This is a genomic window from Armatimonadota bacterium (assembly GCA_039679645.1).
Taxonomy (GTDB): Bacteria; Armatimonadota; UBA5829; order UBA5829; family UBA5829; genus UBA5829.
On the sequence record JBDKUO010000053.1, the window covers coordinates 1 to 57,671 of the forward strand.

43 protein-coding genes and 1 riboswitch (1 of these 44 running past the window's edge) are annotated in these 57,671 nt (G+C 51.2%); of the genes, 27 read left to right on the forward strand and 16 right to left on the reverse strand.

All coding sequences use genetic code 11. The features are described from left to right. Window positions 1–288 precede the first annotated feature (288 nt). Together ABFD83_10795 and ABFD83_10800 are read left to right on the forward strand one after the other, a co-directional pair. Window positions 289–1,233, forward strand: a complete 945-nt coding sequence (locus tag ABFD83_10795) for a cation diffusion facilitator family transporter (protein ID MEN6357555.1) — start codon at window positions 289–291, stop codon at window positions 1,231–1,233. A gap of 164 nt (window positions 1,234–1,397) precedes the next feature. Then, the gene (locus tag ABFD83_10800; protein MEN6357556.1) at window positions 1,398–5,675 is read left to right on the forward strand and encodes a SpoIVB peptidase S55 domain-containing protein; all 4,278 of its coding nucleotides are present in this window, start codon (window positions 1,398–1,400) and stop codon (window positions 5,673–5,675) included. A 202-nt stretch (window positions 5,676–5,877) separates the two neighbouring features. On the opposite strand, the gene ABFD83_10805 is transcribed toward ABFD83_10800, so the two are convergent. Continuing rightward, window positions 5,878–6,069: a hypothetical protein gene (locus ABFD83_10805; GenBank protein ID MEN6357557.1), complete on the reverse strand. Its 192-nt coding sequence runs from the start codon at window positions 6,067–6,069 to the stop codon at window positions 5,878–5,880. A 460-nt stretch (window positions 6,070–6,529) separates the two neighbouring features. On the opposite strand from ABFD83_10805, the gene ABFD83_10810 reads away from it, so the two are divergent. Together ABFD83_10810 and ABFD83_10815 are read left to right on the forward strand one after the other, a co-directional pair. Continuing rightward, window positions 6,530–8,455, forward strand: a complete 1,926-nt coding sequence (locus tag ABFD83_10810; GenBank protein MEN6357558.1) for an S-layer homology domain-containing protein — start codon at window positions 6,530–6,532, stop codon at window positions 8,453–8,455. 114 nt (window positions 8,456–8,569) lie between these two features. After that, window positions 8,570–9,262 carry a hypothetical protein gene (locus ABFD83_10815; protein ID MEN6357559.1) on the forward strand — a complete coding sequence of 231 codons (693 nt, stop codon included), beginning with the start codon at window positions 8,570–8,572 and terminating at the stop codon, window positions 9,260–9,262. Here ABFD83_10815 and cobO read toward each other — a convergent pair. Next, window positions 9,256–9,798 carry a cob(I)yrinic acid a,c-diamide adenosyltransferase gene (cobO, locus tag ABFD83_10820; GenBank protein ID MEN6357560.1) on the reverse strand — a complete coding sequence of 181 codons (543 nt, stop codon included), beginning with the start codon at window positions 9,796–9,798 and terminating at the stop codon, window positions 9,256–9,258. The genes ABFD83_10815 and cobO overlap by 7 nt on opposite strands. 221 nt (window positions 9,799–10,019) lie before the next feature. Here cobO and ABFD83_10825 point away from each other — a divergent pair, with 221 nt between their 5' ends. From ABFD83_10825 to ABFD83_10890, 14 genes are all read left to right on the forward strand, one after another. Beyond that, complete coding sequence (locus ABFD83_10825) at window positions 10,020–12,161, forward strand: SpoIIE family protein phosphatase (protein ID MEN6357561.1); 2,142 nt, start codon at window positions 10,020–10,022, stop codon at window positions 12,159–12,161. Further along, window positions 12,124–12,924, forward strand: coding sequence for an ATP-binding protein (locus ABFD83_10830; protein MEN6357562.1), 801 nt, complete (start codon window positions 12,124–12,126; stop codon window positions 12,922–12,924). Before ABFD83_10825 ends, ABFD83_10830 begins: the two co-directional genes overlap by 38 nt. 163 nt (window positions 12,925–13,087) lie before the next feature. Then, window positions 13,088–14,149, forward strand: coding sequence for a LacI family DNA-binding transcriptional regulator (locus ABFD83_10835; GenBank protein ID MEN6357563.1), 1,062 nt, complete (start codon window positions 13,088–13,090; stop codon window positions 14,147–14,149). Window positions 14,150–14,220: 71 nt separating this feature from the next. Then, window positions 14,221–16,209, forward strand: a complete 1,989-nt coding sequence (locus tag ABFD83_10840) for a hypothetical protein (protein MEN6357564.1) — start codon at window positions 14,221–14,223, stop codon at window positions 16,207–16,209. Window positions 16,210–16,390: 181 nt separating this feature from the next. After that, a complete protein-coding gene (locus ABFD83_10845; protein ID MEN6357565.1) occupies window positions 16,391–17,548 on the forward strand; it encodes an alanine--glyoxylate aminotransferase family protein in 1,158 nt (385 codons plus the stop codon). Further along, window positions 17,545–18,519, forward strand: a complete 975-nt coding sequence (locus tag ABFD83_10850; GenBank protein ID MEN6357566.1) for a Gfo/Idh/MocA family oxidoreductase — start codon at window positions 17,545–17,547, stop codon at window positions 18,517–18,519. The genes ABFD83_10845 and ABFD83_10850 overlap by 4 nt, the downstream gene beginning before the upstream one ends. A gap of 353 nt (window positions 18,520–18,872) precedes the next feature. Beyond that, window positions 18,873–19,712 carry an amidohydrolase family protein gene (locus tag ABFD83_10855; protein ID MEN6357567.1) on the forward strand — a complete coding sequence of 280 codons (840 nt, stop codon included), beginning with the start codon at window positions 18,873–18,875 and terminating at the stop codon, window positions 19,710–19,712. A 1-nt stretch (window position 19,713) separates the two neighbouring features. Beyond that, window positions 19,714–20,388: a cyclase family protein gene (locus tag ABFD83_10860; protein ID MEN6357568.1), complete on the forward strand. Its 675-nt coding sequence runs from the start codon at window positions 19,714–19,716 to the stop codon at window positions 20,386–20,388. Beyond that, window positions 20,385–21,527 carry a M20 family metallopeptidase gene (locus ABFD83_10865; GenBank protein ID MEN6357569.1) on the forward strand — a complete coding sequence of 381 codons (1,143 nt, stop codon included), beginning with the start codon at window positions 20,385–20,387 and terminating at the stop codon, window positions 21,525–21,527. The genes ABFD83_10860 and ABFD83_10865 overlap by 4 nt, the downstream gene beginning before the upstream one ends. Before the next feature lie 22 nt (window positions 21,528–21,549). After that, window positions 21,550–23,856 carry a glycoside hydrolase family 2 TIM barrel-domain containing protein gene (locus ABFD83_10870; protein ID MEN6357570.1) on the forward strand — a complete coding sequence of 769 codons (2,307 nt, stop codon included), beginning with the start codon at window positions 21,550–21,552 and terminating at the stop codon, window positions 23,854–23,856. Window positions 23,857–23,931: 75 nt separating this feature from the next. Beyond that, window positions 23,932–24,771 carry a M48 family metallopeptidase gene (locus ABFD83_10875; protein MEN6357571.1) on the forward strand — a complete coding sequence of 280 codons (840 nt, stop codon included), beginning with the start codon at window positions 23,932–23,934 and terminating at the stop codon, window positions 24,769–24,771. 125 nt (window positions 24,772–24,896) lie between these two features. Then, window positions 24,897–25,757, forward strand: coding sequence for a methyltransferase domain-containing protein (locus ABFD83_10880; protein MEN6357572.1), 861 nt, complete (start codon window positions 24,897–24,899; stop codon window positions 25,755–25,757). Between the two features lie 113 nt (window positions 25,758–25,870). Continuing rightward, complete coding sequence (hydF, locus tag ABFD83_10885; GenBank protein MEN6357573.1) at window positions 25,871–27,139, forward strand: [FeFe] hydrogenase H-cluster maturation GTPase HydF; 1,269 nt, start codon at window positions 25,871–25,873, stop codon at window positions 27,137–27,139. A gap of 82 nt (window positions 27,140–27,221) precedes the next feature. Beyond that, on the forward strand, window positions 27,222–27,755 hold the full coding sequence (locus ABFD83_10890) for a hypothetical protein (protein MEN6357574.1): 534 nt from the start codon (window positions 27,222–27,224) through the stop codon (window positions 27,753–27,755). Window positions 27,756–27,823: 68 nt separating this feature from the next. Here the strand turns inward: ABFD83_10890 and ABFD83_10895 are convergent, their stop codons facing one another. Beyond that, entirely contained in the window at window positions 27,824–28,384 is a 561-nt protein-coding gene (locus ABFD83_10895) for a sigma-70 family RNA polymerase sigma factor (protein MEN6357575.1), read from the reverse strand. Between the two features lie 209 nt (window positions 28,385–28,593). Here ABFD83_10895 and ABFD83_10900 point away from each other — a divergent pair, with 209 nt between their 5' ends. Beyond that, the gene (locus ABFD83_10900; protein ID MEN6357576.1) at window positions 28,594–29,571 is read left to right on the forward strand and encodes a HEAT repeat domain-containing protein; all 978 of its coding nucleotides are present in this window, start codon (window positions 28,594–28,596) and stop codon (window positions 29,569–29,571) included. A gap of 23 nt (window positions 29,572–29,594) precedes the next feature. Here the strand turns inward: ABFD83_10900 and ABFD83_10905 are convergent, their stop codons facing one another. The 3 genes from ABFD83_10905 to ABFD83_10915 form a co-directional block, all read right to left on the reverse strand. Continuing rightward, window positions 29,595–32,462 (reverse strand): glycoside hydrolase family 38 C-terminal domain-containing protein, encoded by a 2,868-nt coding sequence (locus ABFD83_10905; protein MEN6357577.1) that lies wholly within the window; start codon window positions 32,460–32,462, stop codon window positions 29,595–29,597. A 10-nt stretch (window positions 32,463–32,472) separates the two neighbouring features. After that, window positions 32,473–33,306, reverse strand: a complete 834-nt coding sequence (locus ABFD83_10910) for a TlyA family RNA methyltransferase (protein ID MEN6357578.1) — start codon at window positions 33,304–33,306, stop codon at window positions 32,473–32,475. An 86-nt stretch (window positions 33,307–33,392) separates the two neighbouring features. Beyond that, window positions 33,393–36,542, reverse strand: a complete 3,150-nt coding sequence (locus tag ABFD83_10915) for a PAS domain S-box protein (GenBank protein ID MEN6357579.1) — start codon at window positions 36,540–36,542, stop codon at window positions 33,393–33,395. 185 nt (window positions 36,543–36,727) lie between these two features. On the opposite strand from ABFD83_10915, the gene ABFD83_10920 reads away from it, so the two are divergent. Together ABFD83_10920 and ABFD83_10925 are read left to right on the forward strand one after the other, a co-directional pair. Further along, window positions 36,728–37,795: a mannose-1-phosphate guanylyltransferase gene (locus tag ABFD83_10920; protein ID MEN6357580.1), complete on the forward strand. Its 1,068-nt coding sequence runs from the start codon at window positions 36,728–36,730 to the stop codon at window positions 37,793–37,795. Between the two features lie 237 nt (window positions 37,796–38,032). Next, complete coding sequence (locus ABFD83_10925) at window positions 38,033–38,467, forward strand: GNAT family N-acetyltransferase (protein ID MEN6357581.1); 435 nt, start codon at window positions 38,033–38,035, stop codon at window positions 38,465–38,467. A gap of 10 nt (window positions 38,468–38,477) precedes the next feature. Here ABFD83_10925 and queG read toward each other — a convergent pair whose 3' ends face one another. Further along, on the reverse strand, window positions 38,478–39,419 hold the full coding sequence (gene queG, locus ABFD83_10930; protein MEN6357582.1) for a tRNA epoxyqueuosine(34) reductase QueG: 942 nt from the start codon (window positions 39,417–39,419) through the stop codon (window positions 38,478–38,480). Between the two features lie 204 nt (window positions 39,420–39,623). Between queG and ABFD83_10935 the strand changes: the two genes are divergently transcribed. Both ABFD83_10935 and ABFD83_10940 read left to right on the forward strand, forming a co-directional pair. Continuing rightward, complete coding sequence (locus ABFD83_10935; protein ID MEN6357583.1) at window positions 39,624–40,784, forward strand: sensor histidine kinase; 1,161 nt, start codon at window positions 39,624–39,626, stop codon at window positions 40,782–40,784. A gap of 355 nt (window positions 40,785–41,139) precedes the next feature. Next, the gene (locus tag ABFD83_10940; protein ID MEN6357584.1) at window positions 41,140–42,234 is read left to right on the forward strand and encodes a hypothetical protein; all 1,095 of its coding nucleotides are present in this window, start codon (window positions 41,140–41,142) and stop codon (window positions 42,232–42,234) included. Here the strand turns inward: ABFD83_10940 and ABFD83_10945 are convergent. Both ABFD83_10945 and ABFD83_10950 read right to left on the reverse strand, forming a co-directional pair. Then, entirely contained in the window at window positions 42,202–43,278 is a 1,077-nt protein-coding gene (locus ABFD83_10945; GenBank protein ID MEN6357585.1) for a uroporphyrinogen decarboxylase family protein, read from the reverse strand. The genes ABFD83_10940 and ABFD83_10945 overlap by 33 nt on opposite strands. Window positions 43,279–43,288: 10 nt before the next feature. Then, entirely contained in the window at window positions 43,289–45,187 is a 1,899-nt protein-coding gene (locus ABFD83_10950; GenBank protein MEN6357586.1) for a family 10 glycosylhydrolase, read from the reverse strand. A gap of 125 nt (window positions 45,188–45,312) precedes the next feature. Then, window positions 45,313–45,425, forward strand: a riboswitch (TPP riboswitch). Window positions 45,426–45,518: 93 nt separating this feature from the next. Between ABFD83_10950 and ABFD83_10955 the strand changes: the two genes are divergently transcribed. The 3 genes from ABFD83_10955 (at window position 45,519) to ABFD83_10965 (ending at window position 49,083) form a co-directional block, all read left to right on the forward strand. Continuing rightward, the gene (locus tag ABFD83_10955; protein MEN6357587.1) at window positions 45,519–46,301 is read left to right on the forward strand and encodes a sulfide-dependent adenosine diphosphate thiazole synthase; all 783 of its coding nucleotides are present in this window, start codon (window positions 45,519–45,521) and stop codon (window positions 46,299–46,301) included. Window positions 46,302–46,382: 81 nt separating this feature from the next. Continuing rightward, the gene (gene lpdA, locus ABFD83_10960; protein MEN6357588.1) at window positions 46,383–47,921 is read left to right on the forward strand and encodes a dihydrolipoyl dehydrogenase; all 1,539 of its coding nucleotides are present in this window, start codon (window positions 46,383–46,385) and stop codon (window positions 47,919–47,921) included. 292 nt (window positions 47,922–48,213) lie between these two features. Further along, window positions 48,214–49,083 carry an AraC family transcriptional regulator gene (locus tag ABFD83_10965; GenBank protein ID MEN6357589.1) on the forward strand — a complete coding sequence of 290 codons (870 nt, stop codon included), beginning with the start codon at window positions 48,214–48,216 and terminating at the stop codon, window positions 49,081–49,083. Between the two features lie 154 nt (window positions 49,084–49,237). On the opposite strand, the gene ABFD83_10970 is transcribed toward ABFD83_10965, so the two are convergent. The 3 genes from ABFD83_10970 to ABFD83_10980 form a co-directional block, all read right to left on the reverse strand. After that, window positions 49,238–49,897 carry a PEP-CTERM sorting domain-containing protein gene (locus tag ABFD83_10970; protein MEN6357590.1) on the reverse strand — a complete coding sequence of 220 codons (660 nt, stop codon included), beginning with the start codon at window positions 49,895–49,897 and terminating at the stop codon, window positions 49,238–49,240. A 613-nt stretch (window positions 49,898–50,510) separates the two neighbouring features. Beyond that, window positions 50,511–51,842, reverse strand: coding sequence for an ATPase, T2SS/T4P/T4SS family (locus ABFD83_10975; GenBank protein ID MEN6357591.1), 1,332 nt, complete (start codon window positions 51,840–51,842; stop codon window positions 50,511–50,513). A 2-nt stretch (window positions 51,843–51,844) separates the two neighbouring features. Continuing rightward, window positions 51,845–52,417 carry an RNA polymerase sigma factor gene (locus tag ABFD83_10980; GenBank protein MEN6357592.1) on the reverse strand — a complete coding sequence of 191 codons (573 nt, stop codon included), beginning with the start codon at window positions 52,415–52,417 and terminating at the stop codon, window positions 51,845–51,847. Between the two features lie 178 nt (window positions 52,418–52,595). Between ABFD83_10980 and ABFD83_10985 the strand changes: the two genes are divergently transcribed. Beyond that, complete coding sequence (locus tag ABFD83_10985; GenBank protein MEN6357593.1) at window positions 52,596–54,149, forward strand: tetratricopeptide repeat protein; 1,554 nt, start codon at window positions 52,596–52,598, stop codon at window positions 54,147–54,149. Window positions 54,150–54,279: 130 nt separating this feature from the next. Here ABFD83_10985 and ABFD83_10990 read toward each other — a convergent pair whose 3' ends face one another. The 4 genes from ABFD83_10990 to selB all read right to left on the reverse strand — a co-directional run. Then, window positions 54,280–54,813, reverse strand: coding sequence for a D-lyxose/D-mannose family sugar isomerase (locus tag ABFD83_10990; GenBank protein ID MEN6357594.1), 534 nt, complete (start codon window positions 54,811–54,813; stop codon window positions 54,280–54,282). 155 nt (window positions 54,814–54,968) lie between these two features. After that, a complete protein-coding gene (nikR, locus tag ABFD83_10995) occupies window positions 54,969–55,388 on the reverse strand; it encodes a nickel-responsive transcriptional regulator NikR (protein ID MEN6357595.1) in 420 nt (139 codons plus the stop codon). A 12-nt stretch (window positions 55,389–55,400) separates the two neighbouring features. Next, a complete protein-coding gene (gene hemL / locus ABFD83_11000; protein MEN6357596.1) occupies window positions 55,401–56,687 on the reverse strand; it encodes a glutamate-1-semialdehyde 2,1-aminomutase in 1,287 nt (428 codons plus the stop codon). A 90-nt stretch (window positions 56,688–56,777) separates the two neighbouring features. Continuing rightward, a protein-coding gene (selB, locus tag ABFD83_11005) for a selenocysteine-specific translation elongation factor (protein MEN6357597.1) crosses the window boundary here: on the reverse strand, window positions 56,778–57,671 show its end. It continues 1,014 nt past the right edge of the window; only the last 894 of its 1,908 coding nucleotides appear in the window; its start codon lies beyond the right edge, outside the window; its stop codon occupies window positions 56,778–56,780.

Here is a 57,671-nt window from a genome sequence, read left to right on the forward strand (position 1 = left end):
AAAGCTGAGAATCGGTTTTTTGAGGACTGTTTACAGTAGAGGCATACTGCTACAAGCGAGATATCAGTTATTTGCAGCGATTCTGCGCCTAAAATGAACGCAATATTCGTCTATCGCAATTGCCTCTGATACACACTATTTGACATGCAATATGGCGTCGAATATACTGGTAATCAAGAACAGGCGACTCCGAGCAAGGAGTGCGGCTGGGCCTATGCTGGCAGCAGGTTTATGCCCTGTGGGACTAAGTCCCATAGGGCTTTTTGCACAGTTGTGAAGGAACATGCAGTGGACAATGCGGCACGAAAATCCAACGTAGCCTTGCTCTCGGTTATTTCAAATTCAACCCTGGTCATAATGAAGCTCGCCATCGGTCTGGTGATCGGGTCGGTGTCTGTGATATCCGAAGCGATCCATTCGGGTGTGGATCTGCTCGCGGCTATAATCGCACTCTTTGCCGTTAGGACGTCCGGCCAGCCCGCCGATAGGGAGCATCCATTCGGCCACGGCAAGATAGAGAATATATCGGGCACAGTCGAGGCGCTGTTGATATTCCTTGCGGCGGGGTGGATTATCTGGGAGGCAGTGAACAAGCTCCTGCATCCTCATCCGCTGAAATCGTTGGGCTGGGGCGTTGGAGTAATGCTCATTTCGGCGCTGGCCAATTTGTTTGTATCGCATATGCTCTTTAAGGTGGGCAGGCAGACAGACTCCGTGGCTCTGCAGGCCGACGCCTGGCATCTGCGCACCGATGTATATACTTCAGCCGGAGTCATGACAGGCCTTGCGCTGATATGGCTTGCCGAGGCGGCTTTTCCCGGCGAACATTTTCACTGGATAGACCCGGTCGCCGCCATATTGGTAGCGATGCTGATAATCAGGGCGGCATATGAGCTTACAATCAAGTCCGGCCGTGACCTGCTGGATGTGAGTCTGCCGGATGATGAGGAGCAGTGGATACGCGATTACCTCGCCAAGGTCGATTCGGTAAAGGGTTTTCACTGCCTGTGCACCCGCAAGGCAGGCTCCGAAAGGTTCATTGAGTTCCATCTGCTAGTGGACCCGAATATGTCCGTGCAGGAGTCACATCGCATTACCGACGAGGTCACGCAAGGCATTCGCGAGCAATATGAAGGCTCTGCCGTTACAATTCATATTGAGCCCTGTGACGGCAAGTGCGGCTCGGACTGCTCTCAGTCCCGAGAGTGTTCCGGCAGAATTTCCAAAGACTGATGCGCAATACGTGAAACAATTGACGTGATTTTAGCGTATAACAATCAGTTTGATGTTTCGATAGTGAAAGCCTGTTTGGTGACAATTATGTGGCGACCGCACACATCTTGACCACATCTGTCTGATGTGGTACCATTTGAACAGCACACCTGGAGGATTCCCCTTTGATAAAAAATCGTGGATTAAGCCTGTTGCTTTTAACGATGAGTGTTTTTCTCTCGTCACTCGCTTGCGTTGCAAGTGCCTTGCCCGCGCCTGGGGTAAAGACCGATGACGCAAAGTCGTTTATGCCCGTATCCCAGATAAAGCGGGGTATGCGCGGTTACGGACTGACCGTTTTCCAGGGCACCAAGATCGAGAAATTCGATGTTGAAGTCCTGGGCGTACTTAAAAAGACCAACACCGGCAAGGACCTGATACTGGTCAGAGTCGGCGGCGGACCGATCACGACTCGTCAGACCGAGATCATCGCCGGAATGAGCGGTAGTCCTTGTTATATAGATGGTAAGCTCATCGGAGCGATATCTTACGGCCAGGGCTTCAGCAAAGAGCCGGTCGGTATGATTACGCCTATAGAAGATATGGTCGAGGCATGGGATGATAATCTGCCCAAGCAGGCCAGCGGCTACAGCGCCGGCACGCTCTCCGAACCTGTGCAGGTAGACGGCAAGTCCGTGAGCAGCGTAATGATAGACCCATTCGGCGCGGACACAAAGGCGATAGACAACGGGGTCCTCCATATGCAGCCCCTGATGACTCCGATGATGGTAAGTGGTCTTTCTCCGCGCAGCCTTGCTAAGCTTACCGAAATCTTGCAGCCGTTCGGCATCTCGCCCATGGCCGGTCCCGGCAGCGGCGGACGAAAGGCCGAGGAGGCCAAAGCCGAGTTAGTGCCCGGAGCGGCAATAGGTATGTCTTTGGCCAGTGGCGATATAGATATGACCGGTGTCGGCACCGTGACCTATCGCCGGGGAAATAGAATCGTTGCCTTCGGCCATCCTATGCTTGGTATCGGATCAGTCGATGCTCCTATGACCACAGCATATGTCGAGGATGTGCTGTCGAATTACCAGATATCCACCAAGATGGCTTCTCCAATGAAAACGGTAGGCCGGATATTCCAGGATAGACCGTGGTCCATTGCGGGTTCGATAGGCAATATGCCCAAGACCATTCCCGTCAAAGTTGCGATCGATGATGAGTCGGCAAAGCGCAGTCGCACCTATAATGTGAATGTGATCAATCATCCGCTTCTGGCTTCCAGGCTGATCACGATGATCGTGGGCGAAGCGATCTACGAGACACATCCGGCTCCCGGTGATGCAACTGCGGAGCTTAGCTATACAGTTAATGCCGATCAGGTCGGAACTATCAAGCGAAGCAATATCTTCTTCGATCCTATGACCATAGACTCGGCTGCAATCAGTGACATCGGCTCGCTCCTGCAGATTCTAGGCAGCAATAAATTTTATCCGATAGATATCAAGTCGGTGAATGTCAACGTGCGTATAATCGACAAGCGCAATACCGCGACCGTCGACAGAATATTCGTCAAAAAGAGCGAATATGAGCCCGGTGAGACGGTGGATGTGGGTATCGTATTGCGACCATATAAGAAAGACCGCATCACCAAGACCTATAAGATTAAGATTCCAGCCACCGCGGGCAGCGGTAAGCTCGTTTTGCAGGTGCGCGGCGGAGCTACTCCCACAATCGCGCAGCTTGGAGCAAGCCTTTCATCTTCTGACGACAGTGGTGACGACGGCGCTCTGATTATGCCGAGCGCGTCACCCGCGGCAAATGTAGACAACGTAAAACAGCTCATCAACAAATATCTCGAGCGCGAGAAGAACAATCAGGTTGTGGTGCAGATACTCCTGCGCAACACTGCGATCAATGTGGCCGGCGAGAAGCTCAGCGGGCTCCCGAGCACCATTGCCGATATAATGAAGTCTTCTAGAAATTCCGGCCTCAAGCTGGAGAGAGAAGAGGTCAAGGAACTCTACGACGAAGACATGATTGTCGTCGGAATGGCCCGCCTGACTCTCAATGTCAAGAAGAAGACCCTTAACGATGGCAAGCAGACTCCAAAGAGCGCTCCTGCCATTTCACCTGAAGATATGCAGGCCGATCCCGGTTCAATGTCTCCGGACGATTCGGCTTCACCGGCCTGTGATGACGGCTCGATGGATTATTCGACAATGGGCTCCGGTCCGTCCGTGGACGTGACCGAAGCTCCTGCCGATGGTTCCGGCAGCGCTGCGGATGATGATTCCGATAATCCAGTCGATGACACTGCCACTGATGACGCTGCGCCGGATCAGCCTGCCGATGTCCAGCCCAAGGTTGAGTCCCCCGCTCCTCCGACTGCAGCGCCGAGCGCGGCCAAGACTAATGTAAAGAGTGTAGTCCGTCAGACAAAGACCTGGACGCAGAGCACTCAGGCCGACTTTGCCAAGGGCACATTCTCCGGTGTTTCAGCTTCCAGTAAGAACAAGCTCGAACTCGTCCCGACGTTGAAGAAACTGGCGGAGACACCTGAGCAGTTCGTGTGGTGCGTTGCGCCGACCAAGGACGGCATCTATGCAGGCACGGGCAACTCAGGCATGATCTACCATATTTCCGAGTCTGGAGATATGAAGGTCTTCTATGAGACCGGCGAACTGGAGGTCCAATCCCTCGTTCGCGATGCAAACGGCAACATCTATGCCGGAACTTCGCCCAATGGCAAGATATTCAAAATATCCCCGGACGGCAAGGGCAAACTGCTCTTTAAGACCGATGAGAAATATGTGCTTGCGCTGGCAACAGACGGCCAGGGCAACATCTACGCGGGCGTCGGCGATGCGGGCAAAATATATCGCATATCCGCCGACGGCACAGGTAAAGTATTTGCCACTCTGGGTGAGCAGCAGGTTCTCAGTCTTACCTGGGATTCTCGCGGCTATCTGGCCGCCGGGACAGGCACCAACGGTGTGGTCTATAAGATCGGTCCTCAGGGCAACGCCGAGCCGATCTTTGACGCCGATGAAGATTCGATAGCATCTGTCGCAACGGACGGCAAAGGCAATATATATGCCGGAACATCTCCCAAGGGGATTGTATACAAGATAAGCGCTGATCTGCGCTCGAAGAAGGTATTTACTAATGCCAGTCGTGTCCTTTCGATGACTGCCGATCCGAGCGGCAACATCTATGCCGTATCCGACGGGACCCTCGTCAAGATTACACCTGATGAGAGTGTGATTCAGCTCGACTCGTCGCAGGACAAGGTCCAGTTCCTAGCTACGGTCTACAACACCGATACCGGCGCGCTGTATGCATCCACCGGAAATATCGGGTCGATATATGTGAGCAAGTGCTGTGACATCTCAGGCTCGTTTGAGTCTGCCGTGCATGACACCAAGATGGTCTCGCGCTGGGGCAGGATCAAATGGACTGCCGATACTCCGGCAGGCACATCAATTGAACTGCAGAGCCGCACGGGCAACGTAGAGACGCCGGATGCCACATGGACTTCCTGGTCTCCGGTTTATACTAACAGCACCGGCGAGCAGATATCAGGCGGCAGTTCTCGCTATATTCAATATAGAGTGACCCTTAAGACATCCAAGCCGAATATGTCTCCCAGAGTCTCCAGCGTCATGCTCTCCTATCTGACGCCGAACCAGGCTCCGACAATCAAGCTCACGGCTCCGTCTGTCGGCAGTGTGTGGGCGGGCAGCCAGACCATCAAGTGGGTCGGTTCGGACCCAGACAAAGACACACTCACTTATGATGTCTACTATTCCAAGAACGGCGGCAAGGATTGGACTGCGCTCGTCGGTGGAGTAGGGGGCAGCGCCGGTGATAATCAGCAGTCGGCGAAGGCAATAGTCGAAAAGGTAAAGACCGAGCTGGGCAAGTCGCCGGACGTGCCCGAGGACATGAAGAAGCAAGTTCTAAACGGCACCGAGAATATTGGGACATCGCCGGCTCTCTCGCCTGTGGCATCCGACAGCTCATTGAGCAAGAGTTCGTATACTTGGGATACCAAGAAGGTCGAAGACGGTAACTATGTCCTTAAGGTGATTGCAAGCGACCGCACAAGCAACGCGGGCGATCCGCTCACAGACGAAGTCACATCCGATCCATTCGTGGTGTGCAACACTGCGCCCAAACTGGTGCTCTATCAGAGGGCTGTAACGCAAAAAGGCGCAGGACCTGTTACGATAGCCGGTTCGGCTGCCAGCAAGATGATCGAGATCACAGGCGTGCAGTTCCGGGTTGACGGTGGCGCGTGGATGGCTGCTGCGGCTGATGATGGAATGTACGACTCGTCGTATGAGATGTTCAAGGCCACTACAGGCCCTCTGTCTGCCGGCAGCCACAAGGTCGAAATCCAGGCAATCGACTCCGCAGGCAATGCCTCCACCGAGACAGTGGACGTGACGATCTCGTAGATGATCTGATGGCTAGATAGTCTGATAGTTGAATATCCCTCCAGGTATCTTACCTGGAGGGATTCTTGTAATTATCCCTGTGCAGTCTTTGTTTCCTTTGACTTATCTTCAGCCGGAGGAGTATATAGAGGGCAAGTGATTTTCCACGGCAATCCGGTAACATCACCGGAAGATGCTAGGTCATTATAACTGGTAATGGAATTCAAATTGAGCCTTGCTTTTCCCAGTTATAACGGTAGTCATTCTCCAGCGTATCGCGCACAGCGCGCACATCCCACTCACTTGGGAATGTGAGATCTTCCATGTATTGATCCATTTCACTTGAACCGTTGGCATAAAATTTTGCTTCAATCTTTGCCGATTCATGTGCCGGGTCGGATAACATTCCGGACAAAAACAGCTCTGCTTCTCATTACCCACACCTAACATGACTTTGCCGATCGAATGAAAAGTATTGGTGATGTCATCGACTCCGCTGGCCATACAGTCCTTATATACTTGACAGACTCGTTCATCAGTCGCATTGTTCGACTCATCTGGTTTTTTGACCTAAATAAAAATTTATAAAAACAATTTTTACGGTAATATTCCTGCCCGGCAGCCGTCTTAGCGTATTGACATGGAGTTTAGCTCGTGCTAATATTCCGTGGGCTAAGCTGGCTATCACACTAATAACAGCGCAGGCAAGAAAGGAGGTGCATCCTTGAAGCCGCCTGTGAGTGCTGTAAGTGATAGTATAGGCAGAGAAGGATTGTATTAAGGGCAGCGGACCGGCCAGGCAACATGGATACTGACAAGTCCAAGCCCAAAGTTAAAATCCTCCTGCCGTTGTTTCAAATTCAAGGAGGAATATCATGAAAAAAATGACATTCGTTTTAGTGGCACTGCTTTGTGCGTGCTCGATTCCTGTCTTTGCGCAGGGGCCGTTCACCGATGTGCCGACGGATCACTGGGCATATGACGCAGTGAACCAGTTGCAGCAGGACGGTATTCTTATCGGCTATCCGGACGGAACGTTCGGTGGCAAGAAGACTATCACCCGCTACGAGTTCGCGGTTGCAATCGCTAGAGTCGTCGACTACGTCGGCGGCAATGTGACTCCACCCGGCGCAGGCGTAAACCAGGCTCAGTTGGACAAGGCTCTTGAGGGCTATGCCAAGAAGAGTGAGATCCCTACGGTTCCCACTTTGGCCAACCTCGCCAGCAAGTCCGATCTGGACCAGGTTCGCAAACTCGTCGATGAGTTCCGTGACGAACTCGCGGCTCTCGGTGTTGACGTGGACGCTCTGAAGAGAGACGTAGCCGCTTTGGCTTGCCGCGTTGATATTCTCGAAGCTGAAGTCAATCGTGTCAAGGTTACCGGCGATCTCAACGTTGCTGCATTCACAGAAATGAACCGCAGCGCAAACAATGTCCAGTCGGCTGCAAACGCTGTTGATTTGGACAATCGCCAGGTTCCTACGACCAGCAACCTTGCCAATTCAATTGGCGTGGTTCGCGACCTTGATCTCAACATCGTTGGCCGCGTAAGCTGCTCAACGACAGTGAATGCTACGATCGACTACGGCAACTATCTGAACTATGTCAGATACGTTGATGACTATGTCAACGTTGAAAGACCGACTGCAAAGACCAATATTCAGGATGGCAAGCAGTTTGTGGATGCGTTCTTCCCGTATTACGCATACATCAATGCCGCTATGTGCAAGGGTAGTCTCAATGTTGGTCGTTTCCCGATCGCATTCACTCCTTACACACTGAAGAAGATCGATGTTGATGCATACACCAACATCCTCAAGACTGATGACGGTTACTATCCGATGGACGGTATCAGCCTCGTCAACAACTTCGGCGGCGTGGACGTAACACTCTTCGCAGCAAAGAACGACGAGAACGACTACCTGAAGAACGGTCTCACCGGTCAGCCCAGCAATGCTATGGGCGTTTTTAACGTCAATGGCGGTAACGCTGTCGGTGGTATCGACTCTCAGATCACCCAGACTGCTGGCGGTCGCTTCACAGTAGGTATACCTTGGAGCGGCAAGCTCAGTGGAACATTCTACCAGGCCTGGGCCAACGATGCGACTCTTGATCGCGATCAGGCCAAAGTCTACGGTGGCGATTTGGCCATTCCTTACAAAGCTTACAACTTTACTGGAAGCTGGACAAGGAGTGATACCAGGGCCAGAAGAAATTCCGGCTTTACTCACACCGATGATGACAATGTTGCATGGGATGCCAAAGTCGGCACAATGATCGGAAAACTCGATGTCAATGCCGGTTACAAGGACATCGGCCGCAACTTTGCAGCCGCCGGTTCTTGGGACAAGATCGGCAACTGGACCAATCCTGTAGACATCAATGGTCCGTATGTCGGCGTCACTTATCCGATCTTGAGCAACGTGAAGGCTGTCTTGAACGGTGAATTCCTTACCGTTAAGGACACTGTCACGACAGTACCAACCCCGGGATTCAGTGCTGTTACACTGAACAAGGACGACAGCATACTCAAGGCCGAAGGTGGAGTGCAGTGGGGTATCTCCAAGGCTAACTCCCTTGCCCTCGGTTATCAGTATGTCCAGTTCGATCCGGATAACACACTGCAGGACAAAGGAACTCAGACCTACCTGACCATCGGTTGGGCTCACCAGGTCAATCCTGATGCCGCACTGAAGATCGGCTACCAGTTCATTAACTGGGACGGTGGCAACAATGCTATCGTTTACGGCAAAGACTATCAGGCGGGACTGGGCGTTGTCCAGTTTGGCGTGAACTTCTAAGTTCAGTCTAAGCTAAAACAAAGGCTCTCGGAGTAATCCGAGAGCCTTTGCATTTAGTATTTAGTATTTTTGATTTTATATTTGTCTGTATATTTGGCACGCTGGGGGGAGATCATGAAAAAGTCGACAGTTTTGATAATAGCAGCAGTGATCCTTTTTACATGCAGTGGATGTTTTGGCGCGGCTCCCAGCGCTAATGGAGGCTTAATTCCACCGCCTGCAATCAACATTCCATATGGCGGCGCGATTATAGCCGAGATCAATCTGAGCGATAATGACATACTTGGCATAATCAAGCAGGCAATCCCTGCAATTGCGGCTACTTCCGACGATATGCTCGTGCAAGCTAAGCAGAGCAATTCCGAGCCTGCGGCACCGATAGCGCTGATCAGCGGTCTTCAACTGCAAAAGTTTGGTGAAGTAATCAATGGCGTCAAAGGCGTAAGGCTCATTGTTGCGCAATATGGCAAAAACATCAAATCGTCGGACGTAATCAACGATTTTGAAAAGGGCCTGGTAAAGACCGGCACTTTTTCGAAAGTTGCAAGCGGGTTGGGCCTTGTGCCAGGAGTTGTCGGGTTTTATGCTGAGGCAGACAATGCCGGATATGTCGCCTTTATGTATGATTCTCATGAACGCAATCTTTATGCTGCGCGAGTAGTCGGGTCTTTGGATATTCCAAAGCTCACCGAATGGACAATACGTGCCTTGGGTACGCTAAAAATCCATGGTGGGGAATTAGGTGATTTATTAGGTGTGCCGGTTCCCGCGACACAAGATGACGGAGCATCGGCACCGAATCAGTAATCTATGCCTTTTCTGGCCTGAATGCCCTGCTCATATGGGTGTTTGATCATTTTCATTTCCGTGACATAGTCGGCGGCCTCGATGATTTCTTGCGGCGCGTCACGGCCGGTGAGTATCAGTTCCAGATGTTCGGGCTTGTTTTGTATCATTTGCAGAATACGGTCCGTCTCAATTAGATTAAAATGAGCGGCGTTATTAATCTCGTCTAGTATGATCAGGTCATAATTATTGTTCCGGACGGCCTGTTCGGCGTATGCCATAGCCTCTTGGGATACGCGCTTTCTCTGCGATACCTTTTTTTCGTCAATGCTCCGCGAGCAGTCGGTCGTAAACTGCTTGATTGTCAGGTTCTCGGGGAAACGTTTGGCAAAGAGCGCCTCTCCTATATCGGCATAACCCTTTATGAACTGAATGACGCAGACTTTCAATCCCCAGCCGACAGCCCGCATAGCTGTTCCAAGAGCCGCGGTTGTTTTGCCTTTGCCCTCGCCTGTATAGACATGGACCAGCCCCTTTGTGTTTATTATTTCTCCCATTGCAACCTCCGATGTGCATAGAATGGTATCACGCCGCAAAATTGACCGTCAAGAAAAAAAGCAGGCTATTACGGTTCAGCTAATCGATATTTGGGTATTTAGCTCAAGAAGGGCAGTCATTCCTAAATTCGCTGTTCAGCGTCAGGGGGAAGTCAGCCATAAGACCAAGGAGCATTAGATTTAGGCTAATACTGGTTTTTCTGTTAGCGGTGGGACCTTTGGTGTGCATTCAGATATGTGTAAATGCGCAGATGTATCTGATAGCACATGAGGCCATCGCGCGTCACCGGATCGCTGTTATGTCCGGTGATCGAATGATAATTGGACCGGGGCATTATATATGGCTTGAGAGCACGGCGGCTGCGACTATTTGGGGGTTGATTGTGGCCTGTGCGTTCGGAAGGCGTATTTCTCGTCCTGCCATAAAGTTAGCACGTGCTGCGACAGCGATGGCGGCGGGCGACTTTCGAAGAAGGGTCGATATCACTACCGGCGATGAGATGCAGACGTTGGGCGAAGCATTTAACTGCCTGGGTGAGAGCCTGATCGAGCATGAAATATTGTTGAAACGGCAGTCTGAAATGATGGCCGGTATGATGGAAGCGGCGCGATCGGCGTCTAATTTATTGGATGTAAAGACGTGCGGCAAATCAATCGCTAGTGCCGCATGCGCACATTTGGGAGCGGCTGATGCGGCTGTTTTCATGAAAAACAATGTCGATGGCGGTCTAAAGGTGCTGGGGTCTTGCGGACACGCTCAAAAGGCCGCCTGGAAACGGCTGGCCGGCCATGCCGCGAACTCAGGCGGATATCTGGTCATGACCGAACAGAATAATGATCAGCCGAATGCAGAAGCATTATTAGTAGGCGTGCCTCTTTCTGCCGGATCCGGCACTATAGGCGCGATAGTGGCGAGGTTTGAAAGCGAGACCAACCGTGATGACTTGAAGTTGGGAAGCATCAAGAGCGATCTGCTGATAACATTCGGCATCAATGCCGCCGCCGCTATCGTCAATGCCCAGATGCACTCCGAGACCGAGAAATACTCAGGGATTCTTGAAGATTGGGTCGAGCATCTTTCTGCTGTGATGAAGGTGACCAATGCGATATCGCCGTCACTGAACCTGAGGGAGATATTGACTGCACTGGCGAGAGCTACGTCTGCTGTAGTGGATGCAGACGATTGCGCGATATATCTTCTCGACGACAGCGGGAAACTGAAACTAAAAAGCTTCTGCACAAAGCAGCAAGCAAAAGTATCATCAGAATCGTCGTCCGGCATAAAACCTGGAGAGCTTATTACAGGCAGAGCTTTCACACTGCGACATCACGCAGTCTGTCACGATATGACAAAAAGTATGGACCCGAAGATAAGAAAGGTCTCGGAACGCATAGGAATTCAGTCGACTTTGAGCGCGCCGCTAATCGCTAATAATCAAGCTCTCGGGGCGATTACTTTGTATAACAAAAAGCCTCATCATTTCACGGCCAGAGAAATCAGGCTTCTGACCTCGATAGCGCTGCACGCGGCGGTGATAGTGCGCAATGCCGGGCTTTACACGCGCCAGTCGTCCATAGCCGAACAATTGCAGAGCACCTTGATTTCCGAAGCGCCTGAATCGTGCATGGGTTTGAGTTTCGCCAGTCGCTATATTCCAGCTTTGGACGAAGCGCGGATTGGTGGGGATTTCTATGATGTATTTTTGCTGCCGGACGGCAATGTCGCCGTAGTGATCGCGGATGTTTCAGGCAAGGGTCTTATGGCGGCGATTCATCTGGCTGCATGCAAACATATGCTGAAGGCAATGCTGTTCGAATACCCGGATAATCCGGCGCGAGCGTTTTATGAGCTAAACAATGCCATGAACCACTTTTTTGAATTGAGCTTCTTTATGACGGCGTTTTGCGGAGTTATAGATCCTGCCAGGAAGACACTTGTCTATGCTAACGCAGGTCATCCGCCTGCGCTGCTGATAACTGAAAATGGAAAGATGCAGCATCTGCTGGCAGGCACGGGGATGCCGGCAGGTTCTGGGCAGCATTGTGAATACGACATGATCCGCGTCGGATTCGATTCATCCGATGCGCTTTTGCTGTATACGGACGGAGTTACCGACGCGCTAAAGGATGGTAACTTGCTTGGGGTAGAAGGCATTCAAAAAATGGTTTTCGAGGCGATGCCCTGTTCGCCGCAGGATATGATAGAATACATTTGCGGCCAACTGCGCAATGAAATCGGTTCCACGAAAAAAGATGACATAGCCCTGCTCGCGGTCGCGCATGGCAGCGCCATGCAAAGCCGGGATGCTGCATTTGGAGGTTCACGTGAACAGAGATGCTCTATCGCAACCCACACTTTTTAAGCATGATACGCATGACGGCGATGAGGCTCTGACTCTAATCATCTCGAGTGACTTGTGCTACGAAAATGCAGCAGATGTGCTCCAAACGATAGCCTCGTCGCTCATATCAAAGCCATGCGAGATCAGGCTGGACATGAGCCGTGTCAACCTGATCGACAGCAGCGGGTTAAGGGCGCTTTTGCAAAGCCGCAGGCTGTGCGAAGAATCAAACGTGAATTTCAGCCTCATGTGTGTCTGTGCCGCTGTGGAGCGAGTGATAGCGATGAGCGGTTTTGCCGGAGTTTTTGGTCTGCGGCAGATTGAGCAGGTCGCCAGCCGGTTTGGTGCCGACGGCGCTGTTGTGCCCGAGTCCGATGTGTGGAAGGTGATGGAATTTCAATCGGTAAGCGAATCTTTAATGGTATCCGTGCTCAGAGGCCGGGTGATGGATGCGGCATCTGATGCCGGCGCATCCGGCGATATTTTCTGCGATATTCAGATTGCCGTCGGTGAAGCTCTAACAAATGCCTTCAGACACGGTTCACCCAACAAGGGTGTCGACAAGATCAAATTGCGCTGTATGACCTGTTCAAGAGCTATTGTTATTGAGATCGAGGACGAGGGCGATCCATTTGATCCTGATGCAATTCATGAGCCTGATCCTTCGCATTTGCGCGATCATGGCATGGGCATATTTCTTATGCGCCGCGCCATGGATGTGGTGGAGTTTAGCATAAACTGCCCTGGGAATCGGGTCAGGATGATTAAATGGCTTAGTCGCTGACTCCTCCAGCACTAAACCGCATATCTTATCGTTTAATCGCATACTCAGCGATAAACGATCAAACCTCCACGATTTTCGATGCACCCTCTGTTGACGCGATTGTTTTTCGGTAGTAGAATGGCATGTAAGCGGTTACATTCAGCCTCATAAAACGGCGAAAGACATGTCTAGGCAAAGTCATACAATTACAATACGCGAGGTTGCATCCGATGCTCGTGTGAGCACAGCCACGGTCTCCAGGGCGCTCAATGAGCCATGGCGGGTAAGCGCGGATGCACGCAATAAGGTCAACGCCAGTGTCGCGAAACTCGGCTACACGCCGAATCCGCGTGCACGGCTTCTGGCACGAGGCAGTTCCGGCACAATTTGCTTCTTGTTGTGCAACAGGCCGTTTATCCACTCGGTTCATGCTGAAATTTTGCAGGGAGCGTCACGTGAGGCCGATGCGATGAGTGTGCAGATAGTCTACGCGAACTGCTCGTATTCTCCTTCTACTCGGCCTTCGGATATTGAGATGCCAAGGATTATTGCGGCTCGCGGGCTTGTTGACGGTATGATCCTGGCCGGGACAAACTATCCCAACATGCTGGCTGCGATAGATGAGCTCGGTTTGCCCTACGTGGTATTCGGCACGAACCTTGTATCTGAAAACGACGTCAAAGCCGACAACGGAATTTATGTAGATGACGAGGATGGTGGTTATCAGGCGACAGTGCACCTGCTTTCCCTTGGTCATCGCAAGATCAGGTTTATCGGTGACACGTCGCTTCCGTGGTATCGCCGGAGATATACAGGCTTCGCCATGGCTATGGCCGAAGCCGGACTCAATAGTCCCCCTCCAATCGGCTCTGCTGCCGAAAGTGAACTGGTGATGGGCTTTAATGCGGTCAATGATCTCTATGAAAGCGGTGAGGAGTTTACCGCTCTCTTTGTCGGTGGTGATATGGGCGCATACGGGGCGATGAGAGCTTTGCGAAACAGGGGGATACAAGTGCCGGAAGAGGTGAGTGTCGTCGGGTTCAATGATGAAGATGTTGCCCAACTTGCCGAGCCGCCGCTCACTACGATCCGGGCGCCTAAGGAAGAGGTCGGCGCTCATTGCATAAACACTCTCAATGATATCATTTGTGCAGGATCGATTCCAAAGCGCCCCGAGGTGCTGTCTGTTCAATTAGTATTGAGACTATCGACCGCCAGATTGGGAGACCTTGGGATTAAGAGTTAATAACTAAAAATTGGAGATATACAGCACAATTGGATTTGTAATATCACGCAATTGTAAAGGGGAAAGAAACAGTGACAAAGTCAACAAGCGCCGAGGTGATCCTGAACCTCGTGATGGATGCAGATGAGCGAACTGAGGGTATGATGCCCGGCTGGGATATCGAGCTTGCCCGGCAAAAGATGCTCTTTTTTACTACGCCTGCCGAGTTCTCGGCCGTATACGAGGGTGTAGCCAGGCCGCTGAACGCCAAGTTTCCGGCGAGCGGATCGGCTTTGAAGACCCGCGCAATTTCATTTATGCTAGGCATAGCTGAGTCACTGCTTTCACCAATTGAACTGCACCACAATCTGCAGAGTGACAAGCTCTTCTGCTGCTGTTCCAAGATGAGCAATGAGGATGTCGCCAGGTATCAAAAAGCCGCCGCAGACATGGTCCGCGACTGGGCCGCGCAGGACAATAACGCATTTCTGAGTGTGACCAAGCTAATCAAAATCGAAGACATGGCTGCCAATAAGGGCGACAATCTTTTTGCCGCATGGGCGCGGAAGTGGCAGGATGAGAACGGCCGCGACCCTTATGCAAGTGTCGATGATTACCTGGCATGTTTTGGCGCGCTCTATCAGCGCGGCATGTATTATCCCGATCTTTATTTTGCACGCGAAGAGGGCAAGACCAAGACCCAGTTCTTCAATGACTACGGTCTTCAGGCGTCGCGCTGCCGCAGAATGGGGAGCCTGGGGGGGACCACAAATCCTGCAATCGCTCTCGGCGGTGAGGACGACATGTCCGGCGTATCCAATATCTGGGGCAAAGAGACGACCGACTTTATCTGCAGCGTGCCCAACAAGTGGCACGAAGTCCGCAAACTCATTGCGGCGGAGCAGGCGGAAAAGGGTGAAGCCGACGACTGGGGCGCCACCAAGTTTACCGAATGGGTCGTGGTGGACGCAATGCTCGGTCTGAGGTCGATCTTCCTGCTCAAGGGCCTTGGGCGAGTTGCCTTCCAGCTTAGGCCGGACTGGCACAACGATGAGAAGAAACTTACCTACGCAGGCGGCAAGATATTCGATATTCTCTGCGCGCGCGTAAAGATTTTCGACGACATTCTGCTCGAAGGCGCAAACGATATATATAAGCAGGCCGCCAAGCCGAGAGTAGGCGTTTCCAACAATCACTTTAAGATCGCATGCACAGGCCAGGCTTGTTTGAATGTGGTCAGGAGCTTTAATGCAGGCCGCAGCGAGAACTATCCCGACGCCTTGAAGCATCGTATGTTTACCAATGTAACACTTTCATACGAAGTCCCGCAGATGTATGCAGCATCTATGGCTACCGAAAACGGCATCCGCGACTACGAGAAGCGCACCAGCGAAAAAGTGGATGACGGCGAGGGCGGGTCGGTCGTAACCAGTATGATCGGGCGGTTCAATGATGCCATCCGCGCTTATCGTGTGAAGGCCATCTTTGACGCTCTTCCTGCATCGAGCAAGTTCAAGAGCATAGATCCATCATCAGTCAAGAAACTTACCGACGCTTCAGTCAATAATGCCGAGTTCGTAGCTGAAGTTAAGGCTGCCGGAATCGATTTTGATCCGGCTGCGGAAGAAGACGCAATCGACCGCGCAGGCACGCTTTGCACTAAGCGTGTTGTCATGCTTCTTGAGAAGAACGAGGGACTTGGCAGGACCAGAATCCTCACAGCCTCCAAGCGCAACTTCTTCCAGAATACCGAGCTACTGGATGTGCCTTTCTCGACAGACTTCGGCAACATCCAGCGTATGTATCTGAGTGTGATGCCTCTTGAGATCACCAACTGGAAGACACTTTATGAGGACATGGACGCTAGCGGATATCCTAAGCCGGGCAGTATCTGGGCAAAGCGCAGTGAGACACTGGCAAAGATTTGGCCGGACTGGACCAAAGTCTTTGAAGTCGGCACAGTTAAACCCGAAGAATACGAAGGCGCAATCTACGTCCAGCCGACACTGAAGCAGTTTATCGGCATGTGGAACGAGAACATCGCCCGCGCAAAGAAATTCGCCGACGCTGCGAGAAGCTGAGTATCTTCTCGGTATAACTGAGTGGCAGTAGTTCCGGGCTCTTGGGTCTCCACTCTCCGCTCTCAGCTATGAATACGGGGCCTTCAATCAGGCTTCGGCCCCATCTGAACTGAAGCAACTGAACGGTGACTGTCGACTGACGACAGTCACCGATGACTTTTAATCTAAGGAGAAGTTATAGATGCCAAAACTAATGATTCCCGGGCCCACTGAGGTCAGTGAACAGGCCAGACAAAAAATGGCTCTGCCGACCAAGCCGCACTATGGAACGGAGTGGTCAGGCTTTTATTTCCAGGTTGTAGACAAGCTCAAAAAAGTATTCCAGACCAAAAACGATCTGTTCGTGCTTGCCGCCACATCGTCGGGTGCGATGGAGCTGTCGGTCAGCCATGCCGTGGAGCCCGGCGACAAGCTCCTCATCTGCAACAACGGTTTCTTCGGCGACCGCTTTGAAGATATGGCTAAGCAATATGGCATAGTTACGGTTACTACCCGCAGCGAATACGGCCAGCCGATCAGAGGCGAGCAGGTCCGCGAAGCCCTCAAGAAAGACCCGGACATTAAGGCTCTGGCGATAGTTCACAACGAGTCTTCGACAGCAGTCGAGTCTCCGCTTGCAGAGATAACTGCTGTGGCCAAAGAGTTTGGCATCTTGAGCATAGTGGACTGCGTTTCCAGTATGGGCGGCGTAGATATTCGCACCGACGAACTCGGCATCGATTTCTGTATCAGCGGCAGCCAGAAGTGCTTCGGCTCCCCCGCTGGGCTGGGCTTTGTTGCAGTCAGCGATAAAGCATGGAAGACAATCGACTCTCGCAAGACCCAGGTCCCGAGCTGGTATCTCAATCTGATTACCCTCAGAGAGTATCAGAAACAGTGGAAGAACTGGCATCCGGAAGGGCCAAACACCGCGCCGGTCGCGTTGTATCTGGCGCTCAATCAGGCCCTGGACGAAATTTTTGCAGAGGGCCTGTCTGCGCGTTTCGCACGCCACACCCTGGTCCGCGATGCTTTCCGCGAAGCCATCAAGGCTATGGGCCTCAAGCTCTTTGTCAGTGACGAATGGGGCAGCAGGACTCTTACCGGCCTCTGCCTGCCGGACGGCATCGACGGAGAAGCAGTCAGAAACAAGATAGAGAGCAAGCATGATATACTGCTTGCGGGCGGCCTGGGAGCTACTGCCAATTCCATCATTCGTGTCGGTCACCTCTCTATGACTGCTACACCTGAGTATATAGTGCCTACGCTGATGGCGTTGGAGACTGAACTGGCGGCAGCCGGAGCAAAGATCAACCGCGGCGCAGCAGTTGAGGCGTTCATAAGGAAATACACGGCATGAAAAAACTGCGAGTAGGCATAGTTGGGCTTGGCGAGTTTGGTGAGTTGCATGTTACGGCTTTCTCGCAAATTCCGTATGTCGAGATCACACGTGTCTGCTCGCGCACAGCCTCACGTGCAAAGGAGATTGCCGACAAATACCATGTTCCGGCGATCAGCACGGATTATGAGGAGTTTGCATGCTCTGATGACGTGGATGTAGTAAGTGTGGCGACACTGAGCCGGGACCACCGGGTGGTCAGTGTCGCCGCGCTCGAATCCGGCAAGCATGTTCTGCTTGAAAAGCCTATCGCCGACAGCCTTGATGATGCCGAGGCGATAGCTGCTGCTGCAAAGCGCAGCGCGGGTAAGTTTATGACTGCTCACATCTGCCGGTTTATGCCGCCATATGCGCATGCCAAGTCTATGATCGATTTGGGCAAGCTTGGCGAGATATCCATGATCCAAGCGTATAGGAACAATCACTACACAACCCTTTCGCCGGGTCGAAAGCTGAACCCAATGCGCGAGACAGCCATACACGATATCGACCTTGCGCTGTGGTTTACCGGCAGCGATGTCGAGGAGTGCAGCGGCTACAAGCGCTATAATCAATCGGATAAAGAGGCCGACAGCACACTTGCCGTGGTGAAACTGACGAACGGAACCCTATGTTCGTTTGCGTCATCATGGATGGGACGCGACGCTATGCCCGCAGGCCTCGACGCCATGATGAAGATCATTGGCACTAAAGGCGAGATAGAGATCAAAATGCCCCCGGACAACTTCCGGTTTATCGATGACGCGAAGCACTATAATTTCAATCCCGAGACCTCTCTGGACCCGATAATCCTGAGGCAGTCGGCCCTGGCTACAGAGATCGAATACTTCCTGCGCTGCGTGCTGGAAGATAAAGAACCTGAAGTAGTCACGCCCGAGGATGCTTTGAAGACTCTGAGGGCCTCGATCGAGATAGACAAAAACTGCACCTGATTTAGTATTTTATATTTAATATTGAGTATTGTTCCAGATCGCAGATCGTCGGGGATTTAAATCCCCGACGCACGTATTTGGGACTTTAGTCCCACGACTGATTTGCTATTTAGTATATTGTATTGATTGTTGACGTCTGATGCGGATTAATTTACGATTCTAGTCCCCGTAGGGGGACTTTGTGTAGTTGTAGCCGCGGTTTTAACCGCCAGGCGACTGAAGTCGCGGCAACAAAGACACGAAGTCGGCCTACGCCGACTGAAAAAGGAGCTATTTACGCTCAATCTAATTCGCATCACGCGTGATTATTGAATCTCGTGTGTGGAATCGAATTGCCGTTATGGGGTGATTAAATGAGCGTATACGATACGCACATACATCTGTTTGAAAAACCGTATTGCGATCTGTTTGACAACTCGCATATAAAGAACGGCATCGACGGCAATCTCCACCTCTATGAGCAGTATCGGGCAAGTTTCGGCATTGACGGCGCCTTTGTCATCTGCTATGAAGATGGCGACTGCCCACAAAACAACTCTTTTGTTGAGTCTATAAAGCAGGGCCGCGGTTGGATATACTCATTCGCCCACACCAGGCCCGACCCCTCGACCATGCTCGATGACGCAAAGCGTTTTCATAAACACGGCCACTTCGGCCTTAGCTGCTACCTTGAGAGGGATGACGATGCGGTCTGGCTTGCCTCTCCCGAGATGGCTAGCTTCTGGGACTACCTGCAAGAAACCTATATGCCCATCAGCTTTAACCTGAGCGCATTCCAGTGCGCGCCTATAGCCGATGCTTTGAAGAAGAGACCTGATGTCACGGTGCTGATAAGCCATATGGCTAGGCCGAAAGTAACAGACGGCAAGCTGGATGAGAATGATTATGCGCCGCTCCTGCGCTTGGCGGAGTGTAACGGCGCATATGTGAAGCTCTCGGGCTTCTATGCGTTTGTAGTAGACGGCTGGAGATACCCGCAGAGCGAGTTGTTTAGAGCCGTGGATAAACTGAAAGATACGTTCGGTGTAAATAAGCTCGTCTTTGCATCAGATTTTTCGCCTGTGCTTGAATATAACACATACCGCCAGGCGTTGGAGCTGCTGAGAGTCGAGTATAAGGGTTTCACGCCGGATCAGTTAGAAGATATATATTGCAATAATGCGCGCAGGATAATTGCGCAGCGAGGAGAATGAAATGGCAATTGTAGAGCAGATCGGTCCATATCGCATCGTGGACCTGAGCAAGCATTTATACCCTGAAAAAGAGACCAGAAGGTGCCACCTCAGGCGGTTCTATCAGGACTGGACCAAGGACTATCACACTGATATGGACCTCGAGTCGCACCTTGGCACGCATGTCGAAACTCCCGTCCACTACAAGGACGGCTGGAAAGACATTCTCGATCTTCCTCTGACCGCATTTATAGGCCGCACGGTAGTTCTGGACCTGGATATAGAGCCGAAAGCGCCTGTCACAGCAGCGGTGCTGGACAAGGCCGACAAGGGCCGCATACGTGAGGGCGACGCCGTGATAGTAAAGAGCCCATACCACTGTGTGCCTTTCTCGGACGATCCCAACGACGAGCGCCCTTACCTGTGCCGCGAGTCGGGTGACTGGTTCGCCGATAAGAAAGTCAAATGCATAGGTTTCGGAGACTCGGTTGCCATAGAGCACTCCGTCAAGGATGCATGCGATGTGCATGAAGCCGTTATGCCTCACGATATCACGTTCCTGGAGGTCATGCAGAACCTGGACGAGCTCAAGTCTGATGTGTTCCTGATGGTCTTTATGCCCATGCCGATCAAGGGACTGGACTCCTGCTGCGTTCGTCCCGTCGCAATAGAGGGCGTGCCGGGGTTCACCGAATGATCGACGCAAAGTCCATATTAAAAGACCTGATCGCCATCCCCAGCGTGAACCCTGCGGGCAAATGCGACCTGCCGACTGATATCGTTGGCGAAGCGCGGGTGGCCGATTACGTCGAGGACTTCATACGCAAGCTCGGTGTCGACCTGATAGTGCAGGAGACCGGCAGCAACGGCGAGCGCAATGCCGGCGGCATGCTCTTTCGGGGCAAAGACCGCAAGACCGTAATATTGCAGTCGCATATGGACACTGTCGGCATTGGTGAGAATAGAAGCCTGCTGGTCCCCAGAGAGGAAAACGGACGGATATATGGCCGGGGAGCCTGTGACGACAAGGGCAGCCTTGCCGCGATGCTCTCAGCCCTGGCTATTGCTGCAGATAAACCGGCGGGTGAATATAATATAGCTGTGGTCGGCGTGACGGACGAGGAATACAGTTGGCGTGGCAGCAAAACTCTTGTCTCCCAGTCCCCGACTGCCGATGCCTATTTCGGCATTGTAGGCGAGCCGACCGGCTGCAAGCTGGTGCACGGCTATAAAGGCGTTGCCCGCTGGAGCATCGCCACCACCGGCGTCAGCGCCCACAGCTCGCAGCCTGAGAAAGGCAAAAATGCCATCTATCGCATGGCTAAGGTCCTAACTGCGCTGGAAGAATATGGGCGCGAGCTTGCAAACGTAGTAGACGATAAACTGGGCACTGAGACCCTTTCAGTTGGTGTCATCAGGGGCGGCAGCGCAGTGAATGTCGTGCCTGATCGCTGCGAGATAGAGCTCGACAGGCGCCTTACCCGAAAGATGACTCCCCAGCAGGCCAAGCAGCTTATAGGCGAGTATTTGAATAAGCACGGCATTACGCAGGATTATATCATGTCGGATTTTACCGATGCGCAGTTCGCAGCGGTTGTCGATGAGGGTCATGCAATGTTAGAATTGCTCAGGCGTATTTGTCGCGACCAAGGTCTTGATGACGGTCTGCACACTGTTAGCTTTGGCTCGGACGCATATCGAATGAACGATGCGGGCATCCCGACCATAGTCTGGGGACCGGGCAGCATAGATCTGGCTCATGGCGACAACGAATACGTGGATTTGCGTGAGATAGAACAGGCCACTGCCTTTTATGCTGAGGTGATGTCGGCCTGATATCAAGCAGTAGGTGATAAAAATGGCTGACAGACAACGCACCAGGATTAGTTCAGACTGGATGTTTTACAAAGGCTGCATCCAGGACGCAAACGAGCGCGACTTCAACGATAAAGACTGGCAGAGTGTAGACCTGCCTCACGACTACAGCATCGAAGGCCCCCCAGATAGTAACAACTACTCCTGGGGCGGCTATCTTTCCAAAGGTCCCGGCTGGTATCGCAAATATCTTCCCTCCATCCCCGATGACGGCCGTAGGGTCTATGTAGAGTTCGAGGGTGTCTTCAAAAACAGCACCGTCTGGGTCAACGGCGCCAGAGTCCATACGCATCCTTGGGGCTACACCGGTTTTGTGATTGATATTACTGATGCCCTAAAGCATGACGGCAAGCCGGAAGTTGTCAGTGTCTTTATCGATGTCGATAATACAAAAATTGTGACTGATCCGGGCAATGAGGGCTGGTGGTATGAGGGCTGCGGGATATACCGCCACGTCTGGCTGATATCCACCAATCCCGTGCATGTGGACAAATGGGGCACGTTCGTCACCACACCCAAGGTCGATAAGCAACATGCGCTTGTAAATGCAAAGACCACTCTTAGAAATGACACTCAATCCGAACAGCGTGTGACCCTTCAGACAACCCTGCTCGATCCTAGCGGCAGCACGATCACGATAATGTCGAGTGACGGCGTCATATCTTCCGGGTCGACAATAGACATCGACCAGAACGCAGATATAGACAGTCCGACTCTGTGGTCAGTAAATGACCCGACGTTATATTCAGTCCAGTCAAAGGTGATTCTCTCCGGTGAAGAGGTAGATACCTATACCACCGAGTTCGGTATCCGCTGGTTCGAGTTTACACCGGACAAGGGCTTCTTCCTAAATGGCGAGCACATCCAGCTCAGGGGAATGGACATCCATGCCGACTGCGGCGGCCTCGGTATGGCTCTGCCGGACCGGGTCAACTACAAGACAATCGAGATAATGAAACAGATGGGGTGCAACTTCCTGCGCTCGTCGCATCACGATGCCTCTCCGTCACTTATGGAGGCGTGCGACAGGCTTGGAATGCTCGTGTGGGCTGAGACCAGATACCTCGAAGAATCCAAGACACCCGTCCCGGCGCTCATAGACCTTATCCACCGTAACCGCAACCACTCGAGCATAATCTGCTGGGGCCTGGCCAATACGGCTGGCAGCGAAGATGACACCCTCACCAACTGCCTGAAAGTCCTGAACGAGGTTGCTCACGCGCAGGACCCGACCCGTCCCACGGCATTCGGCTGTGAGGGTAACACAGACGCCAATGCGAACGGCTTTGCGTTTGTAACTGATATTATGGGCTACAACGGCGGGGGCATGGGTATCGATGACCGTGACCATCAGCTCTACCCGGATCGTAAGATGCTTATCAGCGAATTTTCTTCCGGTCATGGCGCGCGCGGAGTCTATGAAGAGATTCCATCCGGCATAGTCAGCAAGGTCACATATGGAGATGGCCGGGTTGTCGAATGCGACGGCAAATACACCAGCATCTATGATCTCTGCACGCAGTTCGAAAAAGAATGGACTCACATAGCCGAGCGCCCTTGGCTTGCCGGAGGCGCAATGTGGTCGGGCTTCGAGTATTACGGTGAGACAATAGGCTGGCCGACAATCACCAGCCAGTTCGGCGTCCTCGACATATGCCGCTTCCCCAAGGACACATACTATTATTTCCTGCAAGAGTGGACTGATGAGCCTATGGTGCATATTTTTCCACACTGGACATGGCCGGGCAAAGAGGGTCAGGTTATCGATGTCTGGGGCTACACTAACTGCGACAGCGTCCGCCTTTCCTTAAACGGCAAGCCCCTGGGTGAAATTCCGCGCAAGCCTCTCAGCCATATAGAGTGGAAAGTGCCGTATGAGCCTGGAGTGCTTATGGCTGAGGGTATCATCGATGGCAAAGTGGCCTGCACACAGGAGACAAGAACGGCGAGCGAGCCTGCACAGATTCATATGAGCGTCGACCGCACGAGCATCTCCGCCGACGGCATGGACGTAAGCTTCGTTACCATAAGCATTTATGACCGCGACGACATCTTTGTCCCGACTGCCGGCAGTCTTATAGATATACAGGTCACCGGTCAAGGCAGGCTTATAGGTCTGAGTTCAGGTGATCCCGGCAGCCATGAGAGCCCGAAAGGCTCCAGAGCAAAAGTATTCAACGGCTTGCTGCTCGCTATTGTTCAAAGTAATGTCGAGTCTGGTTCTATAAATGTAACTGCGACTTCAAACGGACTGGAGTCTGGGCGCATTGTTATAACTGCTGAGCCATAAAGAAGGAATACAGACCCATTTGCTGTAAGAATCACTCATGATATTTATCAAAATAGGATTTGGGAGGGTCTGTATATGAACGTTTCGGCAAATCTGATCGATAAACTGCGTGATCCAAAAGAAAAGTCGGCATTTACGTGGCTGATGGTATGTTCCATTCCGATTTGGGTATTGTTTATTGCTTGGACCATTATCAGCTTCGGCGGGTTTTTGCTGATAGTCGGATTTATTGTGCTGATCCGCTTTCTGGCTGAATTATTCGCGGTGGCGTATATTAAGTCAAACGCGATAGAGGTAAGTGAGAACCAGATTCCGGGTGTATATGAGGCTGCCCGTGCATGCTGTGAAAAACTTGGCTGTAATCAACCTGTCGTTTATGTAATGCAAGATAGTTTGTGGAACGCCTTTGCCATGAAGCTGGCAGGCAGGCGAATGGTTGTATTGCTCTCAGGAGCTATTGATTCGCTGCTGCTTAAGGGCGATATGCGTCAGGTGACATGGCTTGTCGGTCATGAGATCGGCCACCATGCAGCAGGGCACCTGGATTTCTGGTCAAAAACTGCGGAGTTCGGCGCATGGCTGCCATGGTTGTTGTTGTGGTATAAACGCCGCTGCGAGCTCACATGCGACAGAATCGGCCTGTATTGCACTGGTGATCCGACAGCATGCCTTACGGCTTTGGCTAATCTGTCTGTCGGCGCTCAGCTTGCTCCTTGTGTGAACATCAATGAAGCAATAGCTCAATGGCATCGCCATCAGCATGAGGTATATGTTCGGTATCGTACAATATACTCCACTCATCCGCCTCATCTTTGGCGTATGGAAGAAATGGCGAAGGCAGCAGCGGTGATGGGTATGTTTGCAAGCGCGTCAAACAACTCACCTGCTTCTGAGCCGCAACCACCTACAGCCTAAAAACCGCTATCTTTGATTTGATGGGCCGGGGAATCTTTCTCCGGTCCCCATTGGCCGGAATCCTTCCGGCATAGCGCCGCCAACTGAATGAGTTCACTACACAAACGCATATCGGAGTCACAAGTATGCAAACAGATTTCAATAGAGAAATATCCTGGTGGGATGCTAAAGCATCTAAAGAAGAATCAGATATGGCGGATGAATCGATCAATCGAGTGTTGCGCTGGCGCGAGATTGAGCGTCATCTTGATGGAGTGAAAAGCATTCTCGATATTGGAGCAGCTACGGGTGTATTTTCAATTCCCCTTGCGAGGCGAGGGTTCAAGGTTACTCATCTTGATTTCTCGCCGGCAATGCTTGAGATAGCAAGATTGAAAGCCGATGGCATCAAGAACATTGAGTTTGTTGAAGCCAATTCAAATAATCTACCATATGCAGATCGATCATTTGATCTGGTTATCAACATGGACGGTGCGATTTCTTTTTGCGGTTCAGATGCGAATAGAGCTTTAGCAGAAGCATGTCGGGTAACAGGAAAAGTACTTATTATATCCGTGTCGAATCGCGCAGCTATGATACCGGGTTGGATCAGAACAAGTATCAATTCGTTCAGCCGCTTTATACCGGCAGTAAAAGAGATGCTTGAAAACGGATTATGGCATCAGGATCAATTTCCTGAAAATGCAATATTGTCGAAAGGCTGCACAATGGGCTATCTCGGAACCATGAAAGCATTTCTGCCTGATGAATTAAGAACCGTCCTAGAATCACAGCATATGGAAATCACCAGGCTCGGAGGAATCGGTTCACTTGCCTGCCTATGTGGCGATGAAGCTGTAAAACGTATTACTTCTGACCATAATCTCCTGTCAGAGTTCGCCGATATGTGCGAGTATTATGATAAGTATATTATGCCGGAAGGCCCAGGCACATGGCAGCGTGCGGGACTTATTGCAGTCGCCACACCTTCAGCACGAAGCCACTAATGAAAGTGCAAAAATTGGAATACTATCAGGTCTTGTTAGTTCTCGACTTGGCCGATCCCGAAATCGCAAACGTGCTACAATAGAATGTAGTAAAGGTATTTCGAGGACAAGCCATGACCAGTCTAAACCAGACCCCTTCAGGCGAGAGGGTCCACATATCCATATTCGGCAGGCGCAACTCAGGCAAATCCAGCCTGATAAACGCTCTTACCAACCAGTCTCTGGCGATTGTATCCGATGTCGCAGGTACCACGACCGATCCCGTCTCCAAGTCTATGGAGATACTTCCAATAGGTCCTGTGGTTGTGACCGACACAGCCGGTATAGACGATGTCGGTGACCTGGGCAAAAAGCGTGTCGAAAAGACCCTTCGCGTGCTCGAAAATACTGATCTAGCCGTGCTGATTATCGAGAGTGGCACCCAGCCCGGAGAGTGGGAAGAGGATATAGTCCGGCGTATCAAAGATCGCGACGTCCCGCTGGTCATCTGCGCCAACAAGACAGATATCACCCCAGACTTTTCCTCCGTAAAGAAATGGGCGACTGGCCGCAGCGCCATGTTTGTGCCCGTCAGCGCAGCCACACGCGAGGGTATCGAGCAGCTAAAGGGCGCACTGGTGCAAATCTCGCCAATCGCGATTTCCGAACCGACTATAATCGGCGACCTGATCACCGGTGGGGACATAGTCGTGCTGGTGGTCCCGATAGACAAGGCTGCGCCAAAGGGTAGGCTGATATTGCCGCAGGTGATGACCATCCGTGACGCTCTCGATCATGACGCCATAGCTGTCACGGTGAAAGAACGCGAGCTGTACGAGTGCCTGCGGAGCCTCGGGCGCAAACCCAAGCTTGTTATTACCGACTCCCAGGTATTCCTCAAAGTGGACGCCGATACACCCAAGGATATCTGGATGACCAGTTTTTCTATCCTCATGGCCAGGTATAAGGGTGATTTGGCTGGTTTTGTCGAGGGTGCTCGTGCGATAGATTATCTCAAGATTGGCAGCCGCGTGCTTATATCCGAGGGCTGCACCCATCACCAGCAGGCTGACGATATCGGCAAAGTGCAGATCCCAAGGTGGCTGAGGCAGATGGTAGGCGGTGAGCTGGACTTCGGCTTTGCTTCGGGCAAAGACTTTCCGCCTGATGTGGACAGCTATGACCTTATCGTCCACTGTGGCGGCTGCATGCTAAACCCCCGCGAGATGCGATATCGCCAACGGGTAGCCTCCGAAGCCGGAGTGCCAATGACCAACTACGGCGTGCTCCTCGCCAAAGTCCACGGCATATTAGAGCGCGCCCTGCAGCCGTTTCCACTTGCTCGACTTGCCCTGGAAGAGTCCGATGACGGCCATGATTTCAGGATGGAACGGACGATCTGACACGTTTCAAGCGGCGCTTATATAGGTAAGAAGTACGTGTTAGCGGCCTGCATATCGCTGATCGATTGGAGGGCATGCGGAGATGAAAGGGTGGCTTTACTTGGCGCTGTGTGCGGGGATGTTCGCCGCGCCGGGTATGATATGTGCTCAGATTATCACGCCCGAGTCGCTTGGTTTTGAGTACTCGCTGACAGTAGGCGCGTCGTTTTCGGTCAATGGCGATGTGGAAAATTCAACCAGCCCTATGGTCGGCATAGCATGGTATGGACCTGCATCGGACGCATTCGGCGACAATGCTGCGTTTGGGCTCTCCGGCGATTGGATCGGTATCAAGACTAACGCCGACAAGGACGTTTCACTCGTGCCGGTGATGTTCAATTATAAGCGATACGGGCACTTTGGTCCTTATAGAATATTCACGAACCTGGGCGTCGGGGTTCTGGCTGCTACGGACGATATCCCCGAGATGCTCATTGATGAGGGAGCAAATTTCGGATGGACTGGAGGGTTTGGGATCGATCTCACGAACCAGTTGTTTGGTCAGTTCAGGTTCATCGCGGGCAGTCATACCGGCCAGGATGGCCTGTCTACTGTCCAACTCGGGTATCGGTTCTAAAACTTAATAGCGTGCACCGTTATTGCCAACAATAAGACGGGGCGCCGTCAGTGCCGGCGCCCTGTTGTTTATTCCGCTATATCCAGTACATGCCTTATTCTCTCAATTCCAAGTCGATATCTGGCATATATAGTGTTGGCCGACACTCCCACCATCTCGGCTATCTCTTTGAACGTCATCTGATGAAGGATCCTCAGCACAATGACCTCGCGCTGCTCCACACTCAAGTCAGAGAACGCATCACGAATTGATATGATAGTGGCTGATGTGCGCCTGTCCTGTGGCACGCATGCAGTCGCCAGGTCTGTGCAAATAGCATCGTGCAGCGATTCAGAGCGTTTCCTTCGCCTGAGAATGCTGTATGCGGCGTTGCGTGTGGCGGAGAAGAGATATGCGTTCACATTGCGTACCTCTCCAAAGCGCTTCCAGCCTTTTGCGATCCGTGCGAAAACTTCCTGCACGGCGTCCTGCGCGTCTTCAATTGAGCCGGTAAGAGCCAGCGCATAGCGAAACAGCGACTGGGCGTATTTATCATGCACTGCCCGCAGCCATATTTCAATGGCGTCATCTTTCTTGCGCAGCCTGCCCGTCCTGTTCAAATCAAAAATTTGTGTCATTCGGTCGTTCACAGCTATCTCCCATAATATATGACGCCATAAATAGCAGTTTTGTTGTTTACTTGGAGCTTTTTTTTATGTCATGTGCTATATTACGCTATGCAGCAATTCAAAAAATATATAATAATTAGTCGTATATAGGCAAGATAACGCCTTGTTGTTGGTTAATATGAGGTATAATAACGTAATATTTATGTCTGTCGTCTAAGGAGGTATTAATTATGCGTTGTGCCTGCCATATTGTAGTTGTTGCGTTTTGTCTGATCACAGCCCTGAGTTCGTCTTCTTGTGCGCTCTTGGCTGCGCAGGATGGTGATCTGAACTACACACCGGATGATATTCAAAGCACACCAGCGGAGAATTTTCTGGAATGGATGGCGAACCCTGAGCCGGGATATCAGAGATTTGCCGCGATGAATGCTCTCGCCAAGAAGGCAAAGCTGAGCGATCAAAAGAATCGCTGGAACATACTCAGTCTTGTCACATCAGCTATGTATGACACCACCCGCTCTATAAATCAGCGATTTCAATGCTGCTATGTGATCAGCCTCAGCGGTGATGAAGCCTGGGTGCCGAACCTGGCGTATGTTTTACTCAAAGACTTATCGCCTACTATGCGCTCAGTGGCGGCTGAAGCTCTGGGGAGCTTTCGGCATAACACGGCAGCTCGAAATGCTTTAACTCAAGCCTCCAGGCAGGAAACTGACAAAAATGCACTTGAGGTGATTAATCGCTGTCTGGCCGAAGGCGATGCTGAGTATACATCTGAGCAGATAAAGAGCACATCGGTGGAGACATTCCTGGAGCGGATAGAGAAACCCGAACCCGGATATCAAAAATTCTCCGCTATGCGCGCCCTTGGCCGGAAAGCCAAAGAGAGCGATTCCAATGCCCGCTGGTCTATTATCAGCCGGGCAATCTCAGTAATTAATGATACTTCTCGCACCGTAAATCTGCGATTTCAATGCTGCTATGTAATCAGTATTAGCGGAGATGAACGCGGGGTGCCGTGCCTTATCGATATTTTAAATAAAGACCCTTTGTTTAATATGCGTACAGTGGCTGCCGAGGCATTGGGCACGTACAAAACCAGCTCCGAGGCTCGCAACGCACTGGTGCAGGCATCCAGCAAGGAGACGAACCAGAGCGTGCTGGACGTGATAAACCGTGTTCTGGGCAAGACTAACTCAACAGATTAGTATGCATCGTGTTATTGGGCAGGTTAACTCAGCTTTACAGTTACCTGCCCATATTTTGGAGTGTATACGCTGAGAATATCGCCCTCCAATTTCGCCGTGTTTTTTTCCAGCGGACGTTCGAGTATATCGGTTTCCACAGCCCGCGTGCCCTGCTTGATGATATCGCTCAGTCTGATTTTTGCCTCGGTATCTTTTCCTTCTACTTCGAAGAGTCGAATCACAAGCCCATCTGAGTCTTCGACTTTTTTAATTGCCGAAACAAACACATTCGGAGTCAGCACTTGGGCAAAACTCTTTTCGGATGGCAGCTCACCGCCATGGACAGTCTCACTGATAATCGACATATAAGAGTTAAACTCTTCGCTGGCGCGTGTGGCCTGCGTTACATCGCATGGCCCCTGGTGAGCAATTACGCCGAATCTTATCTTATGGTCGCCTACTTCCGGAATCGGGTCAGGGTCATAAGTAGTTCTGATAAGAGTGAGGCGCAGTGTATCATCGACGCACGAGTGACCATATTTGCAGTCGTTGACCAGCGTGATCCCATGTTTTTCGTCGGAGAGGTCAGCCCACTTATGAGCCGGTATTTCCTGAACGCTCTGAACCCGCCTCTGGCTGCCGAATGGTATCTCGTATGTCGGTATGCCGTCAGTCACATTCACAGGGAAGCTTGCGCGCAGCATCGTAACGCCGGTCTGTGGGGTGCATATCTCGGCCCACCTCGACTCTATGTTAAAATCTACCATCCTGGAATCAGTATTCAGCCCGATCTCTACACTGATCCGCGAGCCGCCGTAAGTATGCTCTGTCTTCATGCACACACGGTTAGGTCCGCGCTGTGTGACTTTAGTCTGGCCGTTTGCGAGCGGAGTAATTTTCGTAAACTGTCCTATGGTCCAAGCGGACGCGCCCCTGTGAGCCTCATTGCAGATTTCCAGAAGGCCCATGAGCTTTCCCTCGGGCACGTAATCGAACCCGGTGCTCTTATCGATCATATGCTTGATCGCACCTGTAGCCAGATCGATCTCGACCCTCAGGTGCTCGTTTTCCATAATAGTACCATCACTGAGCTCGATAATCGTGCTCTCCGTCCCCTCAGGCAAATACTTGTTAATCTTTGCCTCATCGTTAGCTGACGGTAAGTCATGAACTATCTCTTCATTACCGAGCAACATATAGTCATAAATCGCATAGGTCTTGTAACCAAGAGCAGGCACATTTGCCTTGAACGCGATAGTCACAAAATCGTGATGGCGGAACCAGCCCCTCTCGATCACCTGCCCGCGCATCTCATTTCCGCCCGAGTCCCGCACGACCACATTCTCGTCCTTGAGCGGTTTGTCCCATACCCTTACAAAGACAACTTCCGACCGAGGCCATGGCTTTGCATTGTAGACAATAATAGGCTCAGCGCCGGGAGAACCCGCCCCGCGCGAGCTTACTCCTCCTTGTATGACCGGGTCGCCCGCTCCCGCACCCAGACCGTCGCCCAAACCAGAGCCGTCATAGCCGATATCTACAAATGATGTGTCGATCTGTTTGGCAAGCTCACGCAGAGCATTTGTCCGGGCATTGTCGGCCACAGCCCTTATATCCTGAAAGAGCCCCTGCGAATACTCATAAGTAGCATGAATGCCGGAACCGGGCAATACGTCGTGAAACTGGTTAAAGAGTGCGTTTCGCCAAGCGGTACGCAGGTTTTCGGAAGGGTAGTCCACATCGCAAAATGCCCCGGCAATTACGGACGCAGTCTCAGCCTCAGGCAATATAATTTCGCTGATCCGGTTGGCGCGCTTGATATTACTCTGGGATGTGTAGCAGCCCTCAAACGTAAAATTGAGATCGGCATCAACAACCGGCAGATCGGGTTTGGCGTTCTCTATCGCGCTGAAGTATGTGTCATATGTGCTCAGCTTAACCGTTGGGAATATAGGCCAGTCTTTAATCTCCATATATTTGCGGAGGTCGCGCCTGGTCGGCCCTCCGCCATGATCGCCCACACCGTAAACATACAGATAGTCCTTTAGTCCGGTGTCGCTTACATATTTTGCAAAGAGCGGGACAATTACAGCCGTGTCGAGGTCGCCGCTGTACGAGACATCTTTCTCATGGAATACGGTGATCTCAGAGCCATCGGGCGAGCGCCATTTGAAGAGACATGGTCCGGGGCCTGTTCGGAATATATAGCACCGGCTGATACCGCCGCGGCAGAGGATCGACGGAACGCTCCACGCCTGGCCGAATGTATCCGGCGACCAGTCGATTTTCACATGCTCAGGCTCAAAGCCGAATGTTTCTTTGAAGTAGCTGCGAGTATAGAGCAACTGCCGGCACAACGATTCACCCGAGACCAGATTCCTGTCGCTTTCTACCCAAGAGCTTGCCGTCACTTCCCACCGGCCTTCCTTTACGCGCCTCTTTATCATCTCGAATATCTTTGGGCAGTAGCGCTCCATCGCAATATATAAGGCCGCCTGGCTCTGCGAGAAATGAAAGTCGGGAAATTCATCCATCAGGGTGTTTACGGTTGTAAACGTATCGCGCGCCACACTTACAGTCTCCGGCCAGTCCCACAGGTAGTTCATATCAATGTGCGCATGACCGCACAGGTGCATAGTATAGCCTTTGGCTGTTTTGCCGATTGGAGCCATAATCTGCTCCGCTTCACCGACGACCTTGCCGGGATCGAAGCCTCCGTCTGATGCTAGAGCCTTCTCAACGTGCTCTACGGCCTCGGCTATAAGCGCCTCCCACTCGCTTTTACCTAAAGCCTTGGCGAAAGCAGCGGCAAACTCAGTTTCCGATCTAAACCGCTCAATCGGTCCGACTGCCGCTTTCAGACTGTGGCTAAGTTTACTATTTAGAATATCCAGCTTCTTTTGAAATGACATCGTCTCCAGCCTACTTACTAAATATCTCGAGCTTTAAGACCTCGTTTACAGCGTTATCTATACTCTCATCAATCTCAGTTTCAGTCAACCGCGTGTTTTGGCATATATCAGGGTTCAGGGAGACCATAATGAAGAATTCGCGAGCACCCTTGTTGCCTGTTACATGGCTGTGAGAGATACCCGTGACGCAATAGTCCAGGCCATTTACATAGTCCGCGAGGTCTCGCAAAAGCTCTCTGTAAATATCCGGGTCATCGATTACGCCCGTTCTGCGGATATTGCTGTCCGCCACTTCAAAGAGTGGCTTTACCAGGCAGATTAGGTCTCCATGCCCATACAAGATTTCGGCAAAGATAGGTATGGCCTTTTTGAGTGACAGGTATGACAGGTCCACTGTCGCCAGGCTCGGCCTTGGGTCAAGGTCTTTGAGCGGGGGATCGCTGATGTTCACTTTCTCCATCGCAACCACCCTTGGGTCCACTTGCAGCTTGCCCGCAAGCCGCCCAAACCCGACATCCACCGCATAGACTTTTTGAGCTCCATGCTGGAGCAGACAATCCGTGAATCCTCCTGTAGAGGCTCCGGCGTCTATTGCTACTACGCCGCTTACATCCACATGAAAATCGCTCAAAGCCCCTTCGAGCTTAAGACCGCCCTTTCCGACGTATCTCTGGTCTATACCTTTTACAACTATATCATCTGTGATCTTAACAAGCTGGCCGGGCTTGTCTATTCTCATTCCATTGGCATAGACATTCCCGGTCATCACCCACATCTGGGCTGTTTTTCTGTCCTCTACCAGCCCTCGTTCTATCAGCAGTGTCCAAATCGGCGCTTTCTTCATTATTCAACTCGCATAACAATTCTTAGGGACATGTTACTCTTTTTGTGTGGTTAGTCCTCTTCAGGGAAAGGGGTTATCAGTTGAGGCTATCTACATGTTCGCACTACAACAACGACCTGATCATCGGTTTGCGCGCCTCCGGACCTTTCCTGCACAGTACCGGCTACATAGTCAAGCAATTCCTGCGCGGTTGTGCACGGCGCACGTTTTACCGCTTCAATCAGGCGATCGTAACCAAATCGATCTCCATCGTACGGAGTATCTATCAATCCGTCCGTGTAACAGAATAGAAATTCATCGCTGCCGAGGTGTATCTGAGTGGTGTTATAATCGGCGTTGCGTTCGATGCCCAGAATGATTCCATTAGGACATATCTCGCGAATGCGGCGCGTATTGCGGCAGAGTATCAATGGGCATTCATGCCCGGCATTTACGTATTTCATGAGGCATCTTTTTGGATCGATCAGGGCGTAGAACATGGTTACGAATGTGAACTCGCTCATATATGTCCAGAGCGCATAGTTGAGATTTGTCATCACAAAACCGGGGTCGGGATTTTGCCTTGCGAACCCTCTGAGCATATACTTTGCCTCAGCCGTGTGTATAGCCGCATCCAGCCCTTTTCCCGACACATCACCCACGATTACGCCTACCCCTACGTCTCCAAAGTCGATAATGTCAAAGAAATCTCCCCCGACCTCTACGTCGCCCTTGGCAGGGAGATATGAGGTGGCCGTATCCTGACCGGGCATGCTGATTCCTTCCGGTATGAGGCTGCGCTGAAGTGTCTCTGCAATTCTCGTTTGTCTTTTGTAAAGCGCGGCATTGGTAAGGGCTGCCGACGCATGGCTTGCAACCTCGCTCATAAACCAGAAGTCTTCATCATCAAACGGCCTCTCAGCCTTTGTTCGGCTGCTGGCGAATACACCGAACAACTCTCCTTCAACATATATGGGGACGGACATCGGAGATTTTATGCCTGTTCTTTGCGCAAATTCTACAGTCTTTGGTGATTTCAGCATAAGATCGGGAAAAATTTCCGGTCGAAACTCTCCTTCGCTAAATATATCACGGATTGTAATTCCGATCTCTTCAAAAGCATCGTGCACTTTGCTTTCGAGATCTTTGTCTGCGCTGTAAATCCCCAGATGATGCAAGAGCCCTGTATCATGGTCGAGTTCCAGCATTGAGCACACGCAATTAAGTTGACTTGCCGTTAATTTGACTGCAGTAGATATGATCTTGTTTATATCCAGCGTCGAAATGAACACCTGGCTCATGTCAACAAGAGCCGCTATGAGATGGGCATGCCTTGTTTCATACTCAACTGCTTCCACCTGTTCGGTGATATCCAGCCCTACACCATCAAAGTAGAGTAGATTGCCTTCGGCGTCAAACCTGGGTGTAATTTGTCCTCTGACCCAGCGTTCGTGACCTGCAGGATTATTTATTTTGAATTCTACGGTTTCCGAAGTCTTCTTTTCGCTTGCCTTGATTATGGTCTTGCGCAATTTTTCCACGTCTTGCCTGGAGAGAAAGCTTGCCCATATATCACTATTGCCTATTAATTCTTCTCTGGAGAGCCCGGTCCAGTTGTTGATCTGCCCGCCAATTGTCAATATTCGCATATCGGCACTTATTCGCAGTATAACCGCGTCTATATTTTCTACAAGGTTACGGAGTTTATCTTCACTTTCTCGAAGAGCCTCTTCATCACGTTTTCTTTGTGTGATGTCTCTGAAAAGGACCAGATCGGCAGGTTTGCCTTCATAAGTTATCAGGCCTGCGTTAACTTCAAGGTCAATCTTGCTTCCATCTGCCGCCGCCAATTGCACTTCATATATTTGAGGAACGCTTTCGCCCTCCATCCTCCGCGCATATCGGTCTTGCAGAATGGCAATGTTTTTAGAGGTAAGGCTATGGGTAAACTCTATGCCGATTAGTTCCTCCACAGAGTAGCCAAGCATCTGGGCGAACCGTTCGTTTGTAAACTTAACAACATAATCTTGAATGACAGCGATCCCGTCATTTGAGCGTTCAACCAGATTTCGGTATTTTTCTTCACTCTCCCGCAGAGCCTGCTCGTCGTGTTTTCTTTGTGTGATGTCTCTGAATATTACCAGATCGGCTGGTTTGCCTTCGTAAGTTATCAATCCGGCATTTACTTCAACATCGACTTTGCTGCCATCTGAGCTTGTCAGTTGCACTTCATATATCTGAGGGATCTTCTCGTCCGCCATCCTCCGCGCATAACGGTCTCGCAGTGTGGCAGCATCTTCGGAGGTTATGCAATGAACGAATTCGTCGCCGATTAGTTGCTCTACAGAGTAGCCAACCATCTCGGCAAAGCGTTCATTCACAAATTTATATACTAAATCCTGCACGACGACTATTCCATCACTGGAACGCTCTACCAGATTGCGGTATTTTTCTTCACTTTCGCGCAAAGCTTGCTCAGTAAGCTTTCTCTGTGTTATATCCGTAAGAACCGCATAGAAACCTATCGGTTCGTTGTCAGACACGTAAAGAGCATTTGTAGACACACTCACATTTCTTATCTGACCATCCTTGCGCACCAGGCGCAGCTCGCCCTGCCATGGCTCGGTCATCATTTTCGGCAATATGTCCCGTTCAAACCATTCAATATCATCTTGCGGTATGATCTCTTTTATCTCAACGAGCATGGCTTCCTCTACTGACATACACCCGATCAAAGTCGCATATGCTTGATTGCAATAGATCATCCGACCATTGGACGCGCGCAGGCTTACAGGTGTCGGAGCCTGATCAAGAAGCTGCTTATATTGCATCAGCCGTTCGGAGGGCATTTCAGCGGAGGCATCTGAGACAATGCCCATTACATGATAGAACTCTGCGTCTTTAGCCGCGACAGCCGAGACTCTGATCCATTTCATTTGCCCGGTCTTGTGGAATATGCGGTACACTTCATTGAGTGGTCTACTAACAGCCATGCGTGCAAATGCCTTTCGAACGCGATTATCGTCGGCAGGATGCACTATGTCCAGCCACAGTCCCGGATCGGAACTCAACTCTTCAGGATCATATCCTATGAGCGCCGCAACGCCTCTACCAACAGATAATGAACAAATCTCGCCATCTGCAACTTGTGCAGTAAACAGATTATCAGGAAACTCATCAACAGCCTTGCGCAAAAGTATCTCGCGCTCGTTGTTTGGAAGCTTGTCCATATTATGTTGATTGCTGTGTCTATCCATAGTTCATATCTCTTTACCCAGTTGAAACGGACATGCATTGTTTAATGGGTATTTTTAGGCAAGAGGAGGATTGAGAAGAATGGCCAAAAAGTATATATATAGGGTGCGGAGGTTGGTTTTGTCGCGGGGTAAGGATTTCCTGCTAAACCTCCAACTATTAACTTAGGTATTACCAGGAGGGAAATATGTACGCTGCAATAATAGCAGGCGGATCGGGCACGAGGTTGTGGCCGAGTTCGCGTCAGGATAAACCCAAACAATTTCACAAGCTTTATGGTGACAATACTCTTCTGCAGGAGACCGTCAGGCGCCTGGACCCGCTCGTAGAAAAAGACAATGTCTACGTAATCGCAGGCAGATCGCATGAGAATATCGTCAAGGAACAGTTGCCGTGGCTTGCCGAGGGCAGATATGTCGGGGAGCCTATGGGTAAGAACACCGCCCCTGCAATAGGCGTAATCGCAACGCTCATCAGCCGCAAGGACCCTAACGCGGTAATACTGGTCACTCCTGCCGACCACATTATTACCAAGGAGAAGCATTTCCGAAGACTGCTTGAAGTGGCAGAGCAGGTGGCATCCGAAGGGCCGAACGTGGTCACAATAGGGATCAAGCCGACTTCCCCTGCGACCGGCTACGGCTATATCCAGATGGCCGAGTCAAAACGAACTATCGATGATGTGGATGTACACCCGGCAATGAGCTTCAAGGAGAAGCCGGATCTAAAGACGGCGGAAGAATATGTGTCGAGCTGGCACTATGTCTGGAACAGCGGTATGTTCATATGGTCAGCAAAGACCATTATGGACCTCTATCGAGACCATGCCCCTGATATCTACAAGCTGCTGATCCGCTATGACGGCGCTATTGGCACACCCGACGAATCCAAAGTCTTCGATGAGATATATGACGCATTTCCGAGCATCTCAGTCGACTATGCCATACTCGAACATGCGCCCAATATCACCGTCATACCTGCCTCCATAGGCTGGAGCGATCTGGGGAGTTGGACATCTCTTTATGAGATCACGGACAAGGACGAGGACGGCAATGCAGTAGTAGGCGATCATGTAGGTGTGGATACACACAATTGCCTGATCCATTCAGAGCGCCTGATTGCGACAGTGGGGCTGGACAATATGGTGATTGTAGATACGGGTGATGCCGTGCTTATCCTTCCCAGCGGCCGTTCTCAAGATATCAAGGCCCTGCTCGACGAGCTCAAGAAACAGGGCAAAACAAAGTATTTGTGATTGAGTAATTTATATTGATTATTTACTTAAGCGCGGCGTTATCTAAGTAAGTTACGGCAAACGATATGCATTATCACTTCTCCCTCTCCCCCTTGGCGGGAGAGGGTTGGGGTGAGGGGGAATACAAGCCGGTAATGTCAGATGTAAATATCAAATACAAAATACCACATACCACATAATAAATTTGTCTGATGGTCCGGGGTTTTAATCCCGTATATGCAGCATAAGGACCGAAATATGAGCCTGATTATAAGAGAATGTGAGCCTGCTGATCTGCATGCTTTGCAGCATTTGTATGAGCAGTTGATGGATGACGGCACTTCATATGATGAACTGTGCCGCGGTTTTGAGACAATGCAAAAGTGTGCTGATTGCGCGGTATATGTGGCAGCGGATGACGGCAACGTAGTCGGCACTTTCGTGCTCTATCTTCTTCCTAATATGACCCATCACGGACGTATGGCGGCAGTGCTTGAGAATATCGTTGTCGACAGCGCATATCGGAGAAAGGGCGTTGGACGTGCCATGCTTGAGTATGCCAGGGAGCTTGCCGTCCAGAATGGCTGCTACAAGCTCTCTCTCACATCAAATGCAGCCCGGACAGGCGCACATTGTTTTTATGAAGAGTGTGGTATGATCAGGCACGGCATCAGTTTTCGCTACGTGCTGTAGATTTACCATCTCATTCGGGGTCAGGATTTCCGGATCCTGACCCGGCAATCTTTTGCAGTGACCACTTCGCATATTCACGCAGGATTGCGCTCTCGCCATCCAAGACTTTTTCCAGAGCCGATATAGACTCTTCGCATCCAAGATTTCCTGCGGCGATTATAGCATTACGCCTGATCCGAGTGCGCCCGATCCAGCCTATTGATGATCTCTTCACTCTCTCTCGGAAGTCTCTTGAACTCATGCTGATTAGCGGAATCAGCTCAGGATTAGCTCTAGGAAACATATCTTCAGCGAATTCAGGGGCAGATGCCTTAACACCTGCATTATGCGGGCAGACCTCCTGACATCTGTCGCATCCGTAGATACTGTTGCCCATAGCCTTCCTGATCTCGACCGGTATTATCCCGCCCGACTGAGTGACCGCCGACAGACACCTGCCTCTGTCAATCACACCCGGCGCAATTATCGCTTTCATAGGACATGCGCGCATGCACTCATTACATGAATCGCAGAGGTCGGTCTCGCAGGGCTCAGTTGTGGGCAGCGTGATATCGGTCACTATCTCACCAAGTGCGGCGTAAGAGCCACAGCCCTCGACAAACACATTTGCATTCTTAGCCCGGCTGGCTATTCCACTTAGTAATGCCAGCTTTCTTTCCGGCAGTGGAGATGTGTCAACGCATATTTGTGTTTGTGCAGCGGGATGTTCAGTCTTTATTTGATCGACCAGATATGCAAGCTTGGTTCGCAGGACATCATGGTAGTCCGCACCTCGAGCGATCCGTGCCACCAACCCGCGAGGACCATCGTCTGAAACAGTCCTCTCCGGCGGCATATAGCATATAGCAGTAGTCACAACCGACTTGGCCCATGCAAAAGATGTATGTACCTCATCAATTGCCGAAGCCACTCCCAAAGCCGCCAGTCCAAGCCCGCTTACCGATTTGCGCAAATCATTTATCATCACACAACTATAATATCAAATTTTATCTACAGGAGGGGCTGCCTGTCACGGCGAATTACTAACTAAGTAAATCACGGTTAACGATTTGCTCTCCCATTTTCCTAGTGTCCGAAGGGACACTTCGTGTTTTTGTGGCCGTGACTTCAGTCGCATGGTGCTCAGCATATTGGAATTGAGGAATCGGGTAGTTATATGCGCAAAACAAGACAAAGCCCGGAGGTCGTGGCGCTCAAGGTAATCTGGCCGGCCCTGCTCTTTGCAGTGGTATGGCTGCAGTTTGCCGAAACTCGCCGACATCTGCCCGTAGACAGCCGATATGGCTATATCCTCCTGGGACTGATCGCAGCAATGATGATCTACCGCGCCAAGATCGCTCTGGCGCGTCCCAATGCTCGCGTGCTCCGATACATGCCCATATTAGACGCAGTTCTTCTCGCCCTCACGATTCGATGCACCGGAGGGGTCAAGAGCGAGTTATGGCTCTTTTACTATTTCATGCTTATCGCCGGAGCTATGGACCCGCGCATCGGCACTATCGAGCTTATCGCTCCACTTGTTTTGATCTCATATATAGGCGCTACCATCCCTCGATTCAGCGCCTGGGATTGGCAGATAATCGAGATTGTAGGCATCAGGCTTCTGTTCTTGTTTTTGGCTAGCCTGCTCACCAGACAGATATCTATAGCCAGGGGCAGGCTATCGGATGAGATATCCAGCCTCAACGAACAGCTCACACTTTCGCAGGAGCGAAACCGTATCGCGCGTGAGATTCACGACGGTGTCGGCCATTCTCTAGTCAACTGCATTCTGACACTGGAACTGTGCGAGAGACTGGTCCGCAAGGACCCCGAGGAGGCCGGCAAGATTATTTCTCAAGAGATGGAGGACCTGCGCTCAGCGCTGGATGAGATGCGCGATTACGTTCATCATCTGCGCCCCGCTGAGATAGAAAACGAGCCTCTGAGCAAGCTCATTCGGAAGTATATAACCCGTTTTGCCGACCGCACAGGTCTTACGGCCAACATAAAAGAAGCAGGCAGTATAGACCTTGCGCCATCGTCTCGGCTGGTGCTCTTGCGGATCATACAGGAGGCTCTCACCAACTCGGTCAAGCATTCAGACGCTACACGGGTGGATGTAAACCTGGCGCGGACGGGCGATGGCGGGGTTCACTGCGTAATTTCAGATGACGGCTGCGGTTTCGATGAGAAAGCAGTGCTGGATGACCCGGCAAGCCGCCAGGGTTTTGGCCTGAGGACCATGAAAGACCGCGCAGCGAGTGTGCGCGGCGACGTCCAGATAGAATCCGAACCAGGCGAGGGGACGCGCATCAGCGTATACGTGCCGGGATAGAGAGCGATAACCGTAATAGATTATTGTTCGGATGCGATATCTGATCGCGTCCGAAACAAAAATCCCGCAATTTCGATTGCGAAAACAGACTGCGGAACCGCGAATGATTTTGACTTAGTCATTCCGAGCCCCTAGTAGGGGTTGCCTACTTGTTTCGATTAGAAAAACATCTGTATGCGAACCGTTTGTTTGTCATTCGCACATAGTTTTCTTTGGAGCTATAATCCGAATTGCAGTTCAATTTTATTAATGTAGCTGCAATTCGGATTAGTCGAGGAATCTGCTGTTTAGTCCCCGAAGGGGACTTCGTATGTTTGTTGCCGCGAATATATTAGCAGGACGGCAGGAGATTTCGATGATATCAGACAATCTATGCACACCATATAAAACAGGCAGGCTGGTAGTCGAGCCGTCTCTCGTTCCGGGCAGATTCGACAGCCACTTCGTTGACGCGCCGTATGTCTTCAAATGGGGCGATAAATACTATATGACATTTATCGGCTGGGACTCAATCGGCTACAGGACCGGCCTTGCCACCAGCTACGATCTTCTCAACTGGACAAACGAGGGCATGATAATCGACCGTGGCCCTGCCGGTTCGCCAACAGAGTATAACGTCGCTCTTACGTGGATATTGCGTGACAATGATCTGTTTGGTGACGGCAGTCTGAGGCAGGTCGAGGGCAGGTTCCTGGGCACATATCATGCCTATCCTAATCCGGGTATGGAGGAAGGCTCGGCCTCTATCGGTCTTTGCTGGAGCGATGACCTGCGAAACTGGCAGCTCGACGATCCGTTTCTTCATTGCGATGATCCTGATGCGGGTGATTGGGAGAGAGGCGGGCTGTATAAGTCGTGCATCCTCGAACATGACGGCGTCTATTATATGTTTTACAATGCCAAGCAGCGTATTCAACATCCATGGAATGAGCAGACAGGTCTGGTCACTTCACCAGACTTGAAGCGCTGGACAAGAGCAGCAAATCACCCGGTGCTCGCCAACGGTGGCCCAGGTTCACCCGATGAGATATTTGCATCTGACCCCTGTGTGCTAAGGATGGAAGACAAGTGGGTTATGTTCTATTTCGGTCTGGCCTCAGATGGTCATGCCCGCGAGTGCGCTGCTCTTTCAGACGATCTTATTCATTGGGAGAAAATCGATAAGCCGATGATCGATATCGGATCGCCGGGTGAGATAGATTCAACTCATGCCCACAAACCTTCTGTTATCTCGCGTAATGGTGTGCTAATCGATGTCGGCTTACCGGGTGAGGTAGACTCGACACATGCAGCCAAACCATCGATGGTTTCCTGCGATGGCGTGCTATATCACTTCTACTGCGCCACCGCACCGGCTGAAGAGGGTTCCATGGGTGAGATAGACTACCCTGAGCGCAGAGGAATAGCCTTGGCGACTTCAGTAGTGGTTTCGCCTATACCGTCCGACTGATTGAGCGGTTTCGTACATTGCAACCACATTATCCGTTGGCGAGTTATCCTGTAATGCGTGAGTCGGAGCGAAGCAATAGTCTCCTCCCGGCATCATAATTTCCAGTGTGTGTTTGCAATTATCTACAACATCCTCAACGCTTCCATAAGCCACCGGTCCTGCAGTGCTGATGCAGCCATGGAATGCAAGTCGAGAGCCGAATTTCTCTTTCAGATACTCGGGAGCCATATTCGCGGCCTCCGGCTGAAGTGTATCGACGACATCCACTCCCATCTCGATAAAGTCTTCAAAAGCCCAACTGCTCGATCCGCAGCTGTGCAACATCACTTTTGCCCCATATGCCTTCGCCACATCGATAAACGGCTGGTGGCGCGGGCGAATGTGTTTGCGAAACAGCTCCAGGCTGATAAGTTGCGAGTTTTGTGTTCCGAGATCATCGCCCAGATAAATCATATCTATGTCGCCTTCGGCTGCCTCAAACGATCTACGGATTATCTCGAGATATATCTCTAATCTCCTGTCGGTATATAGAAGACCGGCCTCATCGTCTGTCATAAGGTCGACCAGAGTCTGTTCCATAGTCCGGATCATACCTGTGGAGTTGATTACGTCAGGGTGGTAACTCAATGTTACACACTTGCCTTGATGCTGTCCGCAAGCATCACGGATATACGAGTAATCGAAGTCGTCCGGCGAGGGCATCGGCCATTTCGCCACCTCTTCGACAGACGCATATTGCAGAGGGAAATCGCAGTAGTCCCAGTATCCGCCGCTCTCGTGTTCTATCCACTTCGTGCGGATACCCAGACATGGATCGACTCTGCGCCCAGGCACTTCAGGATGCAGACGCGGCCCGATGTATGGTGCGCTCAGATATCGGAAATCCACGCTGAGCGCTTGCAATAGACCCTCTGTGTCATCTATTGAAAGGTTGAAGTGCTCTTTGAGTCTGCTGTCGATACCCGCATTCGCCAAGTAGTCAATTGGGACTCTGTCAGGCTCATTATGAGCTATTGCCATAAGTACACGTTCTTTTGAAGTCATAACCGATCCCTTAGTTAAATACTATGGTTCCGAACCTGTCAGGGCTGTGAAAAGTGCCGTAGGGCACGGCCCATGTAAGGTATTCCATTGCGCCTGACGTTGTGCGATTTCGAGTAAGGTTAAGCGCCCACTTTGTGCCCGTAACCGGAGTGCTCACTTCAAAGGTCTTGAATGGTATAACCATTTCCACGCTATATCCGTCAGCGCTGGTTTGCGCGGCTGATTTCCATTCACCATTCCAGCCCGGGTTAAAGACCTTCTGGTCGAACTGCGTTCCCAGAGTATTTGTCGAGAGGTGATAATACGTGCGCTTCTCGTTTGTCGGGTCGACGAATACTTCCACCGAGTCATCATAAAATGTTGGGCTGTCGCGTTTGGTCACAGCCGCCTGGAGCTTGTCGATCAGCGGTTCGGCTGCCTGGAATGCTACGTAGAGATTATCGTTATCATATGTCAGCATAGCGGCCGTCTCGACTGGCGCACAATTGCCTTCATTTGTGTAATCGAGCCTGACCTTTGCCGCATTGCCCCATGCGCCATCATCGAGTTTGCCGTCTATAGTCACCGGCTTATCCGTCCTTGGGATATCGACAGTCGGCAGAGAGATGACATTTGCAGGTATCTTCAATGGCGGGTCAGTCGGCGATATATAGGGCTTATATCTCTTTATGTAATCCGCATAGTTTGCCAGAGCAGACGCGCGCGACGAGTAATACTGCCTCAGCGCATAGTCTTTTGTGTTTGCAGCTAAATTGCACAGCAGCGCGCACTTTCCTGACGGGTCTCTAAAGGGCAGCGCCGCCGGTGATTTATACGCGCCCTGCCCAAGAGCTGAGGCGAGAGCGTCAGTATAATATGACGATGCAAACAGAGACTCGCCGCCCGCCATGAGCTGCCGAGCAATTCCGATCTGGCCAATGCTTTGCTCGGGCTTGTCCTTTTGCATGTGCAGCCCAATCCCCGGCGCAACGAGTGTTCTGTATCCGACCGCGCCCATCTGATCCGTCACCAACTGAGTAAAGGTGGTGTCATTTGTCGTGTAAGCCATTGGCGTAATGAAATCTACCCATCCGTTGTCTGCCCAGTTCTGCCAGTTCTGCATCAGGTTAAGCCTGGCTGTCACCGGATCGGAACCGACTGCAGCAGATATCTTTACATGCGGCTTCAAGGCCCGCGTTTGCATGGCGATTCTCTGGACGTATGAGTTGACCTGCCTCTCTCTGAACTTGTTCCAGAGGATTTGATTTGTTGATAGCCGATCGATACTGATCGGGTCTATCCCGTATTGTTGCTCAAACGCACATCTTGCCGTAGGGTTGTATCCGTATGGAGTAGGGGACTGCACCTCGTAGCGTATATAGTCCAGATGCAGCCCGTCGATGTCATACTTCGTGACCAGCTCGGCAAAAAGGCCGGCAAGAAAGTCTCTTGCGGCGGGGATATCCGGGCTGATCCACAGGCCTCCGTTAGCTGAAAGCTCCTCACTGTATTTGCTGAGCATCACCCAGTCCGGGTGAGCCGTGAGGATCGCGCCCCTGTCCTTGGTATAGCCTGCGCGAAAGACCCATACCCAGGGGTGGACCTCCATCCCAAGCCTGTGAGCCTCTTCAATCATAGGCGGCAGCGGGTCAACTGCATTTGCAAAACGCGGGTCGCGCGCCAGCAGTTTTGTAGGGTACGCCGCATAGCCCCTGGCTATCACTTCAGGAAAGAGAACATTTATATTTGCCTTATGATATGTCCGCACAAGCTCTCTTATGCCCGAATCAGTCTTGGGTATGGCATCAGCATTGACCCAAATCCCTCTAATCTCAACTGCCGGGTCTATACACTTATAATCAGCCGCCTCTGATGCCCATACGGTGAACGGTATAATTGCGATCAGAGCAGATATAATCCATTTGAACATAACATAACCTCCGTGCTTGCAGCCAATATATCAACATTGAGTCGAGTAGTCAATGAGTCTGGAGGCACATATTATACTGGAGATTCCGGGTTGTCAAGCTGCTTTTGCCGTGATATCATAGTCCCGTAAACCGCTGGGGGTGCTGGTAGAGCAGCTGAGAGAAGCGGCGTAATGACGCTTCATCCCTTTGAACCTGATCCGGGTAATGCCGGCGTAGGAAACGCGGAAGTCTCCTTTGGAAGACCTCACGTTAGCGCGTAATCGCGCATGCTCACCTTCTGCCGCCCAAGTATATCATCCGTCGTTTGACGGACCATTGGGGGTAACTCAAATGATCGAAAACATCTCAGACCTGGAAGTATCGCGGCTGATTATGCGCGACTACTTCGCCATGCTCGAAGACTCTCTCGAGTCAGACGTGATAATAGTCGGCGGCGGGCCGAGCGGCCTTGTAGCGGCCTATACGCTTGCCGAGCAGGGCAAGAAAGTCACCATTATGGAGAAGCGCCTCTCGCCGGGCGGCGGAATCTGGGGAGGCGGTAAAGGTTTCAACAGAGTCATTCTCGAACCGGACGTGCGTGACATTCTCCGTGAAATCGACGTTGAAGCAAAAGAACATGACGGCTACCTGGTGGTCTCATCAGTCCTGCTCGCTTCAGCTCTCATTAAGAAGGCCATCGAGAGCGGCGTAACGCTTCTCAATCTTTTTACGATAGAGGATGTCTACTTTGATGAGGACCGTGCTCTGGCGGGGGTCGTCGCAAATGATACGGGGTATAAGATGATGAATCTTCCCGTCGATCCCCTCACCTTTAGGAGCAAGCTCGTGATGGACAGCACTGGGCACGAAGCGATTGTGCTCAATTTCCTAGCCAAGCGGGGAATAGTCCAGATCAAGGGTGAGGACACAATGAACGCTCAGATGGGCGAAAACGGCGTCGTCGATGGCACGCGTGAAGTTTATCCAGGCTTGATTATCACAGGCATGGCCTGCGCGCAGTTCTTCGGCACATCCCGAATGGGCCCGATCTTCGGCGGCATGCTGCTCTCTGGTAAGAAAGCAGCGGATATCGCTATGAAGAAACTTGCCGGTGAGGGAGTAGGTGTGAATTAGTTACCGTCTCTAAAAATTGACATTCGCCCTCTGCTGTGCTAGCATAAATCGACTTTTTCATGCGTACAGCAGGGGGTTGTTTTGGTTAATAATATGTCCCGCACAGAATCGCTTGTGCTCCCCAAACTGAGTGATCTTTCTTCGCTCCTGTCGGATAAATCCACATTCGAGGGAACCGACCCATCCGGTATGGTCTTTCCCGGTATTAAGGAACAACTTATGCAATCATCTAACTACGAGACCGACATCATAGTGATAGGCACCGGACCGGGCGGATATGTCGCTGCCATCAGAGCCGCACAGCTCGGCGCTCGTGTTGTAGTGGTCGAGAAGAACTCCGTCGGAGGCACATGTCTCAACGTGGGATGCATTCCCACCAAGGTGCTGCTCTCCAGCGTGGCTGTTCTGGACCATGTAAAACATGGAGCCGAGTTCGGCGTTGAGACATCTGAGCCCAAGCTCAACGTATCTACAATGATGAAGCGCAAGGCCAACATCGTCAAGCAGCTTACAGGCGGTGTCGAAGGCCTGTTCAGAAAGAATAAGATCAAGCTTGTCAGAGGTCACGGCAAGATAGTCGATACGCACACTGTCGCAGTAGAGACTGCAAAGGGTGTTGAGACCCTTAAGGCCGAGAAAATTCTGATTGCAACAGGTTCCGTCTCAGCTCGGCTGCCTATGGCAGGTTTCGAGATCGGCAAAGATGTCTGGACAAGCAATGAAGCGCTCGAGTTTACCGAAGCTCCCAAGAAGATGCTCATCGTGGGCGCCGGAGCCATCGGCCTTGAGTTTGGCTACACATTCGCCCGACTGGGGACTGAGGTCCTCGTGGTCGAGATGATGAGCCAGATTATGCCTGCAGCCGACACCGAGATCGCCAACACTCTCCAGAAGTCGCTGGAGAAGGCCGGCATGAAGTTTATGCTCGGCGCTGGTGTCACTCGCGCGGAGGACATCAAGGGCGGCAAGAGAGTTTACATCAAGTCCAATGGCAAAGAAGAAGCTATGGACTTCAATAAGATCCTGGTCGCTGTCGGCAGGCGCGCAGTTATGGACAATATCGGCCTGGATGAGGTCGGCATTGAGCACGACAAGCGCAAGATTATTGTCAACGAGCACATGCAGACCAACATCCCCAACATCTACGCAATCGGTGATGTAATAGGCGAACCTATGCTGGCGCATGTAGGCTGGACAGAGGGCATAGTCGCAGTCGAGCACGCGATGGGTATGAACTCAAAAATGAGCTACAAGGCCTTCCCGGCCTGTGTCTACACCACTCCCGAGTGCGCATCAGTCGGACTAACCGAAGCTCAAGCCAGAGAGCGATACAAGGACGTGCGCGTAGGCAAGTTCGACTTCAGCCACAACGGCAAGGCTATGGGTATCGGCGAGACCGAAGGTTTCGTGAAGTTCATCGTCGACGGCAAGTACGGCGGTATACTGGGCGTGCACATTGTAGGTCCGCATGCTACCGACTTGATCGCCGAAGCGGCCCTTGCGATCACCAATGAGCTGACGGTCGATGAGGTGATGGCGACCATCCACTCTCACCCGACCTTGAGCGAAGTTATGCAGGAAGCCGCATACGATTCTATGGGCAGGGCAATACATAAGTGATTTTATATTGCATATTCTATATTAATTATTGATTGAGATGGCCCGGTGAGGATTGCTTGCCGGGCTTTTTATTTCCAGGCTTAACACGAACCTTTCAGTGCAGTTCCACTATGTTCGGGCTGGATATCCGATCCAGCCCGAAACAGAACTTCGCGATTTCAGATCGCGGAAATTCCTTTTCGCACTCGATCACATGCAACTCTAGTCTGTGCAACCATTAAGTCCGCACGAACAATCAAGTATCCAGTGCAAAGTGCATGGTTAAATTGATAATAAACCAAGGGGAGGCTCGATGGAACAGGACTACTACAAGTGGGTTTACGATGCGATCGTTCATATCGAGGCGAACCTCGGTGAAGCGATTAATCTATCACAAGTGGCCGAGCAGGCGGGATATTCCGTCTTCCATTTCAGTCGAATATTTCAGGGTGTGACGGGTGAGACGGTGATGGATTATGTGCGTAAACGCCGGCTGACCGAGGCGGCGAGGGCACTAGTGCAGACAGATCGGCGCATCTTGGACATTGCGCTCGACTGGCAGTACGATTCACACGAGGCTTTCACCCGGGCATTCAAACGAGCTTGCGGACTAACACCCGTCGAATATCGAAGTCGTGGTATTTTCATACCACTTCGCGAAGCTCTTTCCCTTGCAGACATTGAACCTCTGGGTATGAAAGGAGCAGCAATGGAAACTCGTATTATTAATCTGCCCGCCATGCGCGTGGTTGGTCTGGGCTATATCGGTAAAAACGAAAATGCAGAAATTTCCTCGATGTGGGGTGACTTCATTCCGCGTATCCATGAAATACAAGGCAAGATACAACCTGGAGTTATGCTTGGCGTATGTGGTGACTCGCATGAAGATGGCTCATTTCGATATGTAGCCGGATACGAAGTCGATGATGATGCTCCAGTGCCCGATGGAATGACAATATTCGATGTTCCTGCCGCCACCTATGCTGTCGTCACCCAGCACGGAGAGCTCTCTGATGAAAAAAGCGGCTTGGGTGCGGCTCTTAACTTTGTGTATCGTGAATGGTTGCCGACAAGTGGCTATCAACGTGCTGACACACCGGACCTTGAATGGTATGACGAGCGTTTCCGTCCAGGCCAAGAGGACTCGGAGATGGATGTTTATACGCCTATCGTGCCTGAATAAAATTCTTTGTCCGGGCTGGATATCCGATCCAGATCGAGACAAAGCACCCAGTCAAACCCAAGCAGTGTGTGTTGAGCATGCACAAACAAACAGACCGCCTAAGTTTTGAATTCGGGCGGCCTGCTTCATCTTCTTGGAGTTTAAACTGGAGACATCATTTCTTTCGTCGAATGATCATTTTGCCAAGAACTCCCAGCCCTCCAAGCAAAACGACAATACTCGATGGTTCGGGTGTGCACAAAGTGCTGACGCAGAACCTGTCCAGGTAAGCAGTCTGTCCTGCTGCAACATTGAAGTGCCAGACAAACTCTTCCCAGTCCGGGTTCGGCATGATTGTGCCTGTGAGGTTGTCGGTTAACCAATTACCCGAGTTTACCTTGTTGATTATTTGCCAACTGGTTTCGTAGCCTGCCGGTGCGACCAGATTGAACGAGTCTGCATTCGGAAACGCATAAACGGCTTCATCCCACACATATTTTATGGGATTGTTGTTGTCGTAGTTGTTGACATGGAAGATCAGGTCAACGACTACATTGCCGGTGCCGTTTGTGTTATCCACACCAATGTAGCCTGCTTCATACCAGTGCAGTGAATTCACATCACCTGTGGTTCTTATGTCGTCACATATCCATTCTCCCTCATCCCAGATTGGGCCTATGACGGTTTCAGGTTTCTGCCAATTCGAGCTATTGAAGTTCCAGCACAGCGTTCTTTGAGGATTGAACGGCGGATTGTTTGTGTATGCCTGGGCGGTCGACATTGCAATTATGCCGATCAGGCAGCACAACACAACAATAAAGCAAAACCTATTCATCACTTTCCTCTCCTTTCTTGTGTAATGCGCAATTCGTTTATTGCAGCGATATCTTTTGCCTGGACCACCCCCTTAAGCATTTTTTGCGTGTTTGTAATAAGCTGCAGAGAGTCGTAAATGATAAATATATAATCATTACTGTGACACATATGGTTGAGCATGGCGTATTATCACACAGATAATGAGGCTTGTCAAGGGGTAAGTCGAAAGAAAGTGTGTGCAAAGGTGTTGTAAATGGTATGCAACTACCTTATGATCTTAAGGTTGCTGTGAAATAATGTTTTTGTGGATGAGGGTCTTTTTCTTCGATAGACTGCCCTAGAGTGGAACAAATTCTGCGGGGATGACGCTTATGTTCGGGCTGGATATCCGATCCAGCCCGAAACAGAACTGTGCGATTTTAATAGTCGAGATTACTGCTCATCTACTATTCCGTCTCCGCATGCTTAGCCTTATGCACTTCGCGCCGGATAAGTGAGTGCTGCAGCCAATCCATCATTAAGCGCCATATTGAAGACTCAAGTTCGTAAATCAACACACACCTCCTGCGAAATGATTAAGTCATCAGACTACATATCTCTATAGCCCGGCAGTGGGTTTGTGCTAAATTCACTCACTCAGTTAAAGCCAATACTCTTAGCGCCTCTTCTGCTGTAGTCAGCCCATCGAGCACCTTACGGCGCGCATCTTCTTTGATGGGCATAAAACCATTTGAAATTGCAGTTCGAAGCAGTTCATCGATTGGAGCGCCTTCTCCAATCATCTCGCGAAGATGCCTGTCGATGACCAGCAGTTCATATATCGCCGCTCTGCCTCTGTAGCCCGTTCCATGGCATTTTTCACATCCTTTACCCTTGAAGACTTCATGCGCTTTCATATCATCTTCAGTGATTTTCAAAGCCTTGAGAGCCGGGATCACTTCAAGCACACGCTCTTTGCAGTCAGGGCACACACGCCTAATAAGCCGCTGGTTCATTGCGCCGAGTAGGGCTGCAGATATTAAAAAGTCCTCGATGCCCATATCTCGCAGCCGCTGGATCGCACCGATGCTATCATTCGTATGCAATTGTGTAAGGATCAAATGACCGCAGATTGCCGCTTCGATAGAAATCTCGGCGGTTTCTTTATCCCTGATCTCGCCGACCATTATTATGTCTGGATCATGACGCAGGAAAGACCTCATCGCGGCAGCAAATGTATACCCCACTTTCTTGTGCACCTGAGTCTGGTTCACACCATTCATAAGATATTCAACAGGATCTTCAATGGTCAAAATTTTCCTGTCCGGATTATTAATTTCAAGGAGCACTGAATAAAGAGTCGTGGTCTTACCTGAACCAGTCGGACCACCGGTAAGAAATATTCCGCCTGGCTGATGAATCAAATCTCTGATTGCTTGGAGGTGATCAGGATACATATATATCTTGTCGAGGCCGATCAGCGGCACGCTTTTATCCAGTATGCGCATCACAATCCCTTCGCCATAGACAAACGGGCAAAAGGCTACTCGGATATCATAGTCCTGACCGTCGAGTTTCCACGGCATCCTGCCGTCCTGTGGAAGCCTTGTCTCCGACGTGTCCACATCAGCCATCATCTTAATCCGCGTAACAATGCCTATGCGCTCAGCAGAATCGATCGACATTACATCGTGCATCACTCCGTCGATTCGATATCGCACTCTCAGCATATTATCTCTCTGCCCTTCCAGGTGGATATCCGAAGCCTTGCTTTTGATGGCATTGTCGATGATATCATCGACTTTCTTTACAATGGCCTGCTCGGATGCGGCCTCTGTCCACGATAGGAGCCTGCGCGCACCCTCGAGTTCGTGGCGGCATGCAGGGCATCTGGCAAGATGCTCCTCGAGCTTGATTTTCTGATCCTCTGAAAGCTCGCCTTTCAGATAAGCGATAATCTCTGTCCTTGCCTGTTCGCAGTTCATGGTTATTCCTCCCGTAATAGGATTTTGAGCGTATTTACAGCAGCATGCATTCTCGACTTCACCGTCCCCACAGGAATCTCAAGCAGTTCGGCAATCTCGACATATTTGAGACCCTCAAAGTGCGAGAGAGTAAAGACCATCTTCTGACCCTCCGGCAGCATGGTTATAGCCCGGCGCATCCGAAACCTGCGATACTCCTCCATCAGGTGCACCTCAGGTTCTATGCGCTCATTTGCACGGATGTTTTCAAAGGGCTTTCGCCCCAGGCTGTTCTGATGGGCCAGTGATATTTCCTCGGAACGGCTATTTGCTTTGCGGCGCTGCGAGAGGTAATAGTTCTTGGCGATCTGGAAGATGAATGTGGAGAACTTTCCGGTAGGCTCGTAGCGGTCGCGCGCCCGGTAGAGCCGCAAGAAAGTCTCCTGCAGATAGTCCTCCGCCGTGTCCTGGTCCCAAGTGAGTTGGAACAGGAACCTGCGGATAGGCTCCGAGTACCGGTTGTAGAGTTCGTCAAAGGCGCAATAGTCACCGGTCTTGACAAGCTCCATCAACTCTGCGTCCGTCAGTACTTCCATTCGTCCTCCCGACAGCGTTTACATATGATAGAACGCTTTGGAAGCAAAAATGTTCGATCCACAGCCTTTTATACTTCGCGGGCGAATGCCCCGAAGGTTGAATATATTCGCGCGCAGAGAACCGTACCGTTTCCTCAGTCATTTTGCACCGGATCGCTTTTGGTGGTAGAGTATAAGTATGAAAAGAGCACTCATATTTGTCGCACTTATAACCATTGCTTTGGCCTCATGCGCTTTTGCCGATTCGCCTGCCGACTGCGCGGGTGTTATCCGTGTATTCGGGGACCAGTCCAACTGGATGAGCATGTGTTTTATGGTAGGTGACGGCAGTTGGGTCGTGACGACTCTCGACTCGATAAGCGAGAAAGTCGGTACAACTGCCACTCATCTGATCCGTTATCCGGTCTTCGTTAGTGCGTATACCGGCGCGGCATATCAGTGCGAACTCAAGGCTTACGATAAAGACCTCAATATAGCCCTGCTCAAACTCCCGATAAGCGGATTTCCCGCAGTCACATTCGCTCAATCGAGTGACTTTTCCAAGGCTGCTATGGGCACTATGGGTGAGCTTATGAGCGGCGATCCTATCGGCAATCGCTGGCCCACTGATATCTACGGTGTGACTCGTGAGAAGTCGGGCGATTCATATAAGCTTGCAGTCGGTAGTTGGAGCGCAAACAAAATATTCGTCACTGAGATCGGCAAATATTACTGGGCGTTTTTAATCGATATAAGTCCGGCTCAGCCTATCCCAAACGGCTCGATTGTCACGCGCGGGCCGCTTGTTGTCGGCATGTATCTGAACCGCATGGTAATCACAGGCGGCAAGGATGATCAGATATTCGGCAGATGTTCCATCTCCACCGCAATCGCGCGCTGGCTCGGCGAGCATGGCGTTGACTCTGCAATGCTTTACTCGTCGCCTTCTGCAACAGTCAAACGCGATGCCGATGCGGATACGGTCTTTCAACTCCAGGCGCGCATATATTCCATGATCGGCGCATCGAAACCGGACCTTGCGCAATCGAGCGCTCAGTCTCTTGTCAAGCTGCGTCCGTCAGATGCCCAGCCGCACCTTGTCCTTGGAATCGCGCTTACCGGGCTCGGCAAATTCGATGAGGCCATAAGTGAGTTCGACGCAGCCGCGAAGATCGATCCCAAGCTGCCGACCCTGCGCACCAATCGAGCGCTCGCACTGCTCAGGCAGAAGAAAACCGATGAGGCCGAAAAGGAACTGATAAAGGCCGTCGAGGAAGCGCCGGGTGATGTCCGCCCGGTGGCAGCTCTTGCCGATTTTTATCTTGCAGACGAGAAAAACTACGAGTCATCTCTCACTTATGCGAAGAAGGCAGTCACAATGGCGTCGGACAGCCCGGCCGCTTATTTGCTGCTGGCTCGCGTGCAGAAACGTCAGAAAAACTATCAGGACTCAGTCGACTCTATCGGCAAAGTTCTCCAGATGGCCAGAGACTGGCCCGATGCATGGTATGCTCTCGGCTCCACATATGAAGAAGCAGGAGATTACGAAAAGGCCGAAAAGGCCTATCGCACACTCGTTGAAAAACAGCCCCAAAACCCAGACTCGCTGCTGACCCTTGCCTCATTCCTAGTCGATCGCGGCAAGAAAGATGAAGCATCCGAAGTTATTGATAAAATTCGGGCGCTCAACCCATCCAAGGAAATACTTGAATCAGTCCAGACTATAGAAAAAAAGGCCGGCAGCAACAAGTAAACAACTCGGTTTATATAGAGAAGATCCCGTAGCCACAGAGTGTTTTTTCGGAGTTTTACTGCCCCGGACGAGTCATATTAACGGCTTTTCAAGATCGGGCTGAATATCTGGTCCAGCCCGAAAAAGATTTTTAATCTTCTACAACAGGTATCCGCTTGATATTAAGATCGGTGAAGATATCTGCCTCGTCTACGCTTGGCGATGAGAACTCGGATACTATGGCACCTTCGGGTCCTGCCTGGAACCAGTGCAGTGTCTCCGGCACTATCGTATACTGCTCTCCCGGTTTGAGGACTATCTCATGGAAGACAGTGTAATACTCGCTTGGCGCTTTTGCTTTTGGGGATGATACAGGTCCACCCGATACATAAAGATACACTTCCCCCTTGCGGCATCTGAATGTCTCCTGCTTGCCTGGTCTGTCCGCTATCGGCGGATGCTTGTGCTCGGGGCATGTCTGATATGGGAAGATCAGCATTTCCTTGGCGCAGTAGCGGTCATTATTTACGTAGACCACGATCTCAAGTCCTTCAGACTCAAGCCTGCCCAGACCAAAGTCCGCTACCTCTATATTTGCCGATTCCTCTGCCGTGATGGCTATACCGGCCTCTCCTAACATCTTGCGCGCTCTTTCCTGAGCCGCAATTAACTCTGAACGCTTCATTATGATCTCCTTGACAATAATTTGAGGTGAGAGATGTCAGCTAAACCCACTCCCTCTCCTGGGGGAGAGGGCTGGGGTGAGGGCGCAACCTCTTCATCTTCATTGCTTCATGAGCTAACTTAAAAACTACTTATTCAAGAGATTCCGGGCAACCTTCATGAAACCGCTTTTCCTGTGGTAGTCGAAACCAGTTGACCGTGTTTAACACCTCGTGTGCTGATAAGCGTGTTAGCGATATATTTCACCTTCGCGCTCGCGCCCTTTAGTATAATGACTTCGAGGCAGTTATGCGGGTCAAGATGAATATGCGTGCTGCATAAGACGTACGAGTGGTATTGATGCTGAAGTTCAGTCAGCACGTTGGACAGTTCGTGCTCATGATGCTCATAGACGATTGTGAGCGTGCCGACGACTTCAGCCTCCGGGTCTGTCCATTCTTCCTTTACCAGTTCCTGCCGGACGAGGTCTCGTATGGCTTCGGACCTAGACTGGTAACCTCGCTCACCTATAAGAACATCGAACTGCCTGAGCAACTCGTCTTCCATGGATACGCCGAATCGTTCGAGTGTGGTCATATGATCCTCCGGTCAAACCAGTGCCTGAAAAGCCTGGGCACTGATCTTAATTGTATATTTTATGTCATCCAGTCCATGCGCAGCCGATATAAACGCCGCCTCAAACTGGGACGGCGCAAGGTATACTCCGCGCTCAAGCATCGCGTGAAAGAACCGCGCATACAAAGCCGTGTCGCTCTTTTTTGCCGAAGCGTAGTCATATACAGGGTCCTTGGTGAAGAAAATAGTCATCATGGACCCGACGTTGTTTATGCGCACCCTAACGCCTGCGTCCGCTGCAGCCTTAGTGATACCTTGCTTGAGTTTATCGGACTTCCGGTTCAGATCGTCATACAATCCAGGCTGCCTGAGCACTTCCAGGACTGCAATCCCGGCGCTTACTGCAAGCGGGTTGCCAGAGAGAGTTCCCGCCTGGTACACAGGCCCGACAGGCGCCACCTGTTCCATTATCTCACGCCTGCCGCCGTATGCGCCGACCGGCAGCCCGCCGCCAATGATCTTGCCGAGCGTGGTGATGTCTGGTGTGACACCATAAAGCTCCTGCGCTCCGCCGTATGATACTCGAAAACCTGTAATCACTTCGTCGAATATCAGCAAGACTCCATTGTTGCTGCATATCTCGCGCAGGCCGCTCAAGAATCCAGGCTTTGGAGGCACGACACCCATATTCCCCGCCACAGGCTCAACGATGATGCATGCGATCTGATCTTTCATAGCATGCACTGCATCCGCAGCCGCATCTATATCGTTATATGGCAGCACTATAGTGTCAGATGCGATACTTGCAGGCACGCCCGCGCTGTCCGGCAGCCCGAGTGTGGCGACCCCAGAGCCTGCTTTGGCAAGCATATAATCCGCATGGCCATGATAGCCGCCCTCAAATTTGATGACCTTATCCCGACCGGTGTAGCCGCGCGCGAGCCTGATCGCGCTCATGACTGCCTCAGTGCCCGAGCTTACCAGCCGCACCATCTCAATCGACGGCACAGCGTCAACGATCATCTCAGCCAGCTTTACTTCCAGGGCAGTCGGAGCGCCGAAGGTAGTGCCGTCCTCCGCAGTTCGCTTAATCGCATCGACTATGCTCGGATATGCATGTCCCAGAATGAGCGGTCCCCATGAGCAGACGTAATCGATATATGAGTTGCCGTCTTCATCGAAGACACGGCAGCCCTCGCCTCGCTTGATAAAGACGGGCTGCCCGCCGACAGACCTAAATGCTCGCACAGGGCTATTTACCCCACCAGGCATTACTATCTGCGCTTTAGTGAAGAGTTCGTTCGACCTCGAAAATATCATATTAAGTCCTCGAAAAATAGCTGAGAGCCTTTGTTCGGGCGCGATATCCGATCGCGACCGAAATAGAACGCCAGGTTTTCAAAACCCCACCTATCGCCCAAAAAGTGCTCTCTGGTCACCCATCCTCCGCGTAATACGCTTGGAGTCAAAATATTCAAGCAGTGGCACAACATATTTTCTGCTCGAATTGATCAGGTCTCTAAACTGCGCCACCGTAATTTGTCCGTTTTCCTCGAGATATTTCTTGAGCATATCGGCTGCGCTATCTATGGCATACTTATGGAAATATAAATCGGTGTCAACTTTAGCCAGCCCGCCGCGCGTCGTAAGCAGAGTCACTATCTCGCGCGTATCCGCTCCATATTTGCGTTCCAGTTCGGTCAGCAGAGGCGGATTAACGCCTGCATCAAGGTAGGCAGTCTCGATTTTTAACAGCAGTTCTTCCTGTTGAGAATCCAGAGTCATAATATGACCCGGCAGTTTTATAACACTTTCCGATACCTCTACTTCTCCGTCCGCTGCCATTGACGAGAGTATCGCCTGGAAACCTTTCTGCTCAATCCGCTGCCCCAAAGCAGCCTTAAGCTCATGGATGGGCATTCCGGGTTTTATCGGATTGGCTTTATGATATGCTGCCAAAGTCGATTTTATCCTGGATGCAATCATATCATACCCGGGCTTATGCACAAACCTGCCGTGCAGTTCGAGCGCGCGGCCGCCGCTTACCAGTTCTTCCAAAACCGAGTTTACTTCCTGATCACTCAGGCCTGTTCGCTGGATTATATCTTTTCTTGCAAGTCCGGTTTCGCTGGCAGCAAGCGCGTCCTCAATTATATCCGCCGGGTTGCCGCTGAGCGTGCGTTCGAGCTTTTTTATTATGTCTGCATCGTTTTTTCGGTGTTTAGTTGCGTTCGGCTCGAGTATTATCCCGCCGCCCATTACGCGAGCAGGAGAGTAGAATCGAAGCACGAACCTGTCTGACCG

Coding starts and splice junctions, on each gene's coding strand:
- ABFD83_10835 (MEN6357563.1), top strand. CDS start 13,088: ATGTCTAGGCAAAGTCATACAATTACAATACGCGAGGTTGCATCCGAT.
- ABFD83_10990 (MEN6357594.1), bottom strand. CDS start 54,813: ATGAAGCGTTCAGAGTTAATTGCGGCTCAGGAAAGAGCGCGCAAGATG.
- ABFD83_10845 (MEN6357565.1), top strand. CDS start 16,391: ATGCCAAAACTAATGATTCCCGGGCCCACTGAGGTCAGTGAACAGGCC.
- ABFD83_10810 (MEN6357558.1), top strand. CDS start 6,530: ATGAAAAAAATGACATTCGTTTTAGTGGCACTGCTTTGTGCGTGCTCG.
- ABFD83_10815 (MEN6357559.1), top strand. CDS start 8,570: ATGAAAAAGTCGACAGTTTTGATAATAGCAGCAGTGATCCTTTTTACA.
- hydF (MEN6357573.1), top strand. CDS start 25,871: ATGACCAGTCTAAACCAGACCCCTTCAGGCGAGAGGGTCCACATATCC.
- ABFD83_10940 (MEN6357584.1), top strand. CDS start 41,140: ATGATATCAGACAATCTATGCACACCATATAAAACAGGCAGGCTGGTA.
- ABFD83_10970 (MEN6357590.1), bottom strand. CDS start 49,897: ATGAATAGGTTTTGCTTTATTGTTGTGTTGTGCTGCCTGATCGGCATA.
- ABFD83_10870 (MEN6357570.1), top strand. CDS start 21,550: ATGGCTGACAGACAACGCACCAGGATTAGTTCAGACTGGATGTTTTAC.
- ABFD83_10945 (MEN6357585.1), bottom strand. CDS start 43,278: ATGACTTCAAAAGAACGTGTACTTATGGCAATAGCTCATAATGAGCCT.
- ABFD83_10950 (MEN6357586.1), bottom strand. CDS start 45,187: ATGTTCAAATGGATTATATCTGCTCTGATCGCAATTATACCGTTCACC.
- ABFD83_10850 (MEN6357566.1), top strand. CDS start 17,545: ATGAAAAAACTGCGAGTAGGCATAGTTGGGCTTGGCGAGTTTGGTGAG.
- ABFD83_10965 (MEN6357589.1), top strand. CDS start 48,214: ATGGAACAGGACTACTACAAGTGGGTTTACGATGCGATCGTTCATATC.
- cobO (MEN6357560.1), bottom strand. CDS start 9,798: ATGGGAGAAATAATAAACACAAAGGGGCTGGTCCATGTCTATACAGGC.
- nikR (MEN6357595.1), bottom strand. CDS start 55,388: ATGACCACACTCGAACGATTCGGCGTATCCATGGAAGACGAGTTGCTC.
- ABFD83_10865 (MEN6357569.1), top strand. CDS start 20,385: ATGATCGACGCAAAGTCCATATTAAAAGACCTGATCGCCATCCCCAGC.
- ABFD83_10860 (MEN6357568.1), top strand. CDS start 19,714: ATGGCAATTGTAGAGCAGATCGGTCCATATCGCATCGTGGACCTGAGC.
- ABFD83_10875 (MEN6357571.1), top strand. CDS start 23,932: ATGAACGTTTCGGCAAATCTGATCGATAAACTGCGTGATCCAAAAGAA.
- ABFD83_10905 (MEN6357577.1), bottom strand. CDS start 32,462: ATGTCATTTCAAAAGAAGCTGGATATTCTAAATAGTAAACTTAGCCAC.
- ABFD83_10880 (MEN6357572.1), top strand. CDS start 24,897: ATGCAAACAGATTTCAATAGAGAAATATCCTGGTGGGATGCTAAAGCA.
- ABFD83_10975 (MEN6357591.1), bottom strand. CDS start 51,842: ATGAACTGCGAACAGGCAAGGACAGAGATTATCGCTTATCTGAAAGGC.
- ABFD83_10890 (MEN6357574.1), top strand. CDS start 27,222: ATGAAAGGGTGGCTTTACTTGGCGCTGTGTGCGGGGATGTTCGCCGCG.
- ABFD83_10935 (MEN6357583.1), top strand. CDS start 39,624: ATGCGCAAAACAAGACAAAGCCCGGAGGTCGTGGCGCTCAAGGTAATC.
- ABFD83_10855 (MEN6357567.1), top strand. CDS start 18,873: ATGAGCGTATACGATACGCACATACATCTGTTTGAAAAACCGTATTGC.
- ABFD83_10980 (MEN6357592.1), bottom strand. CDS start 52,417: ATGGAAGTACTGACGGACGCAGAGTTGATGGAGCTTGTCAAGACCGGT.
- ABFD83_10915 (MEN6357579.1), bottom strand. CDS start 36,542: ATGGATAGACACAGCAATCAACATAATATGGACAAGCTTCCAAACAAC.
- ABFD83_10910 (MEN6357578.1), bottom strand. CDS start 33,306: ATGAAGAAAGCGCCGATTTGGACACTGCTGATAGAACGAGGGCTGGTA.
- ABFD83_10955 (MEN6357587.1), top strand. CDS start 45,519: ATGATCGAAAACATCTCAGACCTGGAAGTATCGCGGCTGATTATGCGC.
- ABFD83_10985 (MEN6357593.1), top strand. CDS start 52,596: ATGAAAAGAGCACTCATATTTGTCGCACTTATAACCATTGCTTTGGCC.
- hemL (MEN6357596.1), bottom strand. CDS start 56,687: ATGATATTTTCGAGGTCGAACGAACTCTTCACTAAAGCGCAGATAGTA.
- ABFD83_10920 (MEN6357580.1), top strand. CDS start 36,728: ATGTACGCTGCAATAATAGCAGGCGGATCGGGCACGAGGTTGTGGCCG.
- ABFD83_10925 (MEN6357581.1), top strand. CDS start 38,033: ATGAGCCTGATTATAAGAGAATGTGAGCCTGCTGATCTGCATGCTTTG.
- ABFD83_10900 (MEN6357576.1), top strand. CDS start 28,594: ATGCGTTGTGCCTGCCATATTGTAGTTGTTGCGTTTTGTCTGATCACA.